This is a genomic window from Novosphingobium cyanobacteriorum (assembly GCF_029436685.1).
Taxonomy (GTDB): Bacteria; Pseudomonadota; Alphaproteobacteria; order Sphingomonadales; family Sphingomonadaceae; genus Novosphingobium; species Novosphingobium cyanobacteriorum.
This window is the reverse complement of the sequence record NZ_JAROCY010000005.1, coordinates 223,556-279,203: the sequence shown is the minus strand read 5'-3', so window position 1 is coordinate 279,203 and position 55,648 is coordinate 223,556. Positions and strand designations below refer to the sequence as shown.

Genomic DNA, 55,648 nt, shown 5'->3' with positions numbered 1-55,648 from the left:
GCACGAAATCGGCACCCGCTTTGCCGATCTCGATCCGAATGACCACATCAACAACGTGGCCATGGCCGCGCTGCTGGAGGATGGCCGCGTCCGCTTCAACGCGGCCGCGGGGGTGGGCCGGGCAAGGCCGAAATTGCGGTTCATGGTGGCCAGTGTCGCCATCGATTACCTTGCGCAGGCGCATTACCCGGGCACGATGACCTGCCATTGCGGTGCCGCCTCGCTGGGTCGCACCAGCTTTGCCATCCAGCAACTGTTGCGCCAGGGCGATCGCGCCGTTGCCGTGGCGCGCACCGTGGTGGTGTGCACGGATGGACAGCGGCCCACTCCGCTGCCCGATTCCCTGCGCGGCGCCTTCGACAGCTGGATGATACGATGACGAATTCCGAAGAGATTCTGCAGGCTGAACGCGCATTGGAGCAGCTCGGCGGCTTCAACCCGCAGCGCCACATCCTGCTCTGCGCCGGTCCGGAAAAGGACAAGTGCGCCCCCCGCGCCGTGGGTGACGAGGCGTGGAACTACCTCAAGAAACGTCTCGGCGAACTCAAGCTCGGCGGCGCGCAGGGCATACTGCGCAACAAGGTCGGATGCCTGCGCGTCTGCCTCGTCGGCCCGGTCGCCGTCGTCTACCCTGACAACGTGTGGTACCATTCCTGCACCCCGCCAGTGCTGGAACGCATCATCCAGGAACACGTGATCGGCGGCGTGCCGGTTGAGGATTTCCGGCTAAAGCCGCCGGCCTGATCGGCGGCGCTGGTCGCCATCCCGATCCGATCCGCGCTTAACCCCAGCTGTCGTTCTCGAACCGGTCGTCGATCGCCTCGTCGTGCCCCGTGCCGCTCGACAGGAACAGCAGGCCCATCAGCGCGCCGACCAGCATGATCATCAGGCCAAAGCCCAGCGCGGTGGCGATGTAGAGGTGGATCGAGGCGAAGCCCACATCCTGATACAGCCAGGTCCACACCCCCGCGATCACCAGTGCGCTCAGCAGGCCCACCCAGCGCATCATCGACCGGAACCGTGCCCAGGCATGGGCCGCGTTGTGCGGATCATCCAGCGGAGAGATTCGGGACAGGGGATCGTGGGACATCGGAAGTCTCCATGCGCGGGATGCGGCGCAGTGGCAATTCTTTTGGCAAAGCCGGCCGAAAGGAGGCCGCATACGCGATTGCGGCCCTTTGAGAACGTGCGCGATGGTGGCATGATCCCTTTTCGAGATCGGCTGCGAAAGCCGTCCGCAGGGGAAAAGGAGGATGCCATGACGATTGGCAACGTGATCGCCGGACGTTCGGGCGATGTATGGCGCTGCCATGCCGACCAGACTGTGGCCGAAGCCGTGGAAGTGCTGGCGAAGAAGCGCATCGGTGCGCTGCCGGTGGAAGATGGCGATGCCGCCGTCGCCGGAATCTTTTCGGAACGCGACGTGCTGTATTGCCTGCAGGCCCACGGTGCCGCCGCGCTCCACATGAAGGTGCGCGATGTGATGACCGCACCTGCCTTCACCGTCACTCCGCAGACAAGTGTGCTTGAAGCGCTGGCGCTGATGACGAAGCGGCGGTTCCGCCACCTGCCGGTGGTGGATGGCGGCCGCATGGTCGGCTTTGTCTCGATCGGCGATCTGGTGAAGCACCGTATCGACCGGATCGAGGCCGAGGCCGAGGCCATGCGCGCCTATATCCAGACGGCCTAAGCCGCGTCGTCACCCTTCGGCCCTTGAGCGGCGAGGTCGCGCAGCCTATCTGTATGGGTATGAGCGAACCCTCCGTTACTCTCGCGCCCTCCGCCGCGGCACGCGTGGCCGCAATCGCGGCCAAGCAAGCCAAGCCTGCCATGCTGCGCCTTTCGGTCGAAGGGGGCGGCTGCAGCGGCTTCCAGTACAAGTTCGGCCTTGCCGACGCGGTGGAAGGTGATGACAGCATTGCCGAAACCGACGGGGTGAAGCTGCTGGTCGATCCGGTCAGCCTCGATCTCGTTTCCGGCGCGGTAGTGGAATATGTCGAATCGCTGGGCGGTTCGGCCTTCCGCGTCACCAACCCGCAGGCCGCTTCCGGCTGCGGCTGCGGCGCCAGTTTCTCGGTATGAGCGGCCACCAGACTGGCTTGTCCGATAGCATGTTGTGCCGCCTGCCCGGCGCCGGCCCGCAATCCAGCTTCAGCAGGGTTGCCTGACACATGCCGATCAAAGTCGCCAGCTTCAACATCAACGGCATCAAGGCACGCCTGCCGCGCCTGCTCGAATGGCTTGAGGAAACCCGACCTTCCGTCGCCTGCCTGCAGGAGATCAAGACCCAGGACGAAGGCTTCCCCGCCGCCGAGTTCGAAAAGATCGGCTATCACGCCATCTGGCACGGGCAGAAGGGCTTCAACGGCGTGGCGATCCTGGCCGACGGAGTCCAGCCGGTCGAGGCACATCGCGGCCTGCCCGGCGATCCTGAAGACGAACACGCCCGCTATCTCGAAGCCGACGTCTTTGGCCTGCGCGTGGTGTGCATCTACCTGCCCAACGGCAACCCGCAACCGGGGCCGAAGTTCGATTACAAGCTGCGCTGGATGGAACGCCTGCGCACCCGCATGGCCGAGATTTCGGCGCAGGAACTGCCGGCGCTGGTGATCGGCGACTACAACGTGATCCCCCATGATCACGATACCTTCAGCGTCCGCGCCATGGAAACCGATGCGCTGATGCAGCCGGAATCGCGCGATGCATACCAGCGCCTGCTCAATGATGGCTGGACCGACGCGATCGGCCTGCTCAACCCGCAGGGCGGCGTGTGGACCTTCTGGGATTACCAGGCAGGAGCGTGGCAGCGCGATCACGGCTTCCGCATCGACCATGCCCTGCTTTCGCCCGAACTGGCGGACCGGATGATCGCCGCGGGCGTGGACAAGGATTACCGGGGGCGGGAAAAGGCGAGCGACCATGCACCGATCTGGGTCACCCTGCGCGACTGACCGCGCTTTCGAACTTTGGCATGCTGCAACGCAGCACGGCGCATCTGAAGCACGATTCGTCGGCGCTGTCTTGCAACCTGCCGCAGCCGCACCATCTGGCGCGGCGTCGGTCCCGAAGGAAACTCCGATCCGGCCCGTTGGCATACCTGTGGCGTGGTTCACAGACTGGCCAGCAATGGGATGGCACAGCCAGCCCATGATCCACGGAATCGAATCGGACGGCACTGATGAAACTCTTCGGCAAGGACTTCTACCGCTCGCTGGCGATCGGCTTTCTGATCGGCACTGCAGCGATGGGCGTCAGCGTTGGCGCAAAGCTGCACGCACAGCCGGTGGCGTTTTCCGCGCCCTGATCCATACCCGCACCACGCTGGCCGGCCTCTCTGCCGCGCTTGCTCTCTCTGCCTGCCAGATGCCGGCGCAGGCCGAGACGGTGCTCGCTGCACCCGAAGCGGCGGTAAAGGCGAACGAGACGCCCGGCCTCAAGACAGCGGTCTTCGCCGGCGGCTGCTTCTGGGGCATGGAGGCAGTGTTCAGCCATGTTAAGGGCGTGAAGAGCGTCGTTTCCGGCTTTGAAGGCGGCGCGCGCCAGGACGCGCATTACGAACGGGTGAGCGAGGGCGATACCGGCCATGCCGAAGCCGTGCGCATCACCTATGACCCGGCGAAGATCCGCTATGACCAGCTGCTGCAGGTTTTCTTCGGCGTTGCGAGCGACCCCACCGAGTTGAACCGCCAGGGCCCCGACACTGGCACGCAGTATCGCAATGCCATTGTCCCCCTTTCACCCGAACAGCGCCGCGTCACTGCCGGCTATCTCGCCCAGCTCAAGGTGCTCAACCTGTGGAAGCGCCCCATCGTCACCGCGGTCGAGCCCGACAAGGGCTTCTTCCCGGCCGAGGACTACCATCAGGACTTCGCGCTCAAGAACCCGGACCACGGCTATATCAAGCGCTGGGACGCGCCCAAGGTTGCCGCGCTGAAGCGGCTTTACCCGCAGTTCTGGCAGAGCACCTTCACGCGGAACTGATTAGCGCCTATCTTGCAGGCATGGGCGGCCACCATCATCACGATTTCGCGGGCGAAAAGCTGGTTCTCGCAGCGCGCGGCGCGCTGCTCGACGCAGGCGAGCAATGGACGGAGATGCGCGCCGACGTGTTCGAGGCGCTGGCCCACTGCGAAAAGCCGGCTTCGGCCTATGACATTGCCGAAAGCGTGGGCAACCGTCGGGGCAAGCGCGTGGCCGCCAACAGCGTCTATCGCATCCTCGATCTCTTCGTGCGCACCAACCTCGCCCGCCGGGTGGAAAGCGCCAACGCCTATCTCGCCAACAGCCATCCCGGCTGCCGCCACGATTGCATCTTCCTGATCTGCGACACCTGCGGGGCGGCCACACACATCGACGATGATCGCCTCACCGGCGCGCTGCGCGCCGCCGCGCAGGACGCGGGCTTCGCCGAAGTGCGCCCCGTGGTGGAACTGCGCGGCGTGTGCCGCCGCTGCGGCGAAGGCGAGGAGTAAATCGGGCCACTTGCGTGGAGGCGGCACCGGTGCCGCAACTTGTTTCAGCTATGCTGAAACAACAAGCTACAACTCCTTGCGCATTCGCTTGAGCGGCACCGGCGCGCCGCCGCGATCGTCCTCGATCTCTTCCAGCACGCGATACCCGGCTGCCTGGTAAAGCGGGATCCCCGCCATCGTCCCCATCAGCTCCACTGCGGTGAATCCCTCCGCCCGCGCCTGCGCCTCGCAATGCGCCAGAAGCGCCCGCCCCACGCCCCTGCGCGCAAAATGCGGCACGGTGTACATCGCCCTGATCCGCGCGGCCTCTGTTGCGGGATCGAGCAGGCGCGGTTCGCGCAGGCCCACGCTGTGATCCCCGCCATAAAGCGTCGCGCGCCGGCTCCACCCGCCACAACCAGCGATCTCTTCGCCCATCATCGCCATGAAATAGGTGCGGTCCGCCACCAGTTGCCGGTCCAGCCCCATCACCGCGCGGCTCGCTTCGATCTGTTCAGGCGAAAGGAAACCGGCCTGAAGCTTGCCGATGGCGGCATCCATCACCGCATCCAGCACCGCAAGGTCCGCCTCGGTAGCCGCGCGAAAGGTCATCTCGATCATCGCCGCCACATGGCGATCCCGGCCACGCACTGGCAACGCCTTTCTTGCCCGCCAAGGCATGTGTCTATGGGGTTCGACAGGCTGACACCAAGAGTGTAAGGCAACCCCATGTCCGTCACTTCGGCTACACCGCTCCTCGATACGGTCGACACACCCGCCGACCTCCGCAAGCTCCAGCCCGCGCAGCTGCGCCAGCTTTCCGACGAACTGCGTACGGAGATGATCTCCGCCGTGGGGCAGACGGGCGGGCACCTCGGCTCGGGGCTTGGCGTGGTCGAACTGACCACCGCGATCCACTATGTGTTCAATACACCCGATGATCGCCTGATCTGGGACGTGGGCCACCAGGCCTATCCGCACAAGATCATTACCGGCCGTCGCAGCCGCATGCGCACCCTGCGCCAGGGCGGGGGCCTGTCCGGCTTCACCAAGCGCAGCGAAAGCGAATACGATCCTTTCGGCACCGCGCATTCCAGCACCTCGATCTCGGCCGCCATCGGCTTCGCCATCGCCAACAAGATCGCGGGCCAGCCGGGCAAGGCCATCGCCGTGATCGGTGATGGCGCGATGAGCGCGGGCATGGCCTACGAGGCGATGAACAATGCGCACGGTGCCGGCAACCGCCTCGTCGTCATCCTCAACGACAACGACATGTCGATCGCGCCGCCGGTGGGCGGCCTTTCGGCCTATCTCGCCCGCCTCGTCTCCTCGCGCCCGTTCCTCGAACTGCGCGATCTGGCCCGCCGCATCAGCCGCCGCCTGCCCGAACCGCTGCACAAGGCGGCGAAGAAGACCGATTCCTTCGCCCGCGGCATGGCCATGGGCGGCACCCTGTTCGAAGAACTGGGCTTCTACTACGTCGGCCCGATCGATGGCCACAACCTCGACCAGCTGATCCCCGTGCTGGAAAACGTGCGCGATGCCGCCGAAGGGCCGTGCCTCGTCCACGTCGTCACGCAGAAGGGCAAGGGTTATGGCCCGGCCGAAAAGGCGGCCGACAAGTACCACGGCGTGCAGAAGTTCGACGTGATCACCGGCGAGCAGGTGAAGAGCGCGGGCGGGCCGCCCAGCTACACCAACGTCTTCGCGCAGGCCCTGCTGGCAGAGGCGACGCGCGATTCCACGATCTGCGCGATCACCGCCGCCATGCCTTCGGGCACCGGGCTGGACAAGTTCCAGAAGACGTTCCCCGATCGCACCTTCGACGTCGGCATTGCCGAACAGCACGCCGTCACCTTTGCCGCGGGCCTTGCTGCGCAGGGCATGCGGCCGTTCTGCGCGATCTATTCCACCTTCCTGCAGCGCGCCTATGACCAAGTGGTGCACGATGTGGCGATCCAGAACCTGCCCGTGCGCTTCGCCATCGACCGCGCCGGGCTGGTCGGTGCCGATGGCGCCACCCACGCCGGCAGCTTCGACATCACCTATCTTGCCAGCCTGCCCAACATGGTCGTCATGGCCGCTGCGGACGAGGCCGAGCTGGTGCACATGACGCACACCGCCGCGCTGCATGACAGCGGCCCCATCGCCTTCCGCTATCCGCGCGGCAACGGCACGGGCGTCGCCCTGCCCGAAGTCCCGCTCCGGCTCGAGATCGGCAAGGGCCGGATCGTGCGCGAAGGCACCAAGGTCGCGCTGCTCTCGCTCGGCACCCGCCTGGCCGAAGCACTCAAGGCGGCCGACACGCTTGATGCCAAGGGCCTTTCGACCACCGTGGCCGACCTGCGCTTCGCCAAGCCGCTGGACGAAGAGCTGATCCGCCGCCTGATGGCCACCCACGATGTCGTCGTCACCATCGAGGAAGGCTCGATTGGCGGCCTCGGCGCCCACGTGCTGACCATGGCCAGCGACGAAGGCCTGACCGACGCCGGCCTCAAGATCCGCACCATGCGCCTGCCCGACGTGTTCCAGGACCACGACAACCCGGACCGCCAATACGACACCGCCGGCCTCAACGCCCCGCAGATCGTCGACACCGTCCTCAAGGCCCTTCGCCACAACAGCGCCGGCGTTCAGGAAGCACGGGCGTGATCTGTCCTAACGATCAAGAGACGAACTGCGTTATCCGCGACCGAAGGGACCGGATCGGCATCAGAAAGCGGCATTGCGAGAGGCTTGGGCTAAGGCTCGCGCCACTTACATATCGTCTTCCGTTCGCGTTCGTCGGCTACAGGCTTGTGATTCCAGCCGACCTGTCCAGGCTACGCGCCTTCAACATAGCGCGAAACTTGCGAGCGGGGCCTCGTGGGCTGCGCTTGCTCCACATAGCTATAAGGCTGGCTGAATACGCAGAGCGTCCATTATGCAAGAAGCAGCTTCGCCGCCCCTTGCGCAAGCGGTCGAAATGACTACCCCGAGCGCTGTTGGACCAAAGAGCACCAGACGGAGCTTCACACAATTGCCCTTCCCCCTTGATGGGGGAAGGATAGCGGAGCTTGGCGGCGCAGCCGTCTAGCGAAGCTTGGATGGGGGTGAAAGTGGCGGCCCGATAAACATGGACGCAACCCTCAATCCGGGTGCCGCATCTCGTGGATCGGCTTCCAGATGCCGGCATATTCGTGCGCCGTCACCAGGTGCGCCGCCGTCACCAGCAGCCAAGGCAACAGCGCGATGATCCAGTAATAGCCCAGCTTTCCGGCCTGCCGCACATCGGGCCAGAACGTCGTGCGCTTCAGCCATGATCGCCAGTCGCGCCCGTGCAGCTTGTCCTTCTTGCGGTCCTGCAGGTGCGATCCGCCCAGCGCCAGTACGATCACCGCCACGCTCAGCGCGATCGTTCGCGGCGTCGGCGCCACCAGGATATGCGCCACCGATATCAGCGCGAAGGCCCACATCATCGGATGGCGAGTGATGCGGTACACGCCCTTGGGCAGGATCGCGGAAAGCCCGGCGATGCGTGCGCCCGGCAGCGCCGGATTGCCGGTCAGCGAAGCGAGGAACAGCGCCGTAGCAATATAGGTCAGCACGCTGGCCAGCGTCCACGGCACCACCGCTTTGCCATTCCACAGCATGGGCGCGGGGGCATTCCGCTGGAACGCCACGATCGTGAAGCCCAGCGTCACGATCGAGACGAGGGAATAGACCGCCTGGAACGACTTTTCCCCCAGGCTGCGAACCAACGGCTTTCGCCACGGGTGCGACATCAGGAAATGCGTGCCCACAAATGCGGCCAGCGCCACCACCAGCATCAGGAAATCTGCACCCAAGTGCGCTCTCCCCCAATCGCGCATTAACCACCACGAATGCGTGCGACCGCGCATTCCGCGTGGTAGTGCTACACCCTGTTTTCCAGTTCAGTCGACCAACGGAAATAACCAATTTACTCTATTTTATGATATATTTCCGAAAAACTTAGGTTAGCAGCCTCCTCGCCCACAATTCGTCATCCATTTGTAATCGGAGCACAAATTGCGGCGTTCCGCACTGCCGGTCACGTGAGGCGACCGGCAGTCGAAGGCAAGGTTATCCACAGGCCCTGCTGGGCCCTTCCCTCACTGCACCCCGTGCATCAACCGCTTGAGCGGGATCGCCAGCGCCAGCAGCACCACGCCGATTCCCACCGAGACCCAGCCGATCGTGGTGAACACGCCGACGTAGGTGTCGAGGCTGACCTTCAGGTTGGTCACCTGCCCGCCCACCGTTTCCACGCTGGCCACCTGCGCCACCATGCCGGCCACATACTGCGCCACGGCGATGGACAGGAACCACACGCCCATCATCATCCCCACGATCCGCGCCATCGAAAGCTTGGTGATCATCGACAGGCCCACCGGCGAGATGCACAGTTCCGCCATCGAATGGATCAGGTAGAGCCCGGCCAGCCAGAACAGGCCCACCTTGAACTCCGCATCGGCGAACTGCGCGCCCCACACCAGCAGCAGGAACCCGCCGCCAACGCCCATCAGCGCCACCGCGAACTTCACCGGGATGCTCGGTTCCACCCCGCGCCGCGCCATGGCGTTCCACATCATGCTGAACAGCGGGGCGAGCGTGACGATGAACAGCGCGTTGAAGATCTGCGTCTGCCCTGCCGGCATCACATAGACTGGCTCGCTGCCAAAGCCGAGCGCGCGGGCATAGACCATGCCGCCGAACCCTGCGAGCATCACCGCGCCAAAGGCCAGGCCCATCCTGCGCCGCGCCGCCGGGCTCTCGCCATTGCCGAAGAACCATGTCAGCAGCCAGCCAAGCACGCCCAGCACAACCGCAAAGAACAGGTAGTAGCTGGCAGGGCTCGCCCGGAACATCGCGAACAGCGGCCGCGTCCAGCCGATCTCCAGCTGCGTGTTGCGCTCGGCGAACAGCGTCAGCGACGATCCCGCCTGTTCGAACAGGGTCCAGAACACGGTGTTGAACACGATCAGCACCATCGCCGCGACCATCATCTGGAATTCCACCCGGTTGCCCGAGACGAAGGCCCAGATCAGGATGCCGGGCACCGCCAGCAGGAAGGTGCCGAACATCAGCTTGCCCATGATCGGCAGGCCAAGGAAATAGCCGACCAGCCCCTCCCCCGCCTCTGGCGCCACGTAGGCCATCAGGTTGGTGAACAGGAAGAAGAACAGCGGCACGCAGATCAGCGCCGCAGCATAGATCAGCCAGTCCTTGCGCGGGTCCGCGCCTGCCGGCCGCTCGCCATAGCCGTCGAGCCGGCCGCCATCGAACTGGAATAGCACCCACGAGAACGTCATGCCGATCGCCGCGAGCCCGAACCCGGCCCACCAGCCCACCGATTCGGCCAAGATCGGGCAGAAGAACTGCGAGATCAGCGAACCGAGGTTGATGCCCATGTAGAAGATCGTGAATCCGGCATCGCGCCGCCGGTCCCCTTCGGCATAAAGCGTGCCGACGATGGTCGAGATGTTGGGCTTGAAGAAGCCGTTGCCAACCGTGATCAGCGACAGGCCGATCAGCAGGATGGCGATGTGGAACTGCGATCGCTCGCCATCCGACTGGAACCCGCCCGCCGCGATGCGCTTCGCCTCGCTGCCGTCTTGCGCCTTGAGCGAGACCGTCTTGTCCTCGTTGCCAACGATCTCCAGCCGCTGTCCGCCCATGTCGAGCGAACGCACTTCCTTGCCGGCCACCTCGGCAACGGTCACTTTATAACGCTGGCCCTCGATGGTGGCATAGGGCCTTGCTGCCTCGCCACCGAAGCAGAGCATGAAATAGCCCAGCGCCATCATGATCGCGCCGAACTTCACCGATCGCTTCGAACCAAGGTATCGGTCTGCGATCAGCCCGCCAATCAGCGGCGTGAGATAGACCAGCGCGGTAAACCCGCCATAGATGCCGGTGCTGGTGGTGTCGTTGAAGAGGAAATGCTTGGCGAGATAGAGCGTGAGAATCGCGCGCATGCCGTAATAGCCGAAGCGTTCCCACATCTCGGTGGTAAACAGGCGCTTGAGCTGGGCAGGATGGCCGAACCAGGTCGATTCGGCGTCAATGGGTCGATCGGCAGTATCGATTTGCAAAGGAAGAGCCCCTCCCGAAGATTGTTGCAAAAAATACTAGCTGCAATCCCCATGATGGAAAGCCACGAAATGCATCGGCACCGCCGCGTGCAAACCGCGTGGCCATTGCGCAGGATTGCTGCGCAATCCCCGTGGCTTCCCGCAATCTTGTTGCCCGGCGGGGTGTGTTATGGCAGTGCATCACCCATGGCTTCGCCCCTGCGCCCCGTCTATCTCCGCCTGCGCGATCGCATCGCCGCCGGCATCATCGACGGCACCTGGGCCGCTGGCGCGCTGCTGCCCTCGGTCCGCACGCTGGCGGCAGAGGAAGGTGCCAATCCGCTCACCGTGGCCAAGGCCTACCAGCAGTTCCAGGACGAGGGACTGGTCCGCGTGCAGCGCGGCATTGGCCTGTTCGTGGAGCCCGACGCGGCCGAGACGCTGCGCCGGCGCGAGCGCGAGCAGTTCCTGCGCGAGGAATGGCCACTGGTGGCCGAACGCATCCGCCTGCTGGCGATCAGACCCGAAGACCTGCCCGGCCTGCCCTTAAGAGCCGATGAAAACGTTTGATTGCGGGACTTTCGCCCTTTTGAACTAACCATGGTTAAGGTTGTCAGCCGCACCGCCTCGTGGCAGGATACCCGCTTGTACATCGTTACGGGGGTCTCGGTGTGCATGGGATCGTCACTTGGGGGGATGCCGCGCGCATCCGAGGGGATTGAGAACGGATGATCAGGTCCGAACTGCTGCAGGCTCTGGCGAAGGACAGCCCGGGGATGCGCGCCGAGGAAGTCGAGCGCGTGGTGGATGTGTTCTTCGACGAGATCGCCAAGCGCCTGGCCGAAGGCGGCCGTGTCGAACTGCGCGGCTTCGGCGCGTTCTCCACGCGCGAGCGTGAACCGCGCAAGGGCCGCAACCCGCGCACCGGCGATACCGTCGAGGTGCCGGGCAAGCGCGTGCCCTATTTCAAGCCCGGCAAGGAAATGCGCCAGAAGCTGAACGCGGAATAGTCCCGCCCACCGGGCCGGACAGTCCCTCCGCTCAAAACGGGGCGTTGCCCCGGCCCCTGCCCTGTGCCAAGCGCACGCAACTCCACGCGGACGTGGCGGAATGGTAGACGCAGGGGACTTAAAATCCCTTGAGCTCAGCTCGTGCGGGTTCGAGTCCCGCCGTCCGTACCAGTGCAGGCCCCACTGCGGGCCAGCGCACTCACAGGCCGAAGTCCATCGCCGACAGCACCGGCGCCAGCGATGTCGGTAGGTCCGATGGGGATGCCGTCAGGCGTCGAGCTTCGCCGGCCCGGGCAAACGCGCCCTCGCGATCGCCCCGACGCCACCGCAGCACTGCGGATAGCGCCAGCCCACGCACGTTTCCGGGATCGACCGCGACCAGTCGCTCCAGCACCTCTTGCGCCTCCTCCTCGCGCTTCAACGCCACCAGCGTCCGCGCCATCACGAACAGCGCCCACGTATCGTCCGGCTGCACCGCCAGCGCACGCGACAGCAGGTCGATCACCACGCCGTGTTCACGCCGCTCCTGCGCGATCCGGGCCAACGGCAGCAGCAGCGTGGGATTGTCCGGGGCTGCTGCAGATGCGCCCGGCACAGTGCTTCCGCCTGCCCAGCACGGTCCTGTCTGCACAGGATCGGCGCAAGAATGCCAGCCGCCTCCGGATGATCGATGCCCAGTTCCTCCATCAATGCGGCAAAGCGCAGCAGCACCTCATGGCATTCGGCCCTGCGCAGGCGTTGCAGCATCTGCACCAGGAGCACGGGATGCCGCCGCCCCGCCTGCAAGACCGCCGCGAACGCCGCCTCTGCCAACGCGCCATCCCCAGCGCCGGTACCGGATTCGAGCAGGCATCCTGCCTCCATCACCCATTCGGGCTGGTGCCCCACCAATGCCTCCGCTTCCACACCCAGCACCCGCGCATGATCCAATGCCCGCTCCGCAACGCCGCGCCGCCACAGCAACCGCATCGCCGCCGCATGGGCTGCCGCGCCGCCCAAGGCCACGTCACGTTCCGCCAGCGGGTCCAGGATAGCCCAGGCCTCATCCAGCCGCTGCGCCTCCACCAGCGCCGCCATGCGCAGCAGCGCCCCACGCGCCTCGGCGTCCTCTCCGCTCTGCGCCGCACCTTCGCCATAGGCAGCCGTCACATGGTCCATGATCCGCGCCACGAAGCCCGGCGCCACGTGGACCAGGTCGTCCTCCCGCACCTCGGCCTTGCGCGTGATCGTCGCGATCTCATAGCTGGGAAAGTAATCGACGTCGGCAAAGCGGTCCGCAACTTCGCCTGCCACCGCGCGCAGCACCGCCTTGGAATGCGTGTTGGCCACCACGATGTCGTCTGCGGTAAAGGTCCGCGCCAGCACCACGGGTGACGTGGTGAGCAGCACCTTGCGCCGCCCGTCGCACAGCAGCTCCATCGTCCGCACCACGAAATCGAGGCAAGTCGCGAAGTCCAGGCGAACGAAGGACAGCCTATCGCGATCCGCCCGCCGCGCCCACGCCGTGTCGAACTCGACATACGATCGGCTCACGCTGTCCCACCATGCCTCGATCAGGCCCAGCGTCACGATCACAACGTCTGCGGTAAAGGCATGCCGGAAATGCGCATAGAGCGCCTGCCTGGCCGCGATGGCCTCCTCGCGCGTCATGTCGGTCCGGTGTCCCTCGCGACACCACAGGTCGGCCCAGCGCCCCGGCGTCAGCTCGATCAGCAGCGGCAGGATATCGTTGTCGGTCGGCGTGTCGTCGCGGTGAAATATCGCGCCGGCCCACGCCAGCTCCTGCCAGATCGCCGGCGGGGTATAGCGGTTGTGATGCAGTTCCAGCGGTTCACCCCCGGTCTGCATGTCATAGCCATCAAGGATCAGGCGACGCGTGATGTTCGCGGCAAAGCAGCTGCCGATCGCAAAGAACTTCGCAGATCTGTCGAAGCGGAACGATGGCGCGATATGCGGCCAGCACTCCGGCTCCACCCGGTTCTCCGCTCCACGCCCCAGCATCCGCCCGAACCTGTTTTCCCGGGCCCTGGCAAGCGCTTGATCGAGCGGAACAAATCGAGGCATGAAGGCTCCTTTGGCAGGTGCCAGAGCCTAGCCATGCTGTGGCGCCCCGTCCATCCGGCCCTCCACCAAGGATGTTGCGGCGCAGCATGAATTGCCGCAAGCATGCGGGCCATGATAAAGGCCGGCCTGCACCACCTCACCCGCTACACCTACAGCAAGCCCGTGGTCCTCGGGCCGCAGGTCATCCGGCTGCGGCCTGCGCCGCACAGCCGCACCGCGGTGCCCAACTATTCGCTGACAATCAGCCCGGCCAACCACTTCATCAACTGGCAGCAGGATCCGCACGGCAACTGGCTGGCGCGGCTGGTCTTTCCCGAACCCGTCGATCACTTCTCGATAGAGGTGGACCTGCTGGCCGAACTGGCGGTGATCAATCCGTTCGATTTCTTCGTCGAGGAGTATGCCGAGGAATATCCTTTCGCCTATGCCCCGGCGCTGAAGGAAGACCTGGCCGCCTATTTCGACTGCGAGCCGCAAGGGCCACTGTTCGAGGACCTGCTGGCGCTCTTCACCGGGCACCAGGGCCGCACCATCGATTTCCTCGTGGCGATCAACCAGGCGGTGAACAAGGCGGTCGGCTATGTCATCCGCATGGAGCCGGGGGTGCAAAGCCCTGAGGAAACGCTGCAGATCGGCAGCGGGTCATGCCGCGATTCCGCCTGGCTGCTGGTGCAGCTGCTGCGCCGGCTCGGCTTCGCCGCACGCTTCGTCTCGGGCTATTCGATCCAGCTGACGCCCGATGTCGCCGCAGTTGATGGCCCGCGCGGGGTGGAACAGGACGTGTGCGACCTCCACGCCTGGACCGAGGTGTTCGTGCCCGGCGCGGGCTGGATCGGGCTTGATGCGACCTGGGGCCTCTTCGCGGGCGAAGGGCACATCCCGCTCTGCGCCACGCCGCACTATCGCTCCGCCGCGCCGATCGAAGGCGTGGTTATGGAGCCGGTCCATTCGAACTTCCAGTTTGCCATGGACGTATCCCGCATTGCCGAGGCGGTGCGCATCACAAAGCCGTTCACCGATACGCGCTGGGACGCCGTGCTGGCGCTGGGCAACAGGGTTGACGAGGATCTTGCCGCGCAGGACATGCGCCTGACCATCGGCGGCGAGCCGACGTTCGTCGCCGATGGCGATTTCGAAGCGCCTGAATGGAACAGTGCCGCCGTCGGCCCGACCAAGGCCGCCTATGCCGACCGGCTGATCCGCAAGCTGCGCGATCGCTTCGCACCGGGATCGCTGCTGCACCACGGGCAGGGCAAGTGGTATCCGGGGGAAAGCCTGCCGCGCTGGGGCTATTCGATCTACTGGCGCAAGGATGGCGTGCCAGTGTGGCGCGATGCCACGCTGATCGCGGGCGATCGCCTGCCCGACGAAGAACCGGCACGGACGCTGGACGCCCAGGATGCCGCCACGTTCCTGCACGAAACCGCGCTGAACCTGGGGGTCGAAACCACGTTCATCCAGCCGGTCTTCGAAGACGCGGTCGACTGGATCGTGCGCGAGGCGCAGCTGCCCGACAATACCCCACCGACTGACCCGAAGCTTGAGAACCCGGAAGAGCGCGATCGCTTCATGCGCACGTTCCAGCGCGGGCTGACGAAGCCGGTCGGCCATGTCCTGCCGATCCAGCGCTGGTGGCAATCTTCCGCCGCGCAGCCGCCGCGCAAGTGGAAAAGCGAACACTGGCGCGTGCGGCGCGGCGCCCTGTTCGCCGTGCCGGGAGATTCGGCGCTGGGCTATCGCCTGCCGCTTGGTTCGCTGCCCTTCGTGCCGCCATTGGATTATCCCTATATCCACCCGCGGGACGCGGCCGAGCCGCGCGAGCCTTTGGGTGACCAGCGCGCACAGGTGATCGCGCGCGGCGCACAGGCGCGCGAGGAAGCCGTCACCGCGCAGCGGTCGGTCCCCGTGGAAAGCACCGGCATGGCCCAGCAGGAGCGCGTGGAGCAGGTGGCGATCGAAGGCGCGGTGCGCACCGCCATCACCATCGAACCACGCGGCGATCACCTCTGCGTGTTCATCCCGCCGGTCGAATCGCTCGACGACTATCTCGACCTGATCGCCAGCATTGAAGCGGTGGCGGAGCAGACCCGCCTGCCGGTGCGCATCGAAGGCTATCCCCCGCCGCCCGATCCGCGGCTGACCGTGCTCAAGGTCACGCCCGATCCCGGCGTGATCGAGGTGAACATTCAGCCCGCCGCCAGCTGGCGCGAGGCGGTCGAGATCACCGAGACGCTGTATGAATGCGCGCGAGAGGTGGGGCTGACCGCGGACAAGTTCATGGTCGATGGCCGCGCCACCGGCACTGGCGGCGGCAACCACATCGTGCTGGGTGGGCCCAGCCTGCTCGATTCGCCCTTCATCCGTCGGCCAGACCTGCTGAAAAGCTTCGTCACCTACTGGCAGCGCCATCCCTCGCTCAGCTACCTCTTTTCCGGCATGTTCATCGGCCCGACCTGCCAGGCCCCCCGGATTGACGAAGCGCGGCACGACGGGCTTTACGAGCTGGAGATCGCGCTGGCGCAGGTTCCGGGGCCGCCGGGTCAAGGGGGGGAACCGCAGCCACCAGCCTGGGTTGTCGACCGATTGTTCCGCAACCTGCTGGTGGATGTGACGGGGAATACCCACCGTACCGAAATCTGCATCGACAAGATGTTCAGTCCCGATGGCCCCACGGGGCGGCTCGGGCTGGTGGAGTTCCGCGGCTTCGAGATGCCACCCGATCCGAAGATGAGCCTGGTCCAGCAACTGCTGCTCCGCGCGCTGGCGGCATGGTTCTGGCGCGAGCCGGTGCAAGGCCCGCTGGTGCGCTGGGGCACGCAGCTGCACGATCGCTTCATGCTGCCGCATTGCGTGTGGAGCGACTTCATGGACGTGCTGGCCGACCTGCGCGGCGCAGGGTACGACTTCGATCCGGTGTGGTTCGAGGCGCAGCGCCAGTTCCGCTTCCCGGTCCACGGCAGCATCGAGGGCGGCGGCGTGACGCTGGAGGTCTCGCACGCGCTGGAGCCGTGGAACGTGCTGGGCGAGACCGGGGCGATCGGCGGCACGGTGCGCTATGTCGACAGCTCCACCGAGCGGCTGCAGGTGCGTGTGATGGGCGTGGTGCCGGGCCGCCACGTGATCGCCTGCAACGGGCGGCGCATTCCGCTCACCCCCACCGGCGTTCCGGGCGAAGCGGTGGGCGGCGTGCGCTACAAGGCGTGGCTGGCCGCCAACTGCATGCATCCGCAGCTTGCGCCCCATGCGCCGCTCACCTTTGACATCCTCGATTCGTGGAACGGGCGTTCGCTCGGCGGGTGTGTCTATCATGTGGCGCATCCGGGCGGACGGAACTACGATACGGTACCGGTGAACGACTATGAGGCCGAGGCGCGGCGCAAGGCGCGCTTCCAGGACCATGGCCATTCGCCGGGGCGGCAGGCCATGCCGCCTGAGGAGAGGCCGCTGGAGTTCCCGATGACGCTTGACCTGCGCCGCCCGGCCGCGCTGCACTGACCGCGCCCGTGGCCAGCACCGCCGCTCCGCCCACGATGCCCGCCGCCGCGCGGCTGCAGGACTACCCGGTCGATGTGACCGCGGGAGACCTGTTCCGCCACGCCCCGCCCGATCTTGCCGCACGCTGGCTGGCCATGGCCGACGGCCTCGCCGCACTGCGCGAAGAGGCCGGCGTGCCGGTGCAGGAAGTGGTCGCGCGCCAGATCCAGGAACTCGGCCTTTCATTCCGCATGGCGGGCGACGATGATGAACGCCCCTGGCCGCTTTCGCCCATGCCGCTGATCGTCGGCGCGCAGGAATGGGCCACGGTGGAACAGGGGCTGGTCCAGCGGGCGCGGCTGCTCGAACGGGTCATCGCCGATATCTATGGGCCGCAGCGGCTCGTCAGTGAAGGGCACCTGCCCGCCGCGCTGGTGGCCGGCAGCCGCTACTTCGCGCGCAACACCGTGGGGGTGCGGCCGCGCGGGGGGCATTACCTGAACGTGGTGGCCGTCGATCTGGCGCGCGGCCCGCGCGGCCAATGGCGCGTGCTGGGTGATCGGCTGCGGCTGGTCAACGGCATCGGCTATGCCCTCGAAAACCGCCTCGCCCTTTCGCGCAGCACCGGCAACCTGCTGGGCGATGTGCACGCGCGGCGGCTGGCCCGCTTCTTTGCAGACTTGCGCAGCGGCATCGCCCGCTCCTGCACGCGCGAGAACCCGCGCATCGCGCTGCTCACGCCGGGGCGGCTCAACCAGTCCTATCCCGAACAGGCCCACCTCGCCCGCTACCTCGGCTTCCCCCTGGTGGAAGGCCGCGATTGCGCGGTCATCGATGGCCGCCTCTACATCCGCACCATCGCCGGCCCCAAGCGCATAGACGCCCTTTGGCGCTGGATAGACACCAACGCCCTTGATCCCCTGGCGTTTGATGCGCGGAGTGAGATCGGGGTGCCGGATCTTTACGAAGTTTGCGCAAGTGGCGGCTTGGAACTTTGCAACTGGCCGGGCGCCGAGGTTCTGGAAGCCCCTGCTTTTGCAGCCTTTTTGCCGCGGCTGAGCCAGATCCTGGCCGGCGAGGCGCCGATCCTGCCGAACATCGCCACGTGGTGGTGCGGACAGGCGCGCGAGGCCGATATCGTCAAGGCGCGGCTGGACGAGATGGTGGTGACATCGGCGTTCGGCGCTGCGGTGGACGGCCTGCCCCCTGGAACGTCCGTGCCCGGCGCCGGCCTGAGCGGTGCGCAGCGCGAAGCGCTGATCGATGCGCTGCAGCGCCGGCCGATGGATTACTGCGGACAGGAGATCGTGCAGCTTTCCACCACGCCCGCGCTGATCGACGAACGCTTCGTGCCGCGCGCCTTCACCGTGCGCGCCTTCGTGGCAAGGGGCCCGGATGGCGAATGGACGGTAATGCCCGGCGGCTTTGCCCGCCTTTCCGCCGATGGCGCTGTGCAGACCATGCTGATGGGCGAGGGCGACCTTTCCGCCGACGTCTGCGTGGTGGATACCACGCCTGCGCGCACCGGCCGCGCCGTGGCGACAATGCTGGACCAGACGCCCAAGGTGCGCCGCGGAGGCGGCATCCTGGCGAGCCAGGCGGCGGACAACCTGTTCTGGTTCGCCCGCTATGTCGAACGTGCGGAGCTGACCGTGCGGGTGATCCGCGCGATCTTGGGCAGCAGCATCGAAGTGGACGCCGCGGGCGGCAGCAATCCCGAGGTGATCGCCCGGATGATGGCGCTACTGGCGGAATGGCACGCGATCGACGAAAGGCAGGCCGCCGGCCCGGTGCCCGAGGCCTGCCGCGCCGCGTTGGGCGATGCGGAACTGCCCGGCGCGGTGGCCGCCATCCTGGCGCAGATACGCGCCACCGGGCTGACCCTGCGCGACCGGCTGACATCGGATTTCTGGCGCATCGCCGGACGGCCGATGCCCGCGATGAATTCGCACCGCCCGGCCACGCTGCTGCGCGTGGCGCACGAGCTGGTGGAGCGGCTGGCTGCGCTGTCCGGCCTGCTGGCGGAAAACTTCGTGCGCGGTCCGGCATGGCACTTCCTTGACCTGGGTCGCCGGGTGGAGCGCGCACAGGGCATCTGCGCCATGGCGCGGGTGCTGGCCGGGCCGGATGGCGAGGGCGACGAGCAGGCCGACGCGCTGGGCGCATTGCTGGACCTTTCGGACTGCCAGATCACCTATCGCGCGCGATACCTTGCCGGGCCGCGCCGGCTGCCGGTGCTGGACCTGCTGCTGCTGGACCCGGACAACCCGCGCAGCCTGGCCTATCAGGTGAACGCCGCCGCCGGGCACATCGCCAGCCTGCCCAGCCTGACCGAGGACATGCTGCCCGAAGTGCCGCTGCTGGCGGCGCGGGCGATTGCCGGCACATTGCAATCGAACACGATCGAGCTGTTCGGCACGGATCTGCTGGTGCAGACAGAGGCGCAGCTGCTGGCGCTGTCCGACACGATATCGGCGCGCTATTTCCTGCAGTTCGAAAAGACCGCAGGCGGAGGAGCGGGGCTGCTGGCATGATCTACGAAGTGCGCCATGTGACCACGGTGAACTATGCATCGCCGGTGCAGCTGGCGCGGTTCAACCTGCGGCTGACGCCCGCGCCCTGGCCTGGGCAGGTGCTGCACGAACACGCGCTGATGATCGACCCGATGCCTTCGGCGATGGAGGAGGACGAAGGGCCCTTCGTGGTCCACCGCGCGCGCATCGCCATGCGCGAGCCGCTGGGCCATATCGAGATCGAGAGCCATTTCCGCATGGAAGTGAGCGAGCCATCGTTCGACCTGGACATGGCGGTGGCACCCACCGTGGCCCAGGTGCGCGAGGCGGCGGCCGCGCACCGCGACCTGTGCGCGATGGGCCCGGCGAGCTATCTCTACCCCTCGCCCATGGCGCCGCTTTCCCCGGCGATCACGCAATGGGCCGCGCCGATGCTGCAACCGGGGGCATCGATCCTCGACGCCGGGCGCGCGCTGATGCACGCGATCCATGCCGAGTTCACCTATGACGGGGCGGCGACCACGGCGGACACCCCGCCGGACGAGGCTTTCGAGGCGCGGCACGGGGTATGCCAGGACTTTGCCCACGTGATGATCGTGGCGGCGCGGGGCCATGGCATTCCCGCCTCCTATATCAGCGGATACCTGCGCACCCTGCCCCCGCCTGGCCAGCCCCGGCTGGTGGGCGCCGACGCCACCCACGCCTGGGCCGCCCTGTGGTGCGGCGAGGACCTGGGCTGGGTGGGCTTCGACCCCACCAACGACTGCCTGGTGAAGACCGACCACATCTTCACCGCCATGGGCCGCGACTATGCCGACGTGGCCCCGATGGACGGCGTGTTCCGCGGAGGGGCGGGGCAGACGATGACGGTTTCGGTGGATGTGGAGCCGGTGGGGTAGGGGTGAGATAGGTGTGACGCCCCGAAATTAGAAATTTCGTGATGGTAGGTGGGTCAGAGGGGCTTACAGGTCACCCCAGATGATCCCACCGGGACACAGAAAATGGTGACCCCGTCGAACCGCTCGTAGCTGTACGAGCCCGGTGTTAGGTTGGACATGGCCGCATTGCCTTGCTGTAGCAGAGCATTGCCTTATTGTAACTGGGATTGGAATTGGGCGTTGGCTTGGTTGAGCGCCTGACTTAGCTGGGCGTAGTCTGCCTGCTGCTTAGCGCGAAAGGCAGCGAGCTCCCCTTGGCTCATCGGCGTATAATTGCCCGTAAAATTCCTCCGCCCGTCGTAGCATTCCATATGCCCGTCTGGGTACGGCTTGCCCTTTTTACATTGAGATAGCGGCACGTTATAGGTCAACATGCCGAAGGTGGTTAGGGGTGCTCCACAGCCTGCAAGCCCAACCGCTAGAGCACAGATAATCAAACTCCTCATGGTCTAGGTCCCTGGTTCTTTTCAGATTCTCCAGCGTGTATAGGCAGGTGGTGGGATTCAGGAAGGGGGTATTGAGTAGAATACCGGGGCATCTTGGGGACCGGGGGATATTCCAGGAACAGGAATTCCGGGGGACAGGGAATTCGGGGGACAGTATACTGATTTCCACCACCTGCTCATGATGAGATGTTGGCGCTGTAGCCTGCGGGGCTGCTGTCGTGCATCAAGGCAAGCGTGGAGACCCCACCCCAACCCCTCCCCGCCGGGGAGGGGCTTTCTGGTGCTGGGGCTGAGGTTGCGCTGTCATGGTTCGACAGGGTCACCATGAGCGTTTTTGGGTTTGCGTGGGGCCGGTGGGTCCGGGGCAAGGGGTTGAATAATCGCCAACTTTCGTCACCCCGGTCTTTGAGCGGCGGTTTCGCTTTTTCTGCTGCGGCGGTGCTTCGGCAAGTGGAAGCGGGATCCCGGATCAGGTCCGGGATGACAGGTGGAGAGTGGTTCGCGCAGAGGCGCGGAGTAGCACGGGGGACAGGGACATTCTCTCTGTGACCTCTGCGGGCTCTGCGCGAAATATTCCTGAAAAGCCCACAGGTGCGGGGTGGCGAGGCTGGCGCTGAGGAGTGGGGCTGCTGTTGGGTGCAAACGGCAGCGTGGAGCCCCCACCCGAACCCCTCCCCGCCGGGGAGGGGCCTTCTCTGGTGCTGGGGACGGGGTTGCGCTGTGGTGGTTCGACAGGCTCATCATGATCCGTTTTGGGTTTGCGCGGGGCTGGTGGGTTGCGGCCAAGGGATTGAATAGCCGCCCGCTTTCATCACCCCGGTCTCCGCAACAGGGCAATGATCGTCGGCAATGGCGAAGGGCAGGCGCAAGGCCCCTCCACCACGCGCTTTGCGCGCGGTACCCCTCCCCGTTTGTGCCCGCGGCAAAAACAGGGAGGACCGGATCGCCACGCAGACAGACCCATGGGCAAGTAACGGGTTGGCAAGGTGAATTTGGGATTACTTGTCATATCGGACCGACGCAGTCCGGTGGTTTCGTCTGCTTTGCGGTCATTTTGTCCGCTAAGCGTCTTGGGGTAACAGGGTTGGTCCACTACGATGACCTGCAGCCTGGGCGGCCAGACCCGGTGAGTCCGGCGGTGACTCAGACCGGCGCGAACATGCGTGCGGCGCCGCGGTTTACCCTGTTGATCCGCGTGGCCAAGCTGACGCTGGACGATGTGGAAGTGCTGTGCATCCTGCGCGATGCATCGGCCACCGGGGCCAAGGTGCGCCTGTTTGCGCCGCTGCCTGCGCACCGCAGGCTGGTGCTGGAACTGGCCAATGGGGAGCGGTTCGCGGCGAAAGTGGTGTGGCAGGCGGGTGACAACGCCGGGCTGCAGTTCGACGAGCCGGTGGCGGTGGAGCGGCTGATCGACGAGGTGGGCACGGGTTCGGGCCGGCGGCAGGTGCGGCTGCGCGTGAACCTGGAAGGCGTGCTGCATTCGGGCGGCGAGGCGGTGCCGGTGCGGTTCCACGATCTTTCGCAGCAGGGCGCGCATATCAGCGGCGAGAAGTGGCTGCTGGTGAACGAACTGGTGCGGGTGGAGACGCCGGGCGGGCCCCAGGGTGGCGCTCAAGGGGGCAGCCGGGCGATCTATGCCAAGGTGCGCTGGCGCAATCACCCCAATTATGGGCTGGTGTTCGAGCAGACGTTCCGCCTGGAAGAGCTGGCGCGGTTCGTGGCGGCCTTGCAGGAGCCGGAGGACAAGGCCGGCAAGGCCGCGCCGATGGGCAAGGCCGGCTGAACTGCGCGCTTTACCCGCCTTTGCCGGGCGATCTTTTTCGCGAAGCCGCAGCGCGGCGTTAACCTTCCCTTATCCATTTTCCTTCATCCCCGGATCACCAAGTAACCGCTGTGACGGGGCATCTGATGGTTGACGGGTTTGGGGCAGCGCAGGCGGAAAGCCGCGAGTACGATGTGGACGTGGCGATCATCGGTGCGGGGCCTGCCGGCCTGACCGCCGGTTACCTGCTTTCCAAGCAGGGGCTGAAGGTGGCGATCATCGAGAAGGACACCCGCTATGTCGGCGGGATCAGCCGCACGGTGGAGCACGAAGGCTATCGCTTCGACATCGGCGGGCACCGCTTCTTTTCCAAGAGTCAGCAGGTGGTGGACCTGTGGAACGAGATCCTGCCCGACGATTTCATCCAGCGGCCGCGGATGAGCCGGATCTATTACGAGGGCCGGTTCTATTCCTATCCGCTGCGCGCGTTCGAGGCGCTGCGCAACCTGGGAATCTGGCGTTCGACCACCTGCATGGCGAGCTATGGCCTGGCCAAGCTGTTTCCCATCCGCGAGGTGAAGAGCTTCGAGGACTGGACCAGCAACCAGTTCGGCAAGAAGCTCTATTCGATCTTCTTCAAGACCTATACCGAGAAGGTGTGGGGCATGCCCTGCAACGAGATGAGCGCGGACTGGGCGGCGCAGCGCATCAAGGGCCTTTCGCTGGGCGCGGCGGTGCTGGACGGGCTGAAGCGCTCGCTGGGGCTGAACAAGCGCCCGAACGACGGCATGGCGACCAAGACGCTATTGGAAACCTTCCGCTATCCGCGGCAGGGGCCGGGCATGATGTGGGAAGCGGCGCGCGACAAGGTGATCGCAGCGGGCAGCCACGTGCTGATGGGCCATGCGATGAAGCAGCTGGCCAGCGACGGCCAGGGCGGCTGGCGCCTTTCCGCCACGCGCGCCGATGATGGCGGCGAGACGATGATCCGCGCCCGCCACGCCATCAGCAGCGCGCCGATGCGCGAACTGGCGGCGCGGCTGCACCCCCTGCCGCAGACGACGCTGGAGGCGAGCCGGCTGAAGTATCGCGACTTCCTGACCGTGGCGCTGAAGATCCGCAGCGAGGACCTGTTTCCCGACAACTGGATCTACATTCACGACAGCAAGGTGAAGGTGGGCCGCATCCAGAACTTCCGTTCGTGGTCGCCCGAGATGGTGCCCGACGAGAGCGTGGCCTGCGTAGGGCTGGAATACTTCTGCTTCGAGGGCGACGACCTCTGGGCATCGACCGACGAGGGCCTGATCGAGCTGGCCAAGAAGGAAATGGCGATCCTGGGCCTGGTGAACCCCGACGACGTGATCGGTGGCGCGGTGGTGCGGCAGGAAAAGGCCTATCCGGTCTATGACGACGAATACGCGGCCAACGTGGCGGCGATGCGCGGCGAGCTGGAGGAGCGCTTCCCCACGCTGCACATGGTCGGCCGCAACGGCATGCACCGCTACAACAACCAGGACCACGCGATGATGACCGCCATGCTGACGGTGGAGAACATCCTGGCGGGCGAGCGCGTCTACGACATCTGGTGCGTGAACGAGGACGCCGAGTATCACGAGGCGGGCGACGAGGGCGCGCAGAAGGCGATCCCGACGCGGCCCGGCCATCGCGAGCCGACGCCGGACCAGGCTGCTGCACTCGCCAGTGTGCGGGACGTGCCGGGCAAGGTTTCCGCCAGCGGTCGCAAGGCCGCCTGAGCACGCATGCAAAAGGGCGCGGCTGCAGATGATGACCGCGCCCGCCCTTCCCTGCGAAAACCGGAACTCCCGCGATGACCGAACTGGTCCTGCCGATGCTTGATCGCCTGCGCCAGGTGACGCTGGTGCGCTATATCCTGGCCAGCGTGGGCGCGCTGGCGGTGGACATGGGCGCTTTCCTCGCGCTGCTGGCGGCGGGCATGCCGGCAATGGCGGCCTCCGCCATCGGCTACAGTTGCGGCATCGTGGCGCACTGGCTGCTTTCGAGCCGCAAGGTCTTTGCCGACCAGGTGGCGACACGCGGCGCGGCGCGGACGCGGCAGAAGGCGATGTTCGTGATTTCCGCGCTGATCGGGCTGGGGCTGACCACCGCGATCGTGGGCGCGGCGACGCTGGCCGGGGTGGACCCGCGCGTGGCCAAGCTGGTGGCGATCGTGGCGAGCTTCGTCGCGACCTGGCTGCTGCGCAAGCGTGTGGTGTTTCGCTGATGGCCAGCTTGGCGCGCCCGACGATGAGCATGGCGCTCGTCCCCGTGTCCGGCGAACGGCCGGCCTATGCCTTGCGCGTGCTGCTGGTGTGGCTTGTGCTGGCGGTGATCCTGATCGCGGTGAACTGGTCCAGCATCGCCAAGGTGCGCTTTGGCGATCCCGACGATGCGCTGCGCCTGCTGCAGGTGCGCGACCTGCTGGCCGGGCAATCGTGGTTCGACGTGCACCAGTACCGCGTTATGGCGCCGCAGGGCGTGCCGATGCACTGGTCGCGGCTGGTGGATATTCCGCTCGCCGGGATGATCCTGATCCTGCGCCCGCTGCTGGGCACGGCCAATGCCGAATTCGTGACGGTGGTGATGGTGCCGCTGCTGACGCTGCTGTGCGCGCTGATGCTGGTGGGTCGACTGGCTGCAAAGCTGTTCGACAGCGAGACGGTGGGCGTGGCCTGCCTTGTCACCGGCATCGCCAGCCCGCTGCTGTTCCAGATGACGCCGTTGCGCATCGACCACCACGGCTGGCAGATCGTGCTGGCGCTGGCCGCGCTGAACGGGCTGTGCGCGCAAGACCCGCGCAAGGGTGGCTTGGCCATCGGCGCTTCGCTGGCGGCCTTGCTGGCCATCTCCATCGAAGGGCTGCCGCTGACGGCGGTGTTCCTGGGTGCCTGCGTGTTGCGTGACCTGCGCGATCCGCAGCGCCGTTTCGCATGGTTCACCGCTGCGGCAACGCCGCTGGCGCTGGCCGGTGCGGCGATCTACCTGGGCACGCGTGGGACATACGACCTGGCGACGCATTGCGATGCGATTTCGCCGGTGCATCTTGGCATATTCGCGTGGATCGCGGCGGGCGCGTGGGCGCTGCGCCTGGCCGGGCCGCGGCCCATCGCGGTGCAGCTGGGGATGCTTGCCCTGATCGGCGCGGGTGCGGCGGCGATCATGCTGGGTGGCGCGCCACAGTGCAAGGGCGGCGCCTTCGTGGCGCTGGACCCGCTGGTGCGCCGGATGTGGTATGCCGGGGTTTCCGAAGGGCTGCCGTTCTGGCGATCACCCATCGCTTATGCCGCGACCACGGTATGTGTGCCGATGATCGGCCTGCTCGCCGCGCTGGACCACGCGCGCCGCGCGCCGACCCGCGAACGGATGTGGCTGTGGCTGGACTATGCCGTGGTGCTGGCGGGAAGCTGGGCAATCGGGCTGCTGGTGGCCCGCGCCACCGCCAGCGCCTGCGGCTTTGCCGCGCTGCCCACGGCGGCGCTGGTGCTGCGCTGGATCAGGGGCCTGCGCACCGAGATCCGCCCGGCCCGGCGCGTGGGCGGATACCTGGCGATCGTTCTGGCGCTGATGCCATCGCTGCCGGTGGTGGCTTGGGGCCGCATCCATCCGGCATCGAGCAACCGCATCGGCGTGGCGATGAAGTTCAGCCAGTGCCGTTATGACATCGCGGCCAATGCGCTGAACCGCCTGCCCGCCACCGATATCTTCGCCCCGCTGGACATTGGGCCCGACCTGCTGGTGCGCACGCCGCACCGCGTGATCGCCACCGGCCACCACCGCGCCAGCGCGGGAATGCACGACGTGATCGCCGCGTTCATCGGCACGCCGCAGGAAGCCCTGCCGATCATCCGCGCCCACCACGCCACGCTGATCGCCCTGTGCCCGGACATCGCCGAGCCCGGCATCTACGCCAGACGCGCGCCGCAAGGGCTGATGGCGCAGCTGATGGAGGGCAAGGCGCCGGCATGGGCCAAACAGGTGGAACTGGCGCCGGGATCGCACATGAAGTTCTGGCGGGTTCAGTGATCTTCAGCGGGTGCGGATGCACCTGCAGGGAAGGCAGCCCGAAACGCTCATTCTGAGCTATGGCTTGTGGACCTTCACCAGCGCTCCGACCTTTGGCCAGCTCGTGTCAAAGGTACGCCGATCATGAAACGACGCTCAGATCTGCGTCGACCAATTGGCGATATCATCGCGCAGTACGGCAACGGCTGAAGTGGTACGAGGCCGGTAATCGAGGGTAACCTGTCCTTCAATCGTCGCCGACCTATGTGCTGCTGAACACTTCAGCCATGGGCGATCCGAGCGGCAAGATCGCAATGCTGCCACCATTGCGAGGCCGAAGGCAGGAGCGGACAGAGCCAATGAGCTTTCAGCACAACGTACCGACCTTTCGGGTGCTAGCCGGCGGGGATCGAACCCGCACTTAACTCAGTATCGAACGTGCACTGCGCATAGACAAACCGGGCCGGGTCTTGCGACCCGGCCCGGCGTGTTTTCTGTCGTCTGGTCCGAACGGATCAGAAGTGCATGGTGGCGCTCATGAAGAAGCGACGACCAAGCACGTCATACAGGGTCGGGAACGTGTTGGTCTGTTCGCCGTTGCCGCCGTTCTGCGTCGAGGCAGCAAGCGGGGGTTCCTTGTCGAACAGGTTGGTCACGCCACCGCGCAGGGTGAAGTGTTCGTTGACTTCGAAAGCCAGAGCCAGATCAAAGTAGCTGACGGCGTCGAAGTTCTCAGAGGCGTAATCGCTGTTTGGATCATCATCGTAAGCGCTGCCGATGTAGCGCCAGGAGAACTGCGCATCGAACGGACCGACGCTGAGGCCGGTCGTCGCCATGTGGCGCCACTTCGGCGTGGGCACGCCGCAGTTTGCACCGAATGAGCCAGCGCACTTATAGACCAGGTCGAGCCCGACGACCGGGGTGAAATCGTTGCGGATCAGGCGCGTACCGTCAAACGACAGCGAAACCTTGGCCGGGCTTCCCATCAGGGTCCCGATATCCGTACGATAGTTCATGCTGATGTCGACGCCCGAGGTCTTGAGACCGCCGGAGTTGACATAACCGTCACGGAAGGTGTCGATTTCACCCACCGAGTTACGGGCGATGACATCGCAATAGGCCTGGTTGAAGCGATCGAAGCACAGGGTGCCGATCGCATCGGTGCCTACGCCAGCCGTGATATAGTTGTCGATCTTGATGTTGTAGTAATCGACCGTGGCGGTGAAGCCGGGCAGGAAGGTTGGCGTGAGGACGGCGCCGAGGGTGTAGGTCTTGGCGGTCTCTTCACGCAGGCCGGAGTTGCCGCCAATGAACGTCAACGGATTGACGATATTGGGATCCTGGATGATCGGGTTGCCGATCAGGCTGGTCGGCGCGCCCGCAGCGTTGAACTGTGCGGTGCAGATCTGGTTCAGCGTACCGGAAAGGGCAGCCGCCGTGCCGCACTTGTCGGCATTGCCGTTGAACGACACGGTGTTGCCCAGATAGAGTTCGTTGACGCTGGGGCCACGAACCGCTTTCTGGTACTGGCCGCGGAAGGTGATGTCCGGAGTGGGCGCCAGTTCGAGGCCTGCCGACCAGGTGAACACATCGCCCGGCGCATTCGAATACTTCGAGTAGCGAGCCGCGCCGTTCAGATCGAGCCTGTGGATGAAGGAATCACGCAGGATCGGCACGCGAAGTTCGCCGAAGAACTCCTTCACGTTGTAGCTGCCGCCGGTTGCCTGACCGGGGTTGAAACCGGCCACGTTGCCCGATGCCAGGTAGGTATCCGGTTCAACCGATCCCGATTCCTTGCGGTATTCGGCACCAAGAGCGAGGCCGACACCACCTGCGCCCAGATCGAACAGATTGGGGTTGGTGACCGCGAACGAGGCGACCTGAGTGTTGTAGGTTTCGATATTGGTTGCCGAAACACCAAGATACTTTACGGCTTCGGGGCTCAGGTTGTTTGCGCCGAAGATGTTGGCCGGAGCGCAGCCCGCCGCGCGCGCGGTAGGATCGGCGCAGACGAGCTGACCGCCGACGACGGCATTGGTGGTGGCGGCGAGGAACCGGTCGATCGCCACGTTGCCCTGCTGACGCTGCGTGTTCTTGGTACGAGCATACATGTAGTAGCCATCATACGAGAACCCGGCACCGATATCGCCCTTCATGCCGACGACGAAGCGATAGGCGCTGCGATCGTCCTTGTTGAGGCGGCCGCCCAACTGCGTTGTGCGATAGTTGAAGTTGGACTGGACGTAGCCGTCACCATCGGTATCCAGCGTGCCGAGGGCCGTGCGGAATTCCGGGGTGAAGAATGGCGAGTTCACGAACAGGTTGATCTTGCCGATTACGCCATCGCCATAGGGCGTGCCGTTGCTGATCGGCGTGGGGGCGAGCAGCGCGCTTACGCGGTTGTTGACGAACTGTGCCTCGATGTAAGGCTTGAAGTTGTCGTTGATTTCGTAGTGCGCCATGCCGGCGACCACGAAGCGCTTCTGCGGCACCTGCAGGTAGTTGATCGGCGCATAGTTGTACGCGTCAGCGGTCGAATCGTAGCAGCTGTTCACGCCACCGGCGAAATCTTGGATGTCGCATCCAAGGCCAGTTGCGGCGCCAATGCCGGGCAGGTTGATACGACCCTGCGGCACCGAGCCCGATCCGCCGAAACTGAAGGTGCCATCACCGTTGTCAACCAGCGCATTCTTGGCGAAACCGCGCGCAGCAGCGAACACCGCCTTACGCTCGGTGTAGCCGACGAACATCGTGGCGTTGCCGCGGCCGTCTTCGAAGTTGCCGCCAACGACGCCGTTGATGTCGAAGATCGCCCCGTCGCCACGACCGGTCAGGTCATAGCTGCTGTTCACGGTGATGCCCGAGAAGTTGCGCTTCAGGCTGAAGTTGACGACACCGGCAATGGCGTCGGAACCGTAGACCGCCGACTGGCCGCCGGTGACCACGTCGACGCGCTCGATCAGGGCCGACGGAATGGTGTTGAGGTCGACCACCTGGTTGACGTCGTACGACATGTAGCGACGACCGTCGACGAGGACGAGGGTGCGCTGGTCACCCAGGTTGCGCAGGTTGACCGTGGCGACACCGCCGCCCGGGTTGTTGGACGCGCCGCTGGTGGTCGGCGTGACTTGCGGCAGGTCGTTCAGCACGTTTTCGATGTTCGCCGAGCCGCCCTTGAGCGCGATGTCGGACGCACCGACAACATTCAGCGGGCTCGTGCTCGTGAGATCGGGCCGCGCGATACGCGAACCGGTGACGACGATGACCTCGTCGCCCGAGGCAGCAGCGCCGGCCTGCGGCGCTGCTTCCTGCGCGAATGCCGGCCCGGCCAGCAGTGCAACGCCGAGTGCGGCAGGCGCAGCGCCGGTCTTCAGCATGGAAAAGATTTTCATGAGTATCCAGCCCCTACAAGGATGGCGGGCGATGGACCGCCAGCCAGTTCACAGGAACCGGAAAGGCGCGGCACGGCGCGCCGCTCGACCTCTCCGGATTGGACACCGGTGGCCCAGAGAGGTTGCCGATGTAAAGAACAGTGGTGTCAGATGCGACCAGTTCCGTAGGCAATGTAACTATTATGCCACAGTTAACTTGTTACGGATCAGGCGCCGGAGTCGCTGCGATTCAAGGGTTTGGTGCGGCGCGTAACGCATGTGCGGCATTTTCGATACGTCGGCCCTGCCCTTTGGTGTAGGATTATTGCGCAATACCCACCTGTCAGAGAAACAGTTCCGGATCGAGCCGTTTGCCCTGCCAGGTGAGGCCCCAGTGCAGGTGCGGGCCGGTGGCGCGGCCGGTGCTGCCGATGCGGGCGATCTCTTGCCCCTGCACCACGCGGTCTCCCACTTTCACCTTGAGCACCGAGGCGTGGAGGAAGGCGCTGTTGAGGCCCATGCCGTGATCGAGAATCACGAGATGGCCTTCGAGCGTGAAGGGCGTTTCCGCCGCGAGGACGACGACGCCATCGGCGGGCGCAAGGATCGGTGCGCCTGCGCCGCCGGCAATATCCGTGCCCGAATGGTAGGCGCCGGGTTGGCCCTGGTAGATGCGCTGCGAACCGAAATGGCCGGATATGCGACCGGCGGCGGGCTTGAGCATGGCCTGACGCCAGCCCTGCGCATCGGTGGCCTGCGCGCGGGCAGCCTTGATCTGCGCGAGTTCTCCGGCACGGATGCGCTGGAATTCGGCATCGGGCAGGCCTGGCGGGCGCAGCGCGACGTTGACGTTCTGGATGGCCCAGGCGCGCGGGGCGACGGCAATGGGCTGAACCAGATCAGGCAGGCCGGACCGCTGCGCCACCAGGGTGGCCTGTGGCGCGGCATCGCGATCAAAGGCGATCAGGAACGCACCGTCCGCTGCGAGCGGCACGGGCTTGCCATCAAGCAGCAGGGCAGTGGTTCCGGCCGGGGCCTGCCCACGCATCCAGCCACCCTGGATGGCCTTGCCCCTGAGCGCAATCAAGGGCGCCGGTTGTGCTGCCGCAATGCCTGCCGCAACGGCCATCAGCACGGCGCAGGCAAGGCGCAGGCTCACGCCGGTTCGAGCAGCCGCTTCGTGGCAATTTCCGGCGTGGCGTAGGCTTCCTGCCGCACGGGGCACCAGTAGCGCAGCATGTCGAGCGGGATCTGCTGCCCGCTGACCGCGCAGACGACATGGTCGCCCGCCGAAAGCTGGCGGAAGGTGCCGGGCAGGTAGTGCAGCCGCGCGGCGCGGTTCTGGGCGTTCATCAGCATGGGGACAATGTAGGGCTGGCGGCGCGTTAAAGCAATTTCGGTTGCGCATCGCCCGGTGCGCTCTGGCGCGGTTTTGGCGCAGGGCGGGGCGGGGTGGGCGCAGGGAGGGTGGCGGCGGGTGTGCCAATGGACACGTCCAGCCGCCCGTCGGCGAATTCCAGAGTCAGCCGGTGGCGCGTTTCAGCCTCCGCCAGCGTGCGCACGACGTGACCGTCCGGGCCGGTGACCAGCACGTATCCGCGCTGCAACGGGGCCTTGGGATCAAGCGAGCAGCGCAGGCGATCGAGCGTTTCGATCCGGCTGCGGGCGTTGGCGATGCGTTGCAGCAGCAAGTCAGGTCGCAGGCGCTGCGCGGCCAGGCGTTCGCGTTCACGCCGCACGCGGTTTGCCAGCAGCGCCGGGCGAAGTGCCCCAGCATGGCGGGCGAGCACCGCGCCGGCGAGTTCGGTGCGGTGGCCGAGCGCTCGGCGCAGGCGGTCTCCCAGATCGTCGAGCCGCTGCGTCTGGCCCTGCAGCAGGGTTTGCGGCTGCGGCAGGCGCCGGGCGCGCAGATCCAGCCGTTCGCGCGCCTGGCCGAACAGGCGGACTAGCGCGCGCTTTTTCCGCGCATCGTAATCGGAGAGGGCGGCGGCGAGTTCACCCAGCACCGGCACTGCGATTTCCGCCGCGGCCGTGGGCGTGGGGGCGCGCAGGTCTGCCGCGAAATCGCACAGGGTGGTGTCGGTTTCATGGCCCACGGCGCTGATCACGGGGATCGAGCATTCCGCCACGGCGCGGACGACCTCTTCCTCGTTGAAGCTCCACAGGTCCTCGACCGAGCCGCCGCCGCGCGCGACGATGACGAGATCGGGGCGGGGCACCGGGCCGCCGGGGGGCAGGGCGGAAAAGCCGCGCACCGCCGCCGCCACCTGCGCCGCCGCGCCCTGACCCTGGACCAGCACCGGCCAGACCACCACGTGGCTGGGAAAGCGATCGCGCAACCGGTGCAGGATATCGCGGATCACCGCACCGGTGGGCGAGGTGACAACGCCGATCACGCGCGGCAGGAAGGGCAGAGGCCGCTTGCGCGAGGGCGCGAACAGGCCCTCTGCCTCGAGCCGGGCCTTCGTTTTTGCCAGCAGCGCGAGCAGCGCGCCTTCGCCCGCCACTTCCATGCGATCGACCACGATCTGGTAGTTCGAGCGGCCGGGATAGGTGGTGAGCTTGCCGGTGGCGATCACCTCCACCCCGTCCTCCACGCGGAAGGCCAGCCGCTGCGCATTGCCGCGCCACATCACGCCATCGAGCCGCGCGTTCTCGTCCTTCAGGCACAGGTAGAGATGGCCTGAAGCGGCGCGCTTCACCCCGGAAAGCTCGCCGCGCACGCGCACGAAGCCGAAGCGATCCTCCACCGTGCGCTTGAGCAGCGCGGAAATGTCGGAGATCGACAGCGCCGGGGCGTTGTCGCCCGCGCTTTCCCTCGCTAACAGCCCGCCTTTGTCTTCGTAATCGTGCCCATGGTCGGGCGGGGAAGGGACGTTCATGAATATCCTGCTGATCGGGTCGGGCGGGCGCGAGCATGCGCTGGCGTGGAAACTGGCCCAATCGCCCCGCACCGGCAAGCTCTATGCCGCACCGGGCAACCCGGGGATAGCCCGCCAAGCCGAATGCGTGACGCTGGACGTGACCGACCACGCCGCCGTGGTTGCCTTTTGCGAGGGGCGCCAGATCGGGCTGGTGGTGATCGGGCCGGAAGCGCCGCTGGTGGATGGCCTGGCCGATTCGCTGCGGGCCGCCGCCTTTGCCGTGTTCGGCCCGAGCCGACTGGCGGCGCAGCTGGAAGGATCGAAGGGCTTTACCAAGGACTTGTGCGCGCGGGCGGACATCCCCACGGCGGGCTATGTCCGGACGAAATCGCTGGATGAGGCAATGGCCGCGCTGGAGCAGTTCGGCGCGCCGGTGGTGATCAAGGCCGACGGCCTTGCCGCGGGCAAGGGTGTGGTCGTGGCGATGACCATGGACGAGGCTCGCGCCGCGGTGGCCGACATGTTCGACGGCGCCTTTGGCGGCGCGGGCGCGGAAGTGGTGGTGGAGGAGTTCCTCGAGGGCGAGGAGGCGAGCTTCTTCGCGCTGACCGACGGATCGACCATCGTGCCGATCGGATCGGCGCAGGACCACAAGCGCGTGGGCGATGGCGACACCGGGCCCAACACCGGCGGCATGGGCGCCTACAGCCCGGCGCGCGTGCTGACCCCGGAGCTTGAGGCCGAGACCATCGCCCGGATCATCGCGCCGACGGTGAAGACCATGGCGGACGAAGGCATGCCCTATTCGGGCGTGCTCTATGCCGGGCTGATGCTGACGGCGCAGGGGCCGAAGCTGATCGAATACAACGCGCGCTTCGGCGATCCCGAATGCCAGGTGCTGATGATGCGGCTGGAGAGCGACCTGGTGGAGTTGCTGCTTGCCTGCGCCGAAAACCGGCTGGGTGCGATCACCCCGCCGCAGTTCTCCCCCGATCCGGCGCTGACCGTGGTCATGGCGGCGGCGGGATACCCCGGAACGCCGGACAAGGGCGGGCGGATCGATGGCATTCCGACGGCGGAAGCGGGCGGGGCCAAGGTGTTTCACGCCGGCACCGCGCTGGGCACGGACGGGGTGCTGAGGGCGAATGGCGGGCGCGTGCTGAACGTGACCGCGCGCGGCGCCACGGTGCTGGCCGCGCGCGATGCGACCTATGCCGCGGTGGACGCAATCACCGCGCCCACCCTGTTCTGCCGCCGCGACATCGGCGCGAAGGAAATCGCGCGCGAAGTTGCCAAGGCGGGTTGAAGGGCGGAGCAAGGTTCAGGCGTCATTGCGGCAATCCAGGGCGGTTTGCGCCAACTCTGGATTGCTTCGCTACGCTCGCAATGACGAAGCTTTGGTTGGTGACCTGACGGTCAGCCCAGAACCGGCGCGACCAGCTTGGCGAGGTCCGCCTCCGGCCGCGCGCCGTAGTGGGAGATGATCTCGGCCGCGCAGACCGCGCCGAGCTTCAGGCTGGTTTCCAGCGACAGGCCGCGCACATGGCCGAACAGGAACCCTGCAGCGAAGAGATCGCCCGCGCCGGTGGTATCGACCACCTGCGCCACGGGTTCTGCCGGCACGGAGACATGTGTGCCGCCCTGATAGGCATGGGCGCCGTTCTCGCTGCGGGTGACGACGACAGTCGGCACCTTGCCGCCAAGGTGGCGGATACCTTCATCGAAATCCTCGATGCCGGTCAGCGCGGCAAGCTCGTGTTCGTTGGCGAAGAGGATGTCGATCTGCCCGGCATCGATCAGCGCGCGGAAATCATCGCCGTGACGGGCGATGACGAAGCCGTCGGACAGGGTGAAGGCGACCTTGCGCCCCGCGGCGCGGGCGGCGGCGATGGCGCGGCGCATGGCCTGGCGCGGCTCTTCCGGATCCCACAGGTATCCTTCGAGATAGAGCACCGCGGCAGAGGCGACGGTCGCGTCGTCCAGCGCGGCGGCGGGCAGGAACTGCGAAGCACCAAGGTAGGTATTCATCGTGCGCTGCCCGTCGGGCGTGACGAAGATGAGGCAGCGCGCGGTAGCGAGATCCCCGCCCCGCGCGGGCGTTTCAAAGGCGATGCCGCCGGCGCGGATGTCGTGGGCAAAGACTTCACCCAGCTGGTCATCGGCCACCTGCCCGACGAAGGCGCATGTCGCGCCCAGTGCAGCCAGGCCCGCCAGCGTGTTGGCCGCCGAGCCGCCCGAGAGTTCGCGCGCCGGGCCCATCGCGTCATAGAGTTCGTGCGCGCGGGCCGTATCGATCAGCGTCATGCCGCCCTTGGCCATGCCCAGCCGGTCGATTTCGGCATCCGCGGCGGGGGCGATCACGTCGACGATGGCGTTGCCGATCGCGAGGACTTCATAGATCGGCGGGTTGGACTGGGTCACGCGCGTGGTCTCCTGCAGGAACGCCCCGCCGCCTAGACGCAGCGCCCCATCGCCGCAAGCGCGGTTGCAAAGCACGCCCGCGTTGACAGGGCGCGAAACAGCGGCGATCCGGACGGCATGACGCCACGCATTCTCGCCGCCGTTCCCCTGTGCCTTGCGCTGGCCGCATGCGGCGGCACGGGGGCATCCACCAGCGGCAGCGGCAAATCCGCGACGATCCGCAGCCCCGGGCAGCCAACCCGACCCGCACCATCAACGCGCCTGCCGACGCGCCCGAACTATGCCACGCCATCGCGCCCACCGGCGCAGGTGCAGAGCGCGCCCGGGCTGGAAGGGGTGATCGGCGCGGATGCCGACCAGTTGACCCGCCTGTTCGGCGCACCGCGGCTTGACGTGCGCGAGGAGGACGCGCGCAAGCTGCAGTGGTCGGGCACCGCCTGTATCCTCGACGCCTATCTCTATCCCGCCGCACCCGGCGGCCGGGCGACCGCGACCTACGTTGACGCTCGCCGGGGCGACGGGCGCGACGTGGACCGGGCGGCCTGCGTGGCCGCGCTGAAGCTCAATCCCAGCGCCGCGCCGCGTCGACAGCCCTGACCTGTCTTCTTCATTGCTGCGCCAAGCAGGCTGGCATCGAACCCCCACCCCGCTGCGACTAGCAAACCTGCGGTTTGGCAAGTCTCGCTCCCCTCCCCCGCTGGGGAGGGGTTGGGGGTGGGGTTCGACATCAGTCTTTCGGTATCTTAGCGCAGTTCCCACCAGCGGCGGCGGCGGTCGGGCACGCTATCGGCATTGGTATCGACGTAGCCCATCGTGCTGGCCGGAATCGGTCGGGCGGGGACAGTGCCCGGGACAGTATCGTGGCGCACTTCCGCACGCCCTTCGGCCTTGGCCGCACGCAGTTCAGCCTCACGCGCGCGTTCCTCGGCAGCGCGGGTCTCGCGCTCGCCGCGGCGGGCGATAACCATCGAATCGTAGCTCCAGCGCATCTGGCTGTGTGCGAACAGGCACAGCATGCCCCCGGCGATCGCCAGGTTCTTCAGCGCCATCGTTGCCTGCATCGGATCGGTGAAATCGTGGTGGAAGAACAGGACGGTGAGCAGGCTGAACCCGGCGAAGAGAATTGCGAACAGCCGCGTCATGAAGCCGAAGATCAACGCAATCGCGCCGACGATCTCGAACAGGGCGACCGCCAGCGCCAGATTGGGCGGCAGCCCCACGCCGGTGATCAGCGATTCGGTCTGGTTCACAGCGAACAGCTTGTTCACGCCCGAAACCAGGAACAGCAACGCCAGCAGGATGCGGCCGAGCAGGGCGGCAACGGTGTTCATCGCGCTTCTCCCACAAAGGCGCGCCGGCGGGGGCGCGCATCAGTGCAGGGTCAATCGCCGATGGCGGCGCAGGTTCCTTGCGTGGCGGGCATCGCCCATCCGGGAAAGGCGGGAACGCCCGACCGGGCGGCATCGGCCAGCGTGTAACGATCAAGCACGGCGATGAAGGCATCCATCGCCTCGGCCAGCATGCCGCTGAGCGAACAATCCTCACGCAGCGCGCAACGGCCGCAATCGACCAGCCGCATGGTCTTTTCCAGCGCGCGCACCGCATCGCCCACGCGCGTTTCCGCTGCAGGACGCGCCAGCAGGATGCCGCCGCTGCGCCCGCGCTGGCTGACCGCCAGCCCTTCGCGCACCAGCGCCTGCGCCACCTTGGCGACATGGTGGTACGAAATCCCCTGCGACGCGGCGAAGCCCGGCAGCGACAGCTGCCCGCCATCGCGCGCGAGGGCGACGAGCAGGCGCAGGCCGAAGTCGGTATGCTGGGTCAGCTGCATGGAGTTTCCATAACGACAATTCGCTTGAACGAATCAAGTATTTTAAATACCGGTATATTAGTTACCACATTAAAGCCGGAGATCCCAGCCATGCGCACCGCTTCCGAACAGGCCCAGACCATCGTCAAGGCCACCGCCACCGCGCTGGAAAAGCACGGTGTCGAGATCACTACGGCGATGTACGCCCGCCTGTTCCGCGATCCGGAAGTGGCGGCGATGTTCGATCAGGCCGCGCAGCAGAGCGGCGAGCAGCCGCGCCGACTGGCCGGCGCGATTCTCGCCTATGCCCGCAACATCGACAAGCTGGCCAACCTGGGCCCGGCGGTGCAGCGCATGGTGGCCCGCCACGTGGAGACGGGCGTGAAGGCGGAGCATTATCCGCTGGTCGCCGAAGCGCTGCTGCCCGCGATCCGCGACGTGCTGGGCGCAGACGTCGCCACCGACGAGGTGCTGGCCGCCTGGGGCGAAGCCTACTGGATGCTGGCGGATATCCTGATCGCGGCGGAAGCCGAAGCCTATGAGAACGCGGCCGCGGCCTGAGTCTTCGGCTGGGTGCGGAAAGCCCATCCGGGCTTTCCTTTGCGGCACCGGCCCGCTCCCCCGCCCGGCCACCCATTCAGGGTACTCTCGTGGGTGGCCCAGTTGGACATTTGGGCGGGGGAGCGGGCCGGTGCCGCAAGCCTTCGACGGAAGTCGAAGGCGCATCCAACGAAGACTCGCCGCCAAGGAAAACGCGGAGGTGTTTTCCTACAACCTCGGCAAGGTTACCCCGCGCTGGCCCATGTACTTGCCCGCGCGGTCGGCATAGCTGACTTCGCAGGGTTCGTTGCCCTGCAGGAACAGGAACTGGCACGCGCCTTCGTTGGCATAGATCTTGGCCGGCAGCGGGGTGGTGTTGGAGAATTCCAGCGTCACGTGCCCTTCCCAGCCGGGCTCCAGCGGGGTGACGTTCACGATGATGCCGCAGCGGGCATAGGTGCTCTTGCCCAGGCAGATCACCAGCACATCGCGCGGCACGCGGAAATATTCCACCGTCCGCGCCAGCGCGAAAGAATTGGGCGGGATCACGCAGACGTCGGTCTTGCGATCCACGAACGAGTTCGAATCGAAATCCTTGGGGTCCACCACCGACGAATCGATGTTGGTGAAGATCTTGAACTCGTCGGCGACGCGCGCGTCATAGCCATAGGACGAAAGGCCATAGCTGATGCAGTTCTCGCGCCGCTGGCTTTCCACGAAGGGTTCGATCATCCCCTCGGTCATCGCCTTTTCGCGGATCCACTTGTCGGAAAGAATGGCCAAGGTCTGTTCCTGATGCTGCGCCGGATGCTGGTTGCGTACGTCAGCCCACATGCCCCGGCCCGAAGGCATGGGGCAAGAGGGCAGAGAGCGGCATTTCCACGGTTTCGAATGCGCCAAGGCCGATTACCAGCGGATCGGTATGTCCCAGCGAGGCCAGTTCGAACAGCACCTGGCGGCAGCGGCCACAAGGCGTGACCGGCAGCCCTTCGGTGTGGACCATTCCGCCCGCCACGGCCACGGCGATGAGCCCGCCGCGCCGGCCCTGGTTCATCGCCAGCGAGGCCGCCACCGTTTCCGCGCAGAGCGAAAGGCCATAGCTGGCGTTCTCCACGTTGGCGCCGGTGACCATCGCGCCATCTCGGAACAGCAACGCCGCGCCCACGGTGAAGCGCGAATAGGGGGCATAGGCGCCATCACGCGCGGCCCGGGCGGCGGCTTCCAATGCAGCGCGCGTTGCCGGATCGAGTGGCGTCATGGCTGCACCACCACCCAGCGCAGCGGGCCTTGCGCCGCCTTCGTCCGCAGGCGATCGGTGGCGGTCCACATCACCCAGGGCCGCCGCGCATAGCCGGGCTGGAGGAAATCCCCCCGCACCCACAGGTTGCGATCGATCGTGGCGGAGAGGTGATAGCGCGCGTCGACATTGCGCGAGAGCATCAGGATCGCCGGCTTGCCCGCGTGCTTTTCCAGCTGGTTGAGGAACGTGGTCAGCTCGCTCTGCAGTGCGGCGTCGGTCGGCGGTTCGGGGCAGGACCGCGAATCGAGATCGAGCGCCACGGCGGGGGGCAGCAGCTTGTCATCCCGCGGCACGGTGGTGACAAAGTTGCCCGCCTGCGCATCGGCCGGGGCGCACAGGTCATAGACGTGGACCGCGCCGACCTGGATCTTCTGCGCCCGGGCGGCATCGAGTGCGGGGCCGAAGGCTTCATCGCGCCGATCTGGTCCTTCGCTGGCGGTCAGGTAGACGAAGTCCGCGCCCGCAGCCTTGAGCATGGGCCAGTCGACCGCGCCATCGTGGACATCCAGCCATGCGCCCTGCACCGGAAAGCGGGCGCGGTCGGGCGTCCAGCTGCGCACCTTCCACCAGCCGAAGCCGCCCGCCAGCACCGCCAGCAGGAGCAATGCGGCGGCAAGGCGTCGGCGCGCCGGTCTGTGTCTGCCCGTCATGAAAGGAATGCGCCCCGTAGCGAGAACTTATATCAAGGAATCAGCCCCTGATATGCAGCACGCAGATCAGGGTAAAGAGGCGGCGCGCGGTGGCGAAGTCGGTCTCGATCTTGCCGTCCAGCCGTTCCAGCAGCATGTCCGCCGCTTCATTGTGCACGCCGCGGCGGGCCATGTCGATCGTCTCGATCTCCTGCGCCGTCGCACGGCGGATGGCCTGGTAGTACGAATCGCAAATGGCGAAGTAATCGCGGATCGGGCGGCGGAAGCGGCCCAGACCCAGCACGATGGTTTCCAGCAGCTGGCCCGCTTCGTCCGAGATATCCAGCGCCAGCCGCCCATCCTGCACCGACAGGCGCAGGCGATAGGGGCCCTCGTGCCCCGCGCCGAACGCGCGCAGCGGCTTGAAGGTGTTTTCCTCGATCAGGTCGAAGATCGCGATCCGGCGCTCCTGCTCGATATCGGCATTGCGCCAGACGATCGTCGCGTCGTCCAGTTCGATGTGCGAGATGCGCGGGTCCGCCATGGGGCGGTCTGTTTCGCAGAGCGGCCCCGCGCCCGCAAGCCCTTCCCCGCTATCCACAGGGACACACCGTCGCGCGCGCCTTGCCGCTGTCCCGCCGGTGGGGCACTATGCACCCATGTCAGCCAGCAACGCGATCCTCCTGCGCGAACCCGAAACGGTGCGCGCCCTTCCCTCCAACGTTGAGGCCGAAGCCGCCTTTCTCGGTGCGGTGCTGATCGACAACCGCATCCTGGAAGAACTGACCAGCCCGCTGAAACCCGAGCATTTCTTTGCCGCGGTGCATGGGCGGATCTATGAACGCATCCTCACCTTGATCGATCGCAAGGCGGTGGTCACCCCGGTGACGCTGAAGCCCTATTTCGAGATGGACGAGGGGCTGAAGGAGCTGGGCGGCGCGGCCTATCTCGCCCGCCTCACCGCCGATGGCCAGGGCCTGCTCGCCCCGCGCGAGATGGCCGAGCAGATCTATGACCTCGCCCTGCTGCGCGAGCTCATCACGGTGGGCCGCAACCTCGTCGAAGGCGCGATGGACACCAGCGAATCGGTGGCCCCGCTGCAGCAGGTGGAGATGGCCGAGGCCGCGCTCTATGCCGTGGCCGAAGGCGCACAGACCGGCAGCGAGGCGCAGAGCTTCGGCATGGCCACGCGCACCTCGCTGGAAATGATCGAGAAGGCGTTGCTTTCGGGCGGCCACATCTCGGGCAAGACCACGGGCCTCACCTCGGTGAACGAGAAGATCGGCGGCCTTCACGATTCCGACCTTATCATCCTTGCCGGCCGTCCGGGCATGGGCAAGACGTCACTTGTCACCAACATCGCCTTTAACGCCGCCGACCGCCTGCGCCGTGACCTGGCCGACGGCATCAGCGTAAAGGATTCGGTCGGCGCGGCGGTCGCGTTCTTCAGCCTGGAAATGAGCGCGGACCAGCTCGCCACGCGTATCCTGGCCGAACAATCGGGCATCAGTTCCGAAGCGCTGCGCATGGGGCGGATCAGCCGCGAGGACTTCCAGCAGCTGTCCTTCGCCAGCCAGCGGCTGGCCGAGCTGCCGCTGTTCATCGACGATACCCCGGCGCTGACCATCGGGTCCCTGCGCGCCCGCGCCCGCCGCTTGAAGCGCCGGCACGACATCGGCCTGATCATCGTCGACTACCTGCAGCTGCTGCAGGGTTCGGGCCGCAGCGACAACCGCGTGAACGAAATCTCGGAAATCTCACGCGGGTTGAAGACGCTGGCCAAGGAGCTCTCGGTCCCGGTGATCGCGCTCTCACAGCTCTCGCGTGCGGTGGAACAGCGCGACGACAAGCGGCCGATGCTGTCGGACCTGCGCGAATCGGGCTCGATCGAACAGGACGCGGACATGGTCTGGTTCGTGTTCCGCGAGGACTACTACGTCGCCGCCAAGGAGCCCAAGCGCCCGGTGGACGGCGACGACGCCAAGATCCACGACGCCCACGCCGCCTGGGCCGCCGAGATGGAGCGCGTGTTCGGCCTTGCCGAGCTGATCGTGGCCAAGCAGCGCCACGGCTCCACCGGCAAGGTCCGCCTGCGCTTCGAGGCGCGCATCACCCGGTTCAGCGACCTTGCCCCCGATTCGATGGCCCACGCCTACGACGACGGGGAGTGAAAACAGGAAGGCACGCCCTACCGGTCCCGAAATCCTTGACTTTTTCACACCCGCGCCCTAGCTGCGGCGCTCTCCTGTCATTCTCGTTACCCGGAGTGCCCGCATGGCGCGCGTTACCGTCGAAGATTGCGTCGACAAGATCCCGAACCGTTTCGACCTCGTGCTGCTGGCCGCCGAGCGCGCCCGCGCCATCTCGGGCGGGGCGGAACTCACCGTCGACCGCGACCGCGACAAGAACCCCGTGGTCGCCCTGCGCGAAATCGCGGACGAGACTGTGCGTCCCGCCGTGCTGAAGGAAAACGTGATCCAGTCGCTGCAGCGCGTGCTGCCTGACGACGATGACGAGGTCGATGAAATCGGCTCGCTGTCGCAGTCGGCCGAGGCCCTGCGCATCACCGCCGCGGCCCCCGTGCGCAACACCTCGCTGGGTGCCGATTACGACGGCTGATCGGGGAAGGCCCCTCTGGACTTTCCTTTGCGGCTTCGGCCTGCGCCCGAAAAGGCAAACAAGAACGCGCCGTGGATAATTCCGCGGCGCGTTCTTGTTTGCGCGCGCCTCTGCCTCCACATTTCCCTTCATGGCCAGCCCCCTGCTTCGGTCACCCCGTGGTGAGCGCAACACGGTCAAGGCGGTGCTTGGCCCGACCAACACCGGCAAGACCCACCTCGCCATAGAGCGGCTCTGCGCCCATTCCAGCGGCGCGATCGGCTTTCCGCTGCGCCTTCTGGCGCGCGAGGTCTATGACCGGGTCTGTGCGATCAAGGGGCCGAACCAGGTTGCGCTGATCACCGGCGAGGAGCGCATCGAGCCCAAGGATGCGCGTTGGCACCTGTGCACGATGGAGGCCCTCCCCAGCCGGCCGGACCTCGCCTTCGTGGCGCTTGATGAAGCGCAGCTTTCCGCCGATCCTGAACGCGGCCACGTTTTCACCGATCGCTTGTTGCACACCCGCGGCCGCGAGGAGACGATGCTGCTGGGCTCCGCCACGCTGGAGCCGATGGTCAAGGCGCTGGTACCAGGTGCCGAGATCGTCACCCGCCCGCGCTTTTCCACGCTGACCCATGCCGGGGCGAAGAAGCTTTCGCGCATTCCCCCACGCAGCGCCATCGTCGCCTTCAGCGCCGAGCAGGTCTATGCCATGGCCGAAATGCTGCGCCGCTTCCGCGGTGGCGCGGCAGTGGTCATGGGCGCGCTCAGCCCGCAGACGCGCAACGCGCAGGTGGCGATGTACCAGGCGGGCGAGGTGGATTACCTCGTCGCCACCGATGCCATCGGCATGGGGCTGAACCTCGATGTCGAACATGTCGCCTTTGCCGGCCTGTCAAAGTACGACGGCCACCGACACCGCCGCCTGACCACGGCGGAGATGGCGCAGATCGCCGGGCGCGCCGGGCGGCACCACAAGGACGGCACGTTCGGCACCCTGGCCGGCATGGGAGCGCACAACCCCGAATTCACCGACGAGGAAGTCTATGCGATCGAGGAGCACCGCTTTGCGCCCCTCACCCGCCTGTTCTGGCGTGAGGCCAATCCCCGCTTCGATTCGCTGAACCTGCTGATCGAGGATCTGGAAAGCCCCCCGCCCCGCCCGGAACTCGCCACCCCGCCCCAAGCGATCGACCTCGCGGTGCTCAAACGGCTGGCCGAAGACCCGGAGACCGCCGCCAGCGTGCGCGGCAGGGGCTCGGTCGCGCGCTTCTGGCAAGCCTGCTCGCTGCCCGATTTCCGGCAGCAGGGGGCGGAGACCCATGCCCGCTTCGTCGCCCGCCTGTGGCAGGATCTGCGCCACGGCTATCTCGGCGCAGACTATGTGGCGCAGGCCATCGCCCAGCTGGACAATCCATCTGGCGATATCGACACGCTGCAGGGGCGCATTTCCGCGATCCGCAGCTGGTCCTACATCGCGCAGCGGCCCGATTGGGTGCTGGCGCGCGAGGAAATGGCCGCACGCTCCCGCGCCGTGGAAACGCGCCTGTCCGATGCGCTGCACGCGCGCCTGACCGAACGCTTCGTCAACCGCCGCACCACCGTGCTGATGCGCAAGGCCGGGGGCGATGCCTCGCTGCTGCCGGTGCGGGTGGGCGATTCGGGCGCGGTGCTGGTGGATGATGAACCCATCGGCCATCTCGAAGGCTTCCGCTTCGTGGTCGATCCGCTGGCCCGCGCGACGGATCGCAAGCTGCTGCTGGCGGCCGCCGAACGCCACCTGCCCGCGCTGATTTCGCAACGGGTGCAGGCCCTGGCCATGGCGGCAAAGGCGGCGGACGGTCTTGCCCTGCAGGATTCCGGCATTGTCTGGAACGGGCAGCCGGTTGCGCGGCTCGAACCCGGCAAGGCACTGCTCGATCCGCGTATCAGGCTCGACCCGGCGCTTGATCGCCTGCCGGTGAAGGAGCGCGTGGACCTGCTCGCTGCGCTGGAAGGCTGGCTTTCCGCCCACCTCGCCAAGCCGCTCGGCCCCTTGCGCAGGCTGGCCGAGGCGAGCCGCGCCGAAGGATCGGGTCCGGCGCTGCGGGCGCTGCTGCTGCACATGGTTGATGGCGGCGGGGTGCTGGCGCGGGAAGGATCGGGGCTGGACAAGCTGGATGGCCCGCAGCGCGAGACGCTGCGCCGCCTTGGCGTGCGCGTCGGCCCACTTGACCTGTTCCTGCCGCAGGCGCTGCGTCCGGCGGCGATGCGGCTGTGGTCGATGCTGGCGGCCCTGCGCGGGCACAGGCACCTTCCCCCGCCTGATCGCATGCCGCCGGTGCTGGAAGGCAAGACCGCCCCGCCCGGCTATCGCCGCCTTGGCACACAGGCCCTGCGCGTCGACCTGGTCGACCGGCTGGTGCAGGATGCGCACAAGCGGAGGCTGGCTGCGCCTTCGCGACGGCTCTATCTCGATCCTGCGGTGGCGCGCTCGATGGGGCTGTCCACCGCCTCCTATGCGGCGCTGATGCGCCTGTCGGGCTTTCGCGTACACATGCCGAGAAGCCTGGCTGAAGGCGCCTTCGGGCCGCCCGGCGTGCCCCTTTGGGACTGGCGCATGCCGCGCGTGGCCGACCCGCCCGCGCCGGCAAAACCCGTGCCCCCCGCAACCGGCGCCTTTGCCGCGCTGGCGGAACTGATGCGCTAAGGGGCGGCGGCTGATGCGGATCGGCTCCTGATGAGGATCGACAAGCTGCTGTGGTTCCTGCGGCTCGCCTCCAGCCGCAGCTTTGCACAGGAATGGGCCACGGCCGGGCATATCCGCCTCAATGGCCGCCGCATCGAGCGGGCGAGCGCGACGGTGCGCGAAGGCGACGTGCTGGTGCTGCCCATGCGCAGCGGGGTAAAGGTGATCGAAGTGGTCAGCCTGCCGGTGCGCCGTGGCCCCTTCCCCGAAGCGCAGACGTGCTATCGGGTGCTTGACGCGGACGGGCAACCACCTCTAGCACGGCCCCAAACAGACACCTGAGGGAAGATCACCAATGACCTATGTCGTCACCGAAGCCTGCATCAAGTGCAAGTTCATGGATTGCGTCGAGGTCTGCCCCGTGGACTGCTTCTACGAAGGCGAGAACATGCTGGTGATCAACCCCAGCGAATGCATCGACTGCGGCGTGTGCGAGCCGGAATGCCCGGCTGAGGCGATCCTGCCCGATACCGAGAGCGGGCTGGAGCAGTGGCTCGAGCTCAACGCCAAGTATTCGGCCGAATGGCCCAACCTCACCGCCAAGAAGGACGCGCCGGCCGACGCCGACAGCCACAAGGGCGAAGAGGGCAAGTTCGACAAGTACTTCTCGCCCGAGCCCGGCGAAGGCGACTGATCCCGTCCCGCCGGGTGCGATTCGTTCCCGGCGGTTCGCTGCTGCACCTGCGCTGTAACAAGGGCGCAAAAAACCCGTCTGGCACCTGCCGAACGGGCTTTTTTGACGCATTTGCGAACCGCAGGGGGTGGAAATTTTATTACAGAGCTGCTATATGAACGTTCAAGCGCTGGACGTTTCAGGTTGTCCGGCGTGTTGCAACACGAACCAAGGCAGGACTGGCGGCAAACGTATCGCAGGGCTTCGCAAGACCGCGAAAGACGGTCACGTCTGCCGGACCTCACCCCAAAGGGCCCGGAATTCCCTCTGATGGGCTTCACCGCCCAACGCCGTTCGTTACCCTGCCTGCGTCGAAAGGATATGCAATGGCAGCCAAGGCACTGGCCTTCGATGTTGGGGATTACGTCGTTTATCCGAAGCATGGTGTCGGCCGGGTGGTCGAACTGCAGAGTGAAGAAATCGCGGGCATGTCGCTGGAGCTTTATGTGCTCCGCTTCGAAAAGGAGCGCATGACGCTCCGCGTCCCGGTGAACAAGGTCGAAGCGATCGGCATGCGCAAGCTGTCTTCGGACAAGACCCTGCGCGAAGCGCTCGACACGCTGAAGGGCAAGCCCAAGGTGAAGCGCACCATGTGGTCGCGCCGCGCCCAGGAATATGAAGCCAAGATCAATTCGGGCGATCTCGTTTCGATCGCGGAAGTCACGCGTGACCTTTTCCGCGCCGACGACCAGCCGGAACAGTCGTATTCGGAACGCCAAATCTTCGAAGCGGCCTCCTCGCGCCTCGCCCGCGAACTCGCGGCGATGGAAAAGACCGACGAGCCCGCCGCGCTCAAGAAGATCCTCGCGATCCTCAACGAACACGCGCCGAAGTACTACGAAACCGCCTGATCGCGGTTTTGGACCAAGCGCCACGAAGGGGCCGCCGGGAAACCGGCGGCCCTTTTCGCATGGGGCGGAAGTGCCCACCCCCAGCCCCTCCCGTGGGCGGGAGGGGAGTTTTCAGCGCTGCCCCGGCTTCCCCCCTCCCGCATGCGGGAAGGGCATCCTGTTGACTCCCCTCCCGCTTGCGGGAGGGGCTGGGGGTGGGCCTCACTCCACGCGCAGGCATCGCACGAACCATCCACCAGCGCCCGAATCCGCCCGGCGAACGACATGGCTTGGTCCACGCAGGTGTTCTATCAAGGTGCCACACCTTCCGGAGTTCGCCATGATCAAGGATATCGCCCGCACCCTCGCCGGTGTCACCCTGATGGGTATCGCCCTTGCCACTGCCGGCTGCGAAGCCACGCCGATGAGCATTGATGGCCACAAGGGCGTGCCGCTCTCGCAGCTCGACATGGGCGGCACCCCGCCCGACGAGATCACCCTGCTGGGCCCCGATACCGTCCGCATCGTTCCCGGCGATGTGCTGGCGATCACGGTGGAGGGCGACCCGCTGCTCAAGGAGCACCTGCGGTTTGTGCGCCACGAAGGCAAGCTGGGCATCGGCCGCGATGGTGGCACCTGGGCCGGCACTGCCACGATCAACGTCACCGTGCCCGCCGCGCGCCGCCTGATCCTTGCAGGATCGGGCACGATCCAGGCCGATGTGCTCAAGGGTGACGACGTGGGCGTGACCATCGCCGGATCGGGCGACGTGAATGCCGCGCAGGTGGAAGCAAAGGACCTAAAGGTCGAAGTGCTCGGCTCGGGCACGCTCAAGGCCGCAGGGCGCACCGATGCGCTGAAGCTGACGCTGGCCGGCAGTGGCGATGCGCTGATGCCGGGCCTTGCCGTTGGCGATGCGAAGGTCGACGTGGCCGGCAGCGGCAGCGCCAACTTTGCGTCGGACGGCAACGTCAAGGCGAGCATCATGGGATCGGGCGAAGTGCGCGTGAAGGGCCGCGCCACGTGCAAGGTTTCCGCCATGGGCTCGGGCAAGCTGGTCTGCGAACCCTGATCGACCGGCGCACGCTTCACCGCAGGCCGCTTTCGGCCCGTCCACACAACCGCTAGGTTGCACGGGCAAAGGCGACGGGACCGGTCACGATGCGTTTGATTCCACACGTTCGGGTGGCTGTGCTGGCCGCCCTGTTGCCCGGCATGGTGGGTTGTGCGGCCAAGGCCGCGTTTGACCTCGCCACCGCTCCGGTCAGGATGGGCGCACGCGCCGTCGACACCACCGCCGACGCCTATGATCGGCTCACCGTCAGCCAGTCGGAACGGGACCAGAAGCGTGGCCGGGAAATTCGCCAGCGCGAGGAGCGGCTGGGCCGCCTGTCGCGCGAATATGGTCGCGCTCGCATGCGCTGCGACGACGGCGACGATCGCGCGTGCGAGCGCGCTTATGGCCTGCGTCGGGAATTGGACGCACTGTCTCCGCGCGTGCCGTATGAAGGGGATTAGGCTGCAGCCCTGCGCAGCCGATCGTTGATCGCCACGCCGATGCCTTCATCGGGTACCGGAGCCACCGCCACCCTGGGCTGCGGCGCATCGGCAGAGGCATGGAGGCAGGCGTACAGCCGCGCCGCCGCCTCGGCCAGATCTCCGCTTGGTGAAAGCGTCACGTCCCCGGCCACTGCGCCGAAGCCGATCAGGAATTCGTCCGCCTCGGCCACCATGGCCCCCAGCCGCACCGGCTTGCCCGGCGCATAGTGGCTGGCCAGCTGGCCCGGCGCCTCGATCCGGGTTGACGTCACGACGTCTTGGCCTTGCCCCAGCACGGCGGCAATCTGCGCCTCGGTAATCGGGCCCGGCCGCAGCAGCGCCCACGTCTCGTCATCGCGCAGGCCGACGATGGTCGATTCGATCCCCTGCGCCGTTTCCCCGCCATCGAGAATCAGGTCCACCCGCCCGCCCAGCGAGGCTGCCACATGCCCCGCCGTGGTCGGGCTGACACCGCCAGAACGGTTCGCAGACGGAGCCGCGAGCGGTAATCCACAGCTTTTCAACAGGCCCTGCATCACCGAATGGGCGGGGCAGCGCAGCGCCACGGAGGGCAGCCCGGCGCTTACTGCGGGGGCCAGCCCGGCCCCTTCCCGCAGCGGCAGCACCATGGTCAATGCCCCCGGCCAGAACGCGCCGGCCAGCGCGCGCGCGCGGTCATCGAACAGCGCCAGCACCTCGCCTGCCGTAACGTCGGGCACGTGCACGATCAGCGGGTTGAAATCGGGCCGTCCCTTGGCGCGATAGATCCCGGCCACGGCAGCATCGTCGTCTGCCCGCGCTGCCAGGCCATAGACCGTTTCGGTCGGCACGGCCACGGTGCCGCCCGCGGCGATCACCTGCGCGGCTTGCGCGATCCCTGCCCCATCGGCCGGGCAGACCTTCACAGGCTTTGTTGCATCCATCGCGCCCGCTATAGCCACTGGCAGAGGCCTGCCAAGGAAAACGACAAATGACCTTCATCGCCCCCTCCGCCGACCAGCTGATCGCCATGCGCGTGAGCGCAGGGATCGAGGACCTTGCCGCGCACGATCGCTTCTCCGCCGCCACCCCCGATCTTGTCGCCGCCATCGCCGAAGGCATCGGCGCGCTGGCCGAGGGCGAATGGGCGCCGCTGAACCGAGTGGGCGATACGCAGGGCGCGCGATGGGCCGATGGCACCGTCACCCTGCCCGCCGGCTATGCCGAGGCCTATCGCGCGTTCGTCGAACAGGGCTGGGGCTCGATCAACGGTCCAGTCGATTTCGGCGGCCAGGGCCTGCCCTTCACGCTGGCCACCTGCGTGCTGGAAACACTGGGCGCGGCCAACATGGCCTTCACCCTGCTGCCGATCCTCACCGTAGGCGCGATCGAATCGCTGCTGCACCATGGTACGCCCGAACAGCAGGCCACGTACCTGCCCAAGCTGGTCAGCGGCAAATGGTCGGGCACCATGAACCTCACCGAACCCCAGGCGGGGTCAGACGTCGGCGCGCTGCGCACCACCGCGACGCCGATCACCCAAGGGCCGCACGCGGGCAAGTATCGCATCAGCGGCACCAAGATCTACATCACCTTCGGTGAACACGACCTTGCCGAAAACATCGTCCACCTCGTCCTCGCCCGCACCCCCGGTGCGCCGGCGGGATCGCGCGGCATCTCGCTGTTCATCGTGCCCAAGTTCCACATCAATGCCGATGGCAGCCTGGGCGCGCGCAACGACGTGCATTGCGCCGGCATCGAACACAAGCTGGGCATCAACGCCTCGCCCACCTGCGTCATGACCTATGGCGACAATAACGAATGCATCGGCGAGATGGTCGGCGCGGAAAACGGCGGCCTGCGCGCCATGTTCACGATGATGAACTCCGCGCGCATCAACGTGGGCAGCCAAGGCGTGCAGATTGCCGAACGCGCGCTGCAGCAGGCGCGGATCTATGCCAACACCCGCATCCAGTCCCCCCGTGCCGGCTCGCCCAGCAAGGAGCCGGTGGCGATCATCGAACATCCCGACGTGCGCCGCACCCTGCTGCGCATGCGCGCGCTGACGGAAGGCGCCCGCGCCCTGCTCTATTACACCGCCGGGCAGGTCGATCGCGGAGCGCTGGGCGATGAAGCCGCGCAGCTGCGCGCCGAAGTGCTGGTGCCCATGCTCAAGGCCTGGGGCACCGATGTCGGCTGCGAGGTCGCCAGCCTCGGCATCCAGGTCCACGGCGGCATGGGCTTCGTTGAGGAAACAGGCGCGGCGCAGCACTATCGCGACGCGCGCATCGCCCCGATCTATGAAGGCACCAACGGCATCCAGGCCGCCGACCTCGTCACCCGCAAGTTGGGCTATGAGAACGGCGCTGTGCTGCAGCGCCTGCTGGCCGACGTGATCGCCGAAATGGAGGACGTCCCCGAAGTCGCCTCGCTGGCCAGGGACGCCGCCGCCGTCGCCGCCTGGATGGCCAGCACCGACGCATCGCTCGACGATCGCCTTGCCGGATCAGTCCCCTTCACCACGATGTGCGCGGTGGCCGTGGCAGGCTGGCAGCTGGCGCGACAGGCCCGCACCACGGGCGACGCCGCCAAGACCGCGGTGACGATGTTCTTCAACCGCACCATCGCCCCTGAAGCCCGCGGCCTCGGCGCGGCGGCCATGGCGGGCGCAGGTCTGGTCTATCAGCTGGAAGCGGCAGCGCTCTAATGAGGCCCATCCCCAACCCCTCCCACAGACGGAAGGGGAGAATTAAGTAGCGTTTCCAACTCCCCGCCCGCTTGCGGGAGGGGCCCGGGGTGGGCTCGATCAGCCGCCCATTCACTTCGGCTTGTTCAGCACCGAATTCTCGTCCTTGGTGATGCTGAACTTCGCGTTCGGATCGGGCTTGGGCGCCTGTCGGCTGGCGATCTGGGTGATCGCCACCGCCGGAACCGCGCCCGGCGCGGTCACGCGCCAGATCACCCCGCCCACATCGTCGGTGACCAGCAGCGCGCCGTCCTTGGCAAAGGCGACCCAGGTCGGCCGCCCCTTCGCCTTCTGGTCTGCGGTGAGGAACCCGGTCAGCACCGGGGCAGGCGCTGCGGGCAGCACGTTGCCGCGATCGTCAAAGCGTACGAAGACCACGTCATAACCCGAAAGCGGCTTGCGGTTCCACGATCCGTGCCGCGCGATGAAGGCACCGCCGGCAAAGCGCGGCCCCATCGTGTTGCCACCGCGCGCAAAGGCCAGGCCCAGCGGCGCCACGTGCGCGCCCAGCGCGTATTCCGGCTTGCGCACGTATTCCAGCATGTATTCCGGCATCGGCTCTTCAACGCGCCAGTCGATGTTCTTCTTCCAGTATGCCCACGGCCAGCCATACTGCGCGCCCAGCGGCACGTTGGTCAGGTAATCGGGCACCAGGTCCGATCCCAGCATGTCGCGCTCGTTCACCACGGTCCACAGCTCGCCCGTGCGCGGGTTCCAGTCCATGCCATTGGGATTGCGCAGGCCGCCGGCAAACTCGCGCTCGCTCTTCTTGGCGAAATCGTACTCGTGGATGGCCGCGCGGCCCTTTTCCTTGGCGATGCCCTCGTCAGCGATGTTCGTGGCTGATCCCACGGTGACATAAAGGCGTTGGCCGTCCTCGCTCAGCAACAGGTTGCGCACCCAGTGCTGGCCGCCAGCGGGCAGGTCCATCAGCTTTTCAGGCGCGCCCTGCAGGCTGGTCTGCCCCGGCGTGAAGGGCCAGGAAACCACCGCATCGTTGTTGGCCACGTAAAGCCGCCCTTCGCGCAGCACCATGCCGAACGGCGAATTGAGCGCGGGGTTGCTGATCTCGAAGCGCTGTTCGGCCACACCATCGCCATTGCCATCGCGCAGCACCACGATCTTGTTGGGCGAAGGATCGCCCGCCCCGGCCGACTTGAACAGCCAGCCCGCGACCAGCCCGGTCAGCCCGCCCTGCGCCGAACTCGCCGGCGCATTGGTTTCCGCCACCAGCACGTCGCCATTGGGTAGCACCACCACGTTGCGCGGATGGTCCAGCTTGTCGGCAAAGCGCGTCACCTTCAGGCCCTCGGCCGCAACCGGCGCTTCGTTGGCAGCCCAGCCCACCGGCTTCGCGATGCCGATGGTCGGCCACCACTGCGGGTTCTGCTCGGCCAGCTTGGGCTTGGGCCCGGTGGTTTCGGCCAGCGTGTACTGCGCGCTGTCACCTCGCATGATCCACGCCAGCGATCCGCCGACGAGGACCAGCACCATCGTCAGGAAGACGAGAAATTTCTGCTTTGTGCTCATGGCGCAGAACCTAGGCGCGCGCTCGCCCCACCGCAACGGGGCGATGCGGGAATCGTTGGTGTGGCGCGGTTCCGGCCCGCTTCCCCGGCCGACCACCCACGGAAGTGTATCCTGATTGGGTGATCGGGCGGGACAGCGGGCCGGTGCCGCAGCCGTTTCAGCACAGCTGAAACAGCAAAGAGTTGCGTGGCGCGACTTTTCGCATCGCTCTCCCTATATGGTCCCCATGTACGATTTTGCCCCCACGCCCGGCCAGCCCAAGGCCGAACACTATGCCGATTTGCGCAGCGCCGCACTTGCCCTCACCGATGGTGAAACCGATGGCGTGGCCAACATGGCCAACCTTGCCAGCCTGATCGGACTGTTCCTGCCCGATCTGAACTGGGCCGGCTTTTACCGGATGGTCGATGGCCAGCTCGTGCTTGGCCCTTTCACCGGCAAGCCCGCCTGCATCCGCATCCCGCTGGGCCAGGGCGTGTGCGGCACCGCCGCCGCAACCGGAGAGACCCAGCTGGTGCGCGATGTCCACGCGTTTCCTGGCCACATCGCCTGCGATTCGGCCAGCGCGTCGGAGCTGGTGGTCCCGGTCTGGCGGGAAGGCTCGGTGATCGCGGTGATCGATCTCGACAGCCCCACCCTCGCCCGCTTCGACGAGGAGGATGCCGCCGGGGTGGAGGCCCTGGCCAAGGCGATTTCCGGGCGAATCTAAAGGCTTGGGTGGTCCGCCAGGAGAACCGCCCCACAATGGGACAGCATGCGCAGGAACCTTGGTTTTCTGCGCCCTGCAATGGTAACCACCGGGTTAATGCCGCGCGTGCTGCGTGCGGCGCCCACAGGGGTACCGCCATGAACCGTTTGCTCGTCTCGCTTCTCGTCCTCGGCGCAGCCGCCGTTGCCAATCCGGCGCAGGCCCATAACCATGGTGGCGCCGCCATGCCGCCTCCGCCGCCACAGGGGGTGTATCAGGGCACGTGGCAGGGCGGCAGCTGGACCGGCCAGTGGGTGCAGCCGCCCCAGGGCGCCTATCCCTACCCCACCCAGCCGATGAGCTACCCTGCGCCCGACCCGCGGATGCAGGAAATGATGGATCGCTGCGCTTCCTACCGGCCCGACAGCGGCACGGGCGGCGCGGTGATCGGTGGTCTGGTTGGCGGCGTGGTCGGCAATCGCGTGGCATCGGGCAATCGCGTGCTCGGCACCGTGGCCGGTGCGGCAGTAGGCGCGGTGGCGGGCCGCGCCATCGACAAGGCCGAGGATGCCGGGCGCGAACGCGAATGCCGCGATTTCTGGGCCAGCCAGCCGCCTGCCGGTGCCTACGGCTATCCAGTCCAGGGTTATGGCTATTACCCCGCCTATGTGCCGATGGGCTATGTCATGGTCCCCGTGCCACAGGCTCCCGCCAAACCCTGCGTGGAAACCAAGACCGTCACCTACGAATATGTGACCACCCCGCGCCGCCGGTACATTCCGGCCCGCCCGCGCGACAAGCGCGTGAAGGAAAAGCGGATCTACGTCGGCAGCTGATCCGGCTTGCCGCGATCACGAAAAAGGCCCGCCGGATCACTTCGGCGGGCCTTTGTTGTCGCTGTCTGCCCACACTATTCGTCATTGCGAGCGAAGCGAAGCAATCCAGAGTTGGCGCAAACCGCCCTGGATTGCCGCGCCACCTCCGGTGGCTCGCAATAACGATGGGTGGGATAGGCGGGGCAGGCAGCAGCTAACCTGCTCCAACCCAACCCCGCTCATCCTGAGCTTGCCGAAGGGCGAAGGATGCTGCCCCAACCCTCACAGCTTGCGGCCGATCAGCTCCTTCATGATTTCGCTTGTGCCGCCGAAGATGCGCGTCACGCGGGCGCCACGCCAGGCGCGGGCGATGGCGTATTCGTTCATATAGCCGGCGCCGCCGTGCAGCTGCAGGCACTTGTCCATCACTTCCCATTGCAGTTCGGTGTGCCACAGCTTGGCCGCGGCCCCTTCCTCGGGCGTCAGCTCCTTCTTCAGGTGCCGCGCCAGCGCCCAATCGAGGTGCGCCCAGCCCACCTGCAGCTTGGTCTTCAGGTCGGCCAGGGTGAAGCGGGTGTTTTGAAAATCGAGGATCGGCTTGCCAAAGGCCTTGCGCTCGCGGGTGAATTCCACCGTATCGTCAAAGGCCTTCTGCGCCGATGCCTGCGCGCTGATGGCGATGGACAGGCGCTCCTGCGGCAGTTCGCTCATCAGATAGATGAAGCCCTTGCCTTCCTCGCCCAGGCAATTGGTGATCGGCACGCGCACATCCTCGAAGAACAGCTCCGACGTATCGGCTTCGTCCATGCCGATCTTGTCCAGGTTGCGGCCGCGCTTGAACCCTTCCCGGTTCGCTTCCACCAGCACGATGGAAATGCCCTTCCACGCCGGCTGGATCTCGGTGTCGGTCTTGCAGCAGACAAGGATCAGGTCGGCGTTCTGGCCATTGGTAATATAGGTCTTGGACCCGTTGATCACGTAATGGTTGCCGTCCTTCTTTGCGGTGGTGCGCATTCCCTGGAGGTCGGATCCGGTGCCCGGTTCGGTCATCGCGATGGCGGTCACCACCTCGCCCGATACCATCTTGGGCAGCCAGGTCTTCTTCTGCTCTTCCGAGCCGTAGGAGACGAGGTAGTTCACCACGATGTCGGACTGGAGCGAGAAGCCCGTGGCCACGCGCCCGTAGTAGCTGCTCTCTTCGTCGACGATGGCGTTGTAACCGAAATCAAGGCCCAGCCCGCCGTATTCCTCGGGCACGGTAGGGCACAGCATGCCCAGTTCACCCGCCTTGGGCCAGACATCGTGCGGCACGATCCCCGCCTCGGCCCATTCGTTGGCGTGCGGGGCGATCTCGGTCTCGAGGAACTTGCGCACCGTCTGGCGGAACGCTTCGTGGTCGTCGTTGTAGGCGGTGCGCGGAATCAGGTCGAGCGACATGGCGTACTCTCCGGGATCTTGCTTTCGTTGCACACAGGAAAGCAAAGCCGGAGAGGCCGGTCAACACAATTTAATCGTTCGATTAAAGCTTGCCCTTTCGGACACGAGCCTCAGATCGCCCCACCGGTCAGGCGCTGGCAGATCAGGTCAAGCTGGTCGAGCGTCTTGTAGCGGATCGAGACCGAACCAGTGCGCGGGTCAGCGTCTGCGTTGATCGTCACCTTCAGACCCAGGAACTCCTCCAAGTGCGCCTGCACCGCCAGAATATCGGCCGATTCGGCGCCGCTACGTTCGGCGCGGGCGCGGCGCGGCGCGCTCTCGGGCCGGGTGGCGCGCTTGGCCATGCGTTCGGCGTCGCGGACAGAAAGGCCCTTGGCCACGATCTCGCGCGCGAT

54 protein-coding genes and 1 tRNA gene (2 of these 55 cut by a window edge) are annotated in these 55,648 nt (G+C 66.4%); 33 read left to right on the top strand and 22 right to left on the bottom strand.

Annotated features, from left to right (window positions below; translation table 11 throughout):
• Both POM99_RS07610 and POM99_RS07605 read left to right on the top strand, forming a co-directional pair.
• Window positions 1-379, top strand: the 3' portion of a protein-coding gene (locus POM99_RS07610; RefSeq protein WP_277276359.1) for an acyl-CoA thioesterase. It extends 50 nt beyond the left edge of the window; only the last 379 of its 429 coding nucleotides appear in the window; its start codon lies off the left edge, out of view; the stop codon is at window positions 377-379.
• On the top strand, window positions 376-744 hold the full coding sequence (locus POM99_RS07605; RefSeq protein ID WP_277276356.1) for a (2Fe-2S) ferredoxin domain-containing protein: 369 nt from the start codon (window positions 376-378) through the stop codon (window positions 742-744). Before POM99_RS07610 ends, POM99_RS07605 begins: the two co-directional genes overlap by 4 nt.
• Before the next feature lie 37 nt (window positions 745-781).
• Here POM99_RS07605 and POM99_RS07600 read toward each other — a convergent pair whose 3' ends face one another.
• Window positions 782-1,090, bottom strand: coding sequence for a hypothetical protein (locus POM99_RS07600; protein WP_277276354.1), 309 nt, complete (start codon window positions 1,088-1,090; stop codon window positions 782-784).
• Between the two features lie 168 nt (window positions 1,091-1,258).
• Here POM99_RS07600 and POM99_RS07595 point away from each other — a divergent pair, with 168 nt between their 5' ends.
• From POM99_RS07595 to POM99_RS07570, 6 genes are all read left to right on the top strand, one after another.
• Window positions 1,259-1,690 carry a CBS domain-containing protein gene (locus tag POM99_RS07595; RefSeq protein WP_277276352.1) on the top strand — a complete coding sequence of 144 codons (432 nt, stop codon included), beginning with the start codon at window positions 1,259-1,261 and terminating at the stop codon, window positions 1,688-1,690.
• 59 nt (window positions 1,691-1,749) lie between these two features.
• On the top strand, window positions 1,750-2,082 hold the full coding sequence (locus POM99_RS07590) for a HesB/IscA family protein (RefSeq protein WP_277276351.1): 333 nt from the start codon (window positions 1,750-1,752) through the stop codon (window positions 2,080-2,082).
• Between the two features lie 89 nt (window positions 2,083-2,171).
• Window positions 2,172-2,951, top strand: a complete 780-nt coding sequence (gene xth / locus POM99_RS07585; protein WP_277276349.1) for an exodeoxyribonuclease III — start codon at window positions 2,172-2,174, stop codon at window positions 2,949-2,951.
• Window positions 2,952-3,178: 227 nt separating this feature from the next.
• Window positions 3,179-3,304, top strand: a complete 126-nt coding sequence (locus tag POM99_RS07580) for a hypothetical protein (RefSeq protein ID WP_277276347.1) — start codon at window positions 3,179-3,181, stop codon at window positions 3,302-3,304.
• 59 nt (window positions 3,305-3,363) lie between these two features.
• Window positions 3,364-3,981: a peptide-methionine (S)-S-oxide reductase MsrA gene (msrA, locus tag POM99_RS07575; protein ID WP_277276345.1), complete on the top strand. Its 618-nt coding sequence runs from the start codon at window positions 3,364-3,366 to the stop codon at window positions 3,979-3,981.
• Between the two features lie 20 nt (window positions 3,982-4,001).
• Window positions 4,002-4,472, top strand: a complete 471-nt coding sequence (locus POM99_RS07570; RefSeq protein WP_277276343.1) for a Fur family transcriptional regulator — start codon at window positions 4,002-4,004, stop codon at window positions 4,470-4,472.
• 66 nt (window positions 4,473-4,538) lie between these two features.
• Here POM99_RS07570 and POM99_RS07565 read toward each other — a convergent pair whose 3' ends face one another.
• Window positions 4,539-5,072 carry a GNAT family N-acetyltransferase gene (locus tag POM99_RS07565; protein ID WP_277276341.1) on the bottom strand — a complete coding sequence of 178 codons (534 nt, stop codon included), beginning with the start codon at window positions 5,070-5,072 and terminating at the stop codon, window positions 4,539-4,541.
• 108 nt (window positions 5,073-5,180) lie between these two features.
• Between POM99_RS07565 and dxs the strand changes: the two genes are divergently transcribed.
• Entirely contained in the window at window positions 5,181-7,103 is a 1,923-nt protein-coding gene (gene dxs / locus POM99_RS07560) for a 1-deoxy-D-xylulose-5-phosphate synthase (RefSeq protein WP_277276339.1), read from the top strand.
• 476 nt (window positions 7,104-7,579) lie between these two features.
• Here the strand turns inward: dxs and POM99_RS07555 are convergent, their stop codons facing one another.
• Both POM99_RS07555 and POM99_RS07550 read right to left on the bottom strand, forming a co-directional pair.
• Window positions 7,580-8,278, bottom strand: coding sequence for an NnrU family protein (locus tag POM99_RS07555; RefSeq protein ID WP_277276337.1), 699 nt, complete (start codon window positions 8,276-8,278; stop codon window positions 7,580-7,582).
• Window positions 8,279-8,563: 285 nt separating this feature from the next.
• On the bottom strand, window positions 8,564-10,546 hold the full coding sequence (locus POM99_RS07550) for a peptide MFS transporter (protein WP_277276335.1): 1,983 nt from the start codon (window positions 10,544-10,546) through the stop codon (window positions 8,564-8,566).
• A gap of 186 nt (window positions 10,547-10,732) precedes the next feature.
• Between POM99_RS07550 and POM99_RS07545 the strand changes: the two genes are divergently transcribed.
• The 3 genes from POM99_RS07545 (at window position 10,733) to POM99_RS07535 (ending at window position 11,706) form a co-directional block, all read left to right on the top strand.
• Entirely contained in the window at window positions 10,733-11,095 is a 363-nt protein-coding gene (locus POM99_RS07545) for a GntR family transcriptional regulator (protein WP_277276333.1), read from the top strand.
• A gap of 158 nt (window positions 11,096-11,253) precedes the next feature.
• Entirely contained in the window at window positions 11,254-11,535 is a 282-nt protein-coding gene (locus POM99_RS07540; RefSeq protein ID WP_277276331.1) for an integration host factor subunit beta, read from the top strand.
• An 86-nt stretch (window positions 11,536-11,621) separates the two neighbouring features.
• Window positions 11,622-11,706 (top strand) — tRNA-Leu (locus POM99_RS07535).
• Between the two features lie 28 nt (window positions 11,707-11,734).
• Here POM99_RS07535 and POM99_RS07530 read toward each other — a convergent pair.
• Window positions 11,735-12,043: a tetratricopeptide repeat protein gene (locus tag POM99_RS07530; protein ID WP_277276329.1), complete on the bottom strand. Its 309-nt coding sequence runs from the start codon at window positions 12,041-12,043 to the stop codon at window positions 11,735-11,737.
• Window positions 12,037-13,599, bottom strand: coding sequence for a GSCFA domain-containing protein (locus POM99_RS07525; RefSeq protein ID WP_277276327.1), 1,563 nt, complete (start codon window positions 13,597-13,599; stop codon window positions 12,037-12,039). Before POM99_RS07525 ends, POM99_RS07530 begins: the two co-directional genes overlap by 7 nt.
• A 111-nt stretch (window positions 13,600-13,710) precedes the next feature.
• On the opposite strand from POM99_RS07525, the gene POM99_RS07520 reads away from it, so the two are divergent.
• Genes POM99_RS07520 through POM99_RS07510 form a run of 3 tightly spaced genes read left to right on the top strand, consistent with a single transcriptional unit; the run spans window position 13,711 to window position 20,485 of the window.
• Window positions 13,711-17,094 (top strand): transglutaminase family protein, encoded by a 3,384-nt coding sequence (locus POM99_RS07520; RefSeq protein WP_277276416.1) that lies wholly within the window; start codon window positions 13,711-13,713, stop codon window positions 17,092-17,094.
• A gap of 35 nt (window positions 17,095-17,129) precedes the next feature.
• The gene (locus tag POM99_RS07515; protein ID WP_279644525.1) at window positions 17,130-19,607 is read left to right on the top strand and encodes a circularly permuted type 2 ATP-grasp protein; all 2,478 of its coding nucleotides are present in this window, start codon (window positions 17,130-17,132) and stop codon (window positions 19,605-19,607) included.
• Entirely contained in the window at window positions 19,604-20,485 is an 882-nt protein-coding gene (locus tag POM99_RS07510) for a transglutaminase family protein (protein ID WP_277276323.1), read from the top strand. Before POM99_RS07515 ends, POM99_RS07510 begins: the two co-directional genes overlap by 4 nt.
• Before the next feature lie 191 nt (window positions 20,486-20,676).
• Here POM99_RS07510 and POM99_RS07505 read toward each other — a convergent pair whose 3' ends face one another.
• On the bottom strand, window positions 20,677-20,898 hold the full coding sequence (locus tag POM99_RS07505; protein WP_277276321.1) for a hypothetical protein: 222 nt from the start codon (window positions 20,896-20,898) through the stop codon (window positions 20,677-20,679).
• Window positions 20,899-22,108: 1,210 nt separating this feature from the next.
• On the opposite strand from POM99_RS07505, the gene POM99_RS07500 reads away from it, so the two are divergent.
• The 4 genes from POM99_RS07500 (at window position 22,109) to POM99_RS07485 (ending at window position 26,776) form a co-directional block, all read left to right on the top strand.
• Window positions 22,109-22,756, top strand: coding sequence for a PilZ domain-containing protein (locus POM99_RS07500; RefSeq protein WP_277276318.1), 648 nt, complete (start codon window positions 22,109-22,111; stop codon window positions 22,754-22,756).
• 125 nt (window positions 22,757-22,881) lie between these two features.
• A complete protein-coding gene (locus tag POM99_RS07495) occupies window positions 22,882-24,489 on the top strand; it encodes an NAD(P)/FAD-dependent oxidoreductase (RefSeq protein ID WP_277276316.1) in 1,608 nt (535 codons plus the stop codon).
• A 74-nt stretch (window positions 24,490-24,563) separates the two neighbouring features.
• Window positions 24,564-24,977: a GtrA family protein gene (locus POM99_RS07490; protein WP_277276314.1), complete on the top strand. Its 414-nt coding sequence runs from the start codon at window positions 24,564-24,566 to the stop codon at window positions 24,975-24,977.
• Window positions 24,977-26,776: a hypothetical protein gene (locus POM99_RS07485; RefSeq protein WP_277276312.1), complete on the top strand. Its 1,800-nt coding sequence runs from the start codon at window positions 24,977-24,979 to the stop codon at window positions 26,774-26,776. Before POM99_RS07490 ends, POM99_RS07485 begins: the two co-directional genes overlap by 1 nt.
• A 494-nt stretch (window positions 26,777-27,270) precedes the next feature.
• On the opposite strand, the gene POM99_RS07480 is transcribed toward POM99_RS07485, so the two are convergent.
• From POM99_RS07480 to xseA, 4 genes are all read right to left on the bottom strand, one after another.
• Entirely contained in the window at window positions 27,271-30,147 is a 2,877-nt protein-coding gene (locus POM99_RS07480; protein ID WP_277276310.1) for a TonB-dependent receptor domain-containing protein, read from the bottom strand.
• Window positions 30,148-30,469: 322 nt separating this feature from the next.
• Window positions 30,470-31,279, bottom strand: coding sequence for a M23 family metallopeptidase (locus POM99_RS07475; RefSeq protein ID WP_438822994.1), 810 nt, complete (start codon window positions 31,277-31,279; stop codon window positions 30,470-30,472).
• Window positions 31,280-31,281: 2 nt separating this feature from the next.
• Window positions 31,282-31,485 (bottom strand): DUF2093 domain-containing protein, encoded by a 204-nt coding sequence (locus tag POM99_RS07470; RefSeq protein WP_277276308.1) that lies wholly within the window; start codon window positions 31,483-31,485, stop codon window positions 31,282-31,284.
• Between the two features lie 26 nt (window positions 31,486-31,511).
• The gene (xseA, locus tag POM99_RS07465) at window positions 31,512-33,008 is read right to left on the bottom strand and encodes an exodeoxyribonuclease VII large subunit (protein ID WP_277276306.1); all 1,497 of its coding nucleotides are present in this window, start codon (window positions 33,006-33,008) and stop codon (window positions 31,512-31,514) included.
• On the opposite strand from xseA, the gene purD reads away from it, so the two are divergent.
• Complete coding sequence (gene purD / locus POM99_RS07460) at window positions 33,007-34,296, top strand: phosphoribosylamine--glycine ligase (protein WP_277276305.1); 1,290 nt, start codon at window positions 33,007-33,009, stop codon at window positions 34,294-34,296. The two genes, xseA and purD, sit on opposite strands and share 2 nt — an antisense overlap.
• A gap of 110 nt (window positions 34,297-34,406) precedes the next feature.
• On the opposite strand, the gene POM99_RS07455 is transcribed toward purD, so the two are convergent.
• Window positions 34,407-35,411: an adenosine kinase gene (locus POM99_RS07455; protein ID WP_277276303.1), complete on the bottom strand. Its 1,005-nt coding sequence runs from the start codon at window positions 35,409-35,411 to the stop codon at window positions 34,407-34,409.
• A gap of 117 nt (window positions 35,412-35,528) precedes the next feature.
• On the opposite strand from POM99_RS07455, the gene POM99_RS07450 reads away from it, so the two are divergent.
• Complete coding sequence (locus POM99_RS07450; protein WP_277276301.1) at window positions 35,529-36,008, top strand: hypothetical protein; 480 nt, start codon at window positions 35,529-35,531, stop codon at window positions 36,006-36,008.
• 146 nt (window positions 36,009-36,154) lie between these two features.
• Here the strand turns inward: POM99_RS07450 and POM99_RS07445 are convergent, their stop codons facing one another.
• Both POM99_RS07445 and POM99_RS07440 read right to left on the bottom strand, forming a co-directional pair.
• Window positions 36,155-36,742, bottom strand: coding sequence for a DoxX family protein (locus POM99_RS07445; RefSeq protein ID WP_277276299.1), 588 nt, complete (start codon window positions 36,740-36,742; stop codon window positions 36,155-36,157).
• Window positions 36,743-36,792: 50 nt separating this feature from the next.
• Window positions 36,793-37,242 (bottom strand): RrF2 family transcriptional regulator, encoded by a 450-nt coding sequence (locus POM99_RS07440; protein ID WP_277276297.1) that lies wholly within the window; start codon window positions 37,240-37,242, stop codon window positions 36,793-36,795.
• Between the two features lie 90 nt (window positions 37,243-37,332).
• Between POM99_RS07440 and POM99_RS07435 the strand changes: the two genes are divergently transcribed.
• The gene (locus POM99_RS07435) at window positions 37,333-37,782 is read left to right on the top strand and encodes a globin domain-containing protein (protein WP_277276295.1); all 450 of its coding nucleotides are present in this window, start codon (window positions 37,333-37,335) and stop codon (window positions 37,780-37,782) included.
• Between the two features lie 207 nt (window positions 37,783-37,989).
• On the opposite strand, the gene dcd is transcribed toward POM99_RS07435, so the two are convergent.
• The 4 genes from dcd to POM99_RS07415 are packed head-to-tail and all read right to left on the bottom strand — an operon-like array spanning window position 37,990 to window position 40,234.
• Window positions 37,990-38,544 (bottom strand): dCTP deaminase, encoded by a 555-nt coding sequence (dcd, locus tag POM99_RS07430; RefSeq protein WP_277276412.1) that lies wholly within the window; start codon window positions 38,542-38,544, stop codon window positions 37,990-37,992.
• 40 nt (window positions 38,545-38,584) lie between these two features.
• Window positions 38,585-39,019, bottom strand: a complete 435-nt coding sequence (locus POM99_RS07425) for a cytidine deaminase (protein ID WP_277276292.1) — start codon at window positions 39,017-39,019, stop codon at window positions 38,585-38,587.
• A complete protein-coding gene (locus tag POM99_RS07420; RefSeq protein ID WP_277276291.1) occupies window positions 39,016-39,711 on the bottom strand; it encodes a glycoside hydrolase family 25 protein in 696 nt (231 codons plus the stop codon). Before POM99_RS07420 ends, POM99_RS07425 begins: the two co-directional genes overlap by 4 nt.
• A gap of 40 nt (window positions 39,712-39,751) precedes the next feature.
• Window positions 39,752-40,234, bottom strand: a complete 483-nt coding sequence (locus tag POM99_RS07415; RefSeq protein WP_277276289.1) for a UPF0262 family protein — start codon at window positions 40,232-40,234, stop codon at window positions 39,752-39,754.
• A 115-nt stretch (window positions 40,235-40,349) separates the two neighbouring features.
• Between POM99_RS07415 and POM99_RS07410 the strand changes: the two genes are divergently transcribed.
• The 8 genes from POM99_RS07410 (at window position 40,350) to POM99_RS07375 (ending at window position 48,037) form a co-directional block, all read left to right on the top strand.
• Window positions 40,350-41,861 carry a replicative DNA helicase gene (locus POM99_RS07410; RefSeq protein ID WP_277276287.1) on the top strand — a complete coding sequence of 504 codons (1,512 nt, stop codon included), beginning with the start codon at window positions 40,350-40,352 and terminating at the stop codon, window positions 41,859-41,861.
• 103 nt (window positions 41,862-41,964) lie between these two features.
• Window positions 41,965-42,309 carry a DNA-directed RNA polymerase subunit omega gene (gene rpoZ / locus POM99_RS07405; RefSeq protein WP_277276285.1) on the top strand — a complete coding sequence of 115 codons (345 nt, stop codon included), beginning with the start codon at window positions 41,965-41,967 and terminating at the stop codon, window positions 42,307-42,309.
• A 130-nt stretch (window positions 42,310-42,439) separates the two neighbouring features.
• Window positions 42,440-44,977: a helicase-related protein gene (locus POM99_RS07400; protein ID WP_277276283.1), complete on the top strand. Its 2,538-nt coding sequence runs from the start codon at window positions 42,440-42,442 to the stop codon at window positions 44,975-44,977.
• 30 nt (window positions 44,978-45,007) lie between these two features.
• A complete protein-coding gene (locus tag POM99_RS07395; protein ID WP_277276281.1) occupies window positions 45,008-45,298 on the top strand; it encodes an RNA-binding S4 domain-containing protein in 291 nt (96 codons plus the stop codon).
• Between the two features lie 13 nt (window positions 45,299-45,311).
• Window positions 45,312-45,650 carry a ferredoxin FdxA gene (gene fdxA, locus POM99_RS07390; RefSeq protein WP_277276279.1) on the top strand — a complete coding sequence of 113 codons (339 nt, stop codon included), beginning with the start codon at window positions 45,312-45,314 and terminating at the stop codon, window positions 45,648-45,650.
• A 365-nt stretch (window positions 45,651-46,015) separates the two neighbouring features.
• Window positions 46,016-46,540, top strand: coding sequence for a CarD family transcriptional regulator (locus POM99_RS07385; RefSeq protein WP_277276278.1), 525 nt, complete (start codon window positions 46,016-46,018; stop codon window positions 46,538-46,540).
• A gap of 319 nt (window positions 46,541-46,859) precedes the next feature.
• On the top strand, window positions 46,860-47,591 hold the full coding sequence (locus POM99_RS07380) for a head GIN domain-containing protein (protein WP_277276276.1): 732 nt from the start codon (window positions 46,860-46,862) through the stop codon (window positions 47,589-47,591).
• 89 nt (window positions 47,592-47,680) lie between these two features.
• Window positions 47,681-48,037: a hypothetical protein gene (locus POM99_RS07375; protein WP_277276274.1), complete on the top strand. Its 357-nt coding sequence runs from the start codon at window positions 47,681-47,683 to the stop codon at window positions 48,035-48,037.
• Here POM99_RS07375 and POM99_RS07370 read toward each other — a convergent pair.
• A complete protein-coding gene (locus tag POM99_RS07370; RefSeq protein WP_277276272.1) occupies window positions 48,034-48,981 on the bottom strand; it encodes an L-threonylcarbamoyladenylate synthase in 948 nt (315 codons plus the stop codon). The two genes, POM99_RS07375 and POM99_RS07370, sit on opposite strands and share 4 nt — an antisense overlap.
• Window positions 48,982-49,028: 47 nt before the next feature.
• On the opposite strand from POM99_RS07370, the gene POM99_RS07365 reads away from it, so the two are divergent.
• Complete coding sequence (locus tag POM99_RS07365) at window positions 49,029-50,744, top strand: acyl-CoA dehydrogenase family protein (RefSeq protein WP_277276270.1); 1,716 nt, start codon at window positions 49,029-49,031, stop codon at window positions 50,742-50,744.
• Between the two features lie 111 nt (window positions 50,745-50,855).
• Here POM99_RS07365 and POM99_RS07360 read toward each other — a convergent pair whose 3' ends face one another.
• Window positions 50,856-52,313: a PQQ-dependent sugar dehydrogenase gene (locus POM99_RS07360; RefSeq protein WP_277276268.1), complete on the bottom strand. Its 1,458-nt coding sequence runs from the start codon at window positions 52,311-52,313 to the stop codon at window positions 50,856-50,858.
• Between the two features lie 226 nt (window positions 52,314-52,539).
• Between POM99_RS07360 and POM99_RS07355 the strand changes: the two genes are divergently transcribed.
• Together POM99_RS07355 and POM99_RS07350 are read left to right on the top strand one after the other, a co-directional pair.
• A complete protein-coding gene (locus tag POM99_RS07355; protein WP_277276266.1) occupies window positions 52,540-53,022 on the top strand; it encodes a free L-methionine (R)-S-oxide reductase MsrC in 483 nt (160 codons plus the stop codon).
• A gap of 137 nt (window positions 53,023-53,159) precedes the next feature.
• Window positions 53,160-53,837, top strand: coding sequence for a glycine zipper 2TM domain-containing protein (locus POM99_RS07350; protein ID WP_277276264.1), 678 nt, complete (start codon window positions 53,160-53,162; stop codon window positions 53,835-53,837).
• A 261-nt stretch (window positions 53,838-54,098) separates the two neighbouring features.
• On the opposite strand, the gene POM99_RS07345 is transcribed toward POM99_RS07350, so the two are convergent.
• Together POM99_RS07345 and POM99_RS07340 are read right to left on the bottom strand one after the other, a co-directional pair.
• Window positions 54,099-55,253, bottom strand: a complete 1,155-nt coding sequence (locus tag POM99_RS07345) for an acyl-CoA dehydrogenase family protein (RefSeq protein WP_277276262.1) — start codon at window positions 55,251-55,253, stop codon at window positions 54,099-54,101.
• Between the two features lie 110 nt (window positions 55,254-55,363).
• Window positions 55,364-55,648: the final stretch of a ParB/RepB/Spo0J family partition protein gene (locus tag POM99_RS07340; RefSeq protein WP_277276260.1), read on the bottom strand. It continues 675 nt past the right edge of the window; the window shows 285 of its 960 coding nt (coding positions 676-960); its start codon lies beyond the right edge, outside the window; it ends in the stop codon at window positions 55,364-55,366.

What these genes read in the sequence shown, in the direction of transcription:
- POM99_RS07605 (WP_277276356.1), top strand. Translation starts at nt 376, where the DNA reads ATGACGAATTCCGAAGAGATTCTGCAGGCTGAACGCGCATTGGAGCAG.
- POM99_RS07600 (WP_277276354.1), bottom strand. Translation starts at nt 1,090, where the DNA reads ATGTCCCACGATCCCCTGTCCCGAATCTCTCCGCTGGATGATCCGCAC.
- POM99_RS07595 (WP_277276352.1), top strand. Translation starts at nt 1,259, where the DNA reads ATGACGATTGGCAACGTGATCGCCGGACGTTCGGGCGATGTATGGCGC.
- POM99_RS07590 (WP_277276351.1), top strand. Translation starts at nt 1,750, where the DNA reads ATGAGCGAACCCTCCGTTACTCTCGCGCCCTCCGCCGCGGCACGCGTG.
- xth (WP_277276349.1), top strand. Translation starts at nt 2,172, where the DNA reads ATGCCGATCAAAGTCGCCAGCTTCAACATCAACGGCATCAAGGCACGC.
- POM99_RS07580 (WP_277276347.1), top strand. Translation starts at nt 3,179, where the DNA reads ATGAAACTCTTCGGCAAGGACTTCTACCGCTCGCTGGCGATCGGCTTT.
- msrA (WP_277276345.1), top strand. Translation starts at nt 3,364, where the DNA reads ATGCCGGCGCAGGCCGAGACGGTGCTCGCTGCACCCGAAGCGGCGGTA.
- POM99_RS07570 (WP_277276343.1), top strand. Translation starts at nt 4,002, where the DNA reads ATGGGCGGCCACCATCATCACGATTTCGCGGGCGAAAAGCTGGTTCTC.
- POM99_RS07565 (WP_277276341.1), bottom strand. Translation starts at nt 5,072, where the DNA reads ATGATCGAGATGACCTTTCGCGCGGCTACCGAGGCGGACCTTGCGGTG.
- dxs (WP_277276339.1), top strand. Translation starts at nt 5,181, where the DNA reads ATGTCCGTCACTTCGGCTACACCGCTCCTCGATACGGTCGACACACCC.
- POM99_RS07545 (WP_277276333.1), top strand. Translation starts at nt 10,733, where the DNA reads ATGGCTTCGCCCCTGCGCCCCGTCTATCTCCGCCTGCGCGATCGCATC.
- POM99_RS07540 (WP_277276331.1), top strand. Translation starts at nt 11,254, where the DNA reads ATGATCAGGTCCGAACTGCTGCAGGCTCTGGCGAAGGACAGCCCGGGG.
- POM99_RS07525 (WP_277276327.1), bottom strand. Translation starts at nt 13,599, where the DNA reads ATGCCTCGATTTGTTCCGCTCGATCAAGCGCTTGCCAGGGCCCGGGAA.
- POM99_RS07520 (WP_277276416.1), top strand. Translation starts at nt 13,711, where the DNA reads ATGATAAAGGCCGGCCTGCACCACCTCACCCGCTACACCTACAGCAAG.
- POM99_RS07515 (WP_279644525.1), top strand. Translation starts at nt 17,130, where the DNA reads ATGCCCGCCGCCGCGCGGCTGCAGGACTACCCGGTCGATGTGACCGCG.
- POM99_RS07510 (WP_277276323.1), top strand. Translation starts at nt 19,604, where the DNA reads ATGATCTACGAAGTGCGCCATGTGACCACGGTGAACTATGCATCGCCG.
- POM99_RS07505 (WP_277276321.1), bottom strand. Translation starts at nt 20,898, where the DNA reads ATGTTGACCTATAACGTGCCGCTATCTCAATGTAAAAAGGGCAAGCCG.
- POM99_RS07495 (WP_277276316.1), top strand. Translation starts at nt 22,882, where the DNA reads ATGGTTGACGGGTTTGGGGCAGCGCAGGCGGAAAGCCGCGAGTACGAT.
- POM99_RS07490 (WP_277276314.1), top strand. Translation starts at nt 24,564, where the DNA reads ATGACCGAACTGGTCCTGCCGATGCTTGATCGCCTGCGCCAGGTGACG.
- POM99_RS07485 (WP_277276312.1), top strand. Translation starts at nt 24,977, where the DNA reads ATGGCCAGCTTGGCGCGCCCGACGATGAGCATGGCGCTCGTCCCCGTG.
- POM99_RS07480 (WP_277276310.1), bottom strand. Translation starts at nt 30,147, where the DNA reads ATGAAAATCTTTTCCATGCTGAAGACCGGCGCTGCGCCTGCCGCACTC.
- POM99_RS07470 (WP_277276308.1), bottom strand. Translation starts at nt 31,485, where the DNA reads ATGCTGATGAACGCCCAGAACCGCGCCGCGCGGCTGCACTACCTGCCC.
- purD (WP_277276305.1), top strand. Translation starts at nt 33,007, where the DNA reads ATGAATATCCTGCTGATCGGGTCGGGCGGGCGCGAGCATGCGCTGGCG.
- xseA (WP_277276306.1), bottom strand. Translation starts at nt 33,008, where the DNA reads ATGAACGTCCCTTCCCCGCCCGACCATGGGCACGATTACGAAGACAAA.
- POM99_RS07450 (WP_277276301.1), top strand. Translation starts at nt 35,529, where the DNA reads ATGACGCCACGCATTCTCGCCGCCGTTCCCCTGTGCCTTGCGCTGGCC.
- POM99_RS07445 (WP_277276299.1), bottom strand. Translation starts at nt 36,742, where the DNA reads ATGAACACCGTTGCCGCCCTGCTCGGCCGCATCCTGCTGGCGTTGCTG.
- POM99_RS07440 (WP_277276297.1), bottom strand. Translation starts at nt 37,242, where the DNA reads ATGCAGCTGACCCAGCATACCGACTTCGGCCTGCGCCTGCTCGTCGCC.
- POM99_RS07435 (WP_277276295.1), top strand. Translation starts at nt 37,333, where the DNA reads ATGCGCACCGCTTCCGAACAGGCCCAGACCATCGTCAAGGCCACCGCC.
- POM99_RS07425 (WP_277276292.1), bottom strand. Translation starts at nt 39,019, where the DNA reads ATGACGCCACTCGATCCGGCAACGCGCGCTGCATTGGAAGCCGCCGCC.
- POM99_RS07420 (WP_277276291.1), bottom strand. Translation starts at nt 39,711, where the DNA reads ATGACGGGCAGACACAGACCGGCGCGCCGACGCCTTGCCGCCGCATTG.
- POM99_RS07415 (WP_277276289.1), bottom strand. Translation starts at nt 40,234, where the DNA reads ATGGCGGACCCGCGCATCTCGCACATCGAACTGGACGACGCGACGATC.
- POM99_RS07410 (WP_277276287.1), top strand. Translation starts at nt 40,350, where the DNA reads ATGTCAGCCAGCAACGCGATCCTCCTGCGCGAACCCGAAACGGTGCGC.
- rpoZ (WP_277276285.1), top strand. Translation starts at nt 41,965, where the DNA reads ATGGCGCGCGTTACCGTCGAAGATTGCGTCGACAAGATCCCGAACCGT.
- POM99_RS07400 (WP_277276283.1), top strand. Translation starts at nt 42,440, where the DNA reads ATGGCCAGCCCCCTGCTTCGGTCACCCCGTGGTGAGCGCAACACGGTC.
- POM99_RS07395 (WP_277276281.1), top strand. Translation starts at nt 45,008, where the DNA reads ATGAGGATCGACAAGCTGCTGTGGTTCCTGCGGCTCGCCTCCAGCCGC.
- fdxA (WP_277276279.1), top strand. Translation starts at nt 45,312, where the DNA reads ATGACCTATGTCGTCACCGAAGCCTGCATCAAGTGCAAGTTCATGGAT.
- POM99_RS07385 (WP_277276278.1), top strand. Translation starts at nt 46,016, where the DNA reads ATGGCAGCCAAGGCACTGGCCTTCGATGTTGGGGATTACGTCGTTTAT.
- POM99_RS07380 (WP_277276276.1), top strand. Translation starts at nt 46,860, where the DNA reads ATGATCAAGGATATCGCCCGCACCCTCGCCGGTGTCACCCTGATGGGT.
- POM99_RS07375 (WP_277276274.1), top strand. Translation starts at nt 47,681, where the DNA reads ATGCGTTTGATTCCACACGTTCGGGTGGCTGTGCTGGCCGCCCTGTTG.
- POM99_RS07370 (WP_277276272.1), bottom strand. Translation starts at nt 48,981, where the DNA reads ATGGATGCAACAAAGCCTGTGAAGGTCTGCCCGGCCGATGGGGCAGGG.
- POM99_RS07365 (WP_277276270.1), top strand. Translation starts at nt 49,029, where the DNA reads ATGACCTTCATCGCCCCCTCCGCCGACCAGCTGATCGCCATGCGCGTG.
- POM99_RS07360 (WP_277276268.1), bottom strand. Translation starts at nt 52,313, where the DNA reads ATGAGCACAAAGCAGAAATTTCTCGTCTTCCTGACGATGGTGCTGGTC.
- POM99_RS07355 (WP_277276266.1), top strand. Translation starts at nt 52,540, where the DNA reads ATGTACGATTTTGCCCCCACGCCCGGCCAGCCCAAGGCCGAACACTAT.
- POM99_RS07350 (WP_277276264.1), top strand. Translation starts at nt 53,160, where the DNA reads ATGAACCGTTTGCTCGTCTCGCTTCTCGTCCTCGGCGCAGCCGCCGTT.
- POM99_RS07345 (WP_277276262.1), bottom strand. Translation starts at nt 55,253, where the DNA reads ATGTCGCTCGACCTGATTCCGCGCACCGCCTACAACGACGACCACGAA.